47 protein-coding genes (2 of these 47 running past the window's edge) are annotated in these 57,671 nt (G+C 41.9%); 23 read left to right on the plus strand and 24 right to left on the minus strand.

Features of this window, described 5'->3' with window-relative positions; translation table 11 throughout:
- Together SJ312_RS08675 and cysS are read right to left on the minus strand one after the other, a co-directional pair.
- Positions 1-1,054, minus strand: partial view of a protein-tyrosine phosphatase family protein gene (locus SJ312_RS08675; protein ID WP_319867447.1) — the 5' portion only. It extends 8 nt beyond the left edge of the window; 1,054 of the gene's 1,062 nt are visible here — the first part of the coding sequence; its start codon is at positions 1,052-1,054; the stop codon falls past the left edge of the window.
- A gap of 306 nt (positions 1,055-1,360) precedes the next feature.
- Complete coding sequence (cysS, locus tag SJ312_RS08680) at positions 1,361-2,749, minus strand: cysteine--tRNA ligase (protein WP_004260257.1); 1,389 nt, start codon at positions 2,747-2,749, stop codon at positions 1,361-1,363.
- 266 nt (positions 2,750-3,015) lie between these two features.
- On the opposite strand from cysS, the gene ppiB reads away from it, so the two are divergent.
- From ppiB to SJ312_RS08705, 5 genes are all read left to right on the plus strand, one after another.
- Positions 3,016-3,510, plus strand: coding sequence for a peptidylprolyl isomerase B (ppiB, locus tag SJ312_RS08685; RefSeq protein ID WP_004260260.1), 495 nt, complete (start codon positions 3,016-3,018; stop codon positions 3,508-3,510).
- A gap of 10 nt (positions 3,511-3,520) precedes the next feature.
- Entirely contained in the window at positions 3,521-4,246 is a 726-nt protein-coding gene (lpxH, locus tag SJ312_RS08690; RefSeq protein WP_004260263.1) for a UDP-2,3-diacylglucosamine diphosphatase, read from the plus strand.
- Between the two features lie 155 nt (positions 4,247-4,401).
- Positions 4,402-4,917 (plus strand): 5-(carboxyamino)imidazole ribonucleotide mutase, encoded by a 516-nt coding sequence (purE, locus tag SJ312_RS08695; RefSeq protein WP_094960984.1) that lies wholly within the window; start codon positions 4,402-4,404, stop codon positions 4,915-4,917.
- Positions 4,917-5,999, plus strand: a complete 1,083-nt coding sequence (gene purK, locus SJ312_RS08700) for a 5-(carboxyamino)imidazole ribonucleotide synthase (RefSeq protein ID WP_112307357.1) — start codon at positions 4,917-4,919, stop codon at positions 5,997-5,999. Before purE ends, purK begins: the two co-directional genes overlap by 1 nt.
- 116 nt (positions 6,000-6,115) lie before the next feature.
- Positions 6,116-7,354: a CynX/NimT family MFS transporter gene (locus SJ312_RS08705; RefSeq protein ID WP_094960983.1), complete on the plus strand. Its 1,239-nt coding sequence runs from the start codon at positions 6,116-6,118 to the stop codon at positions 7,352-7,354.
- Positions 7,355-7,480: 126 nt separating this feature from the next.
- On the opposite strand, the gene SJ312_RS08710 is transcribed toward SJ312_RS08705, so the two are convergent.
- The 3 genes from SJ312_RS08710 to ybbA form a co-directional block, all read right to left on the minus strand.
- A complete protein-coding gene (locus SJ312_RS08710; protein ID WP_004260278.1) occupies positions 7,481-8,851 on the minus strand; it encodes an esterase-like activity of phytase family protein in 1,371 nt (456 codons plus the stop codon).
- 245 nt (positions 8,852-9,096) lie between these two features.
- Positions 9,097-11,544 (minus strand): putative ABC transporter permease subunit YbbP, encoded by a 2,448-nt coding sequence (gene ybbP / locus SJ312_RS08715; RefSeq protein ID WP_319867449.1) that lies wholly within the window; start codon positions 11,542-11,544, stop codon positions 9,097-9,099.
- Complete coding sequence (ybbA, locus tag SJ312_RS08720) at positions 11,541-12,227, minus strand: putative ABC transporter ATP-binding protein YbbA (RefSeq protein ID WP_004260298.1); 687 nt, start codon at positions 12,225-12,227, stop codon at positions 11,541-11,543. Before ybbA ends, ybbP begins: the two co-directional genes overlap by 4 nt.
- Here ybbA and tesA point away from each other — a divergent pair.
- The 5 genes from tesA to SJ312_RS08745 all read left to right on the plus strand — a co-directional run bounded on the left by tesA (position 12,195) and on the right by SJ312_RS08745 (position 16,085).
- The gene (gene tesA, locus SJ312_RS08725) at positions 12,195-12,836 is read left to right on the plus strand and encodes a multifunctional acyl-CoA thioesterase I/protease I/lysophospholipase L1 (RefSeq protein WP_319867451.1); all 642 of its coding nucleotides are present in this window, start codon (positions 12,195-12,197) and stop codon (positions 12,834-12,836) included. The genes ybbA and tesA overlap by 33 nt on opposite strands.
- A 78-nt stretch (positions 12,837-12,914) precedes the next feature.
- Complete coding sequence (locus SJ312_RS08730) at positions 12,915-13,718, plus strand: SDR family oxidoreductase (protein WP_004260306.1); 804 nt, start codon at positions 12,915-12,917, stop codon at positions 13,716-13,718.
- Positions 13,719-13,793: 75 nt separating this feature from the next.
- Complete coding sequence (locus SJ312_RS08735) at positions 13,794-14,651, plus strand: co-chaperone YbbN (protein ID WP_094960978.1); 858 nt, start codon at positions 13,794-13,796, stop codon at positions 14,649-14,651.
- A gap of 13 nt (positions 14,652-14,664) precedes the next feature.
- Complete coding sequence (locus SJ312_RS08740) at positions 14,665-15,609, plus strand: SPFH domain-containing protein (protein ID WP_094960977.1); 945 nt, start codon at positions 14,665-14,667, stop codon at positions 15,607-15,609.
- Positions 15,606-16,085, plus strand: a complete 480-nt coding sequence (locus SJ312_RS08745) for an NfeD family protein (protein ID WP_094960976.1) — start codon at positions 15,606-15,608, stop codon at positions 16,083-16,085. Before SJ312_RS08740 ends, SJ312_RS08745 begins: the two co-directional genes overlap by 4 nt.
- Here the strand turns inward: SJ312_RS08745 and cueR are convergent.
- A complete protein-coding gene (gene cueR, locus SJ312_RS08750) occupies positions 16,039-16,449 on the minus strand; it encodes a Cu(I)-responsive transcriptional regulator (RefSeq protein WP_094960975.1) in 411 nt (136 codons plus the stop codon). The genes SJ312_RS08745 and cueR overlap by 47 nt on opposite strands.
- A gap of 119 nt (positions 16,450-16,568) precedes the next feature.
- Here cueR and copA point away from each other — a divergent pair, with 119 nt between their 5' ends.
- From copA to ybaK, 4 genes are all read left to right on the plus strand, one after another.
- A complete protein-coding gene (gene copA / locus SJ312_RS08755; protein WP_153673150.1) occupies positions 16,569-19,502 on the plus strand; it encodes a copper-exporting P-type ATPase CopA in 2,934 nt (977 codons plus the stop codon).
- Between the two features lie 183 nt (positions 19,503-19,685).
- On the plus strand, positions 19,686-20,267 hold the full coding sequence (locus tag SJ312_RS08760; protein WP_004260329.1) for an HdeD family acid-resistance protein: 582 nt from the start codon (positions 19,686-19,688) through the stop codon (positions 20,265-20,267).
- Between the two features lie 147 nt (positions 20,268-20,414).
- Entirely contained in the window at positions 20,415-21,215 is an 801-nt protein-coding gene (locus SJ312_RS08765) for a TraB/GumN family protein (protein ID WP_110592243.1), read from the plus strand.
- 21 nt (positions 21,216-21,236) lie between these two features.
- The gene (ybaK, locus tag SJ312_RS08770; RefSeq protein ID WP_004260336.1) at positions 21,237-21,710 is read left to right on the plus strand and encodes a Cys-tRNA(Pro)/Cys-tRNA(Cys) deacylase YbaK; all 474 of its coding nucleotides are present in this window, start codon (positions 21,237-21,239) and stop codon (positions 21,708-21,710) included.
- Positions 21,711-21,807: 97 nt separating this feature from the next.
- Here ybaK and ushA read toward each other — a convergent pair whose 3' ends face one another.
- On the minus strand, positions 21,808-23,472 hold the full coding sequence (gene ushA / locus SJ312_RS08775; protein WP_319867456.1) for a bifunctional UDP-sugar hydrolase/5'-nucleotidase UshA: 1,665 nt from the start codon (positions 23,470-23,472) through the stop codon (positions 21,808-21,810).
- 258 nt (positions 23,473-23,730) lie between these two features.
- On the opposite strand from ushA, the gene SJ312_RS08780 reads away from it, so the two are divergent.
- From SJ312_RS08780 to SJ312_RS08790, 3 genes are all read left to right on the plus strand, one after another.
- Positions 23,731-24,954, plus strand: coding sequence for an MFS transporter (locus SJ312_RS08780; RefSeq protein WP_004260347.1), 1,224 nt, complete (start codon positions 23,731-23,733; stop codon positions 24,952-24,954).
- Between the two features lie 286 nt (positions 24,955-25,240).
- The gene (gene ybaL / locus SJ312_RS08785) at positions 25,241-26,989 is read left to right on the plus strand and encodes a YbaL family putative K(+) efflux transporter (RefSeq protein ID WP_094960970.1); all 1,749 of its coding nucleotides are present in this window, start codon (positions 25,241-25,243) and stop codon (positions 26,987-26,989) included.
- A gap of 113 nt (positions 26,990-27,102) precedes the next feature.
- Positions 27,103-27,894, plus strand: a complete 792-nt coding sequence (locus SJ312_RS08790; RefSeq protein WP_165879179.1) for an RHS repeat domain-containing protein — start codon at positions 27,103-27,105, stop codon at positions 27,892-27,894.
- 66 nt (positions 27,895-27,960) lie between these two features.
- On the opposite strand, the gene SJ312_RS08795 is transcribed toward SJ312_RS08790, so the two are convergent.
- The 4 genes from SJ312_RS08795 to SJ312_RS08810 form a co-directional block, all read right to left on the minus strand.
- Positions 27,961-28,311 (minus strand): DUF1937 family protein, encoded by a 351-nt coding sequence (locus tag SJ312_RS08795; RefSeq protein ID WP_036958284.1) that lies wholly within the window; start codon positions 28,309-28,311, stop codon positions 27,961-27,963.
- Between the two features lie 110 nt (positions 28,312-28,421).
- Positions 28,422-29,198, minus strand: a complete 777-nt coding sequence (locus SJ312_RS08800) for a DeoR/GlpR family DNA-binding transcription regulator (RefSeq protein ID WP_004260363.1) — start codon at positions 29,196-29,198, stop codon at positions 28,422-28,424.
- A gap of 35 nt (positions 29,199-29,233) precedes the next feature.
- Positions 29,234-30,463, minus strand: coding sequence for an NAD(P)/FAD-dependent oxidoreductase (locus tag SJ312_RS08805; RefSeq protein ID WP_153673148.1), 1,230 nt, complete (start codon positions 30,461-30,463; stop codon positions 29,234-29,236).
- Complete coding sequence (locus SJ312_RS08810; RefSeq protein WP_004260367.1) at positions 30,460-31,860, minus strand: NAD(P)/FAD-dependent oxidoreductase; 1,401 nt, start codon at positions 31,858-31,860, stop codon at positions 30,460-30,462. Before SJ312_RS08810 ends, SJ312_RS08805 begins: the two co-directional genes overlap by 4 nt.
- A 241-nt stretch (positions 31,861-32,101) precedes the next feature.
- Between SJ312_RS08810 and SJ312_RS08815 the strand changes: the two genes are divergently transcribed.
- Together SJ312_RS08815 and eutH are read left to right on the plus strand one after the other, a co-directional pair.
- Entirely contained in the window at positions 32,102-33,541 is a 1,440-nt protein-coding gene (locus SJ312_RS08815) for an FGGY family carbohydrate kinase (protein ID WP_004260369.1), read from the plus strand.
- Positions 33,542-33,563: 22 nt separating this feature from the next.
- Complete coding sequence (eutH, locus tag SJ312_RS08820) at positions 33,564-34,814, plus strand: ethanolamine utilization protein EutH (protein ID WP_187710491.1); 1,251 nt, start codon at positions 33,564-33,566, stop codon at positions 34,812-34,814.
- 340 nt (positions 34,815-35,154) lie between these two features.
- On the opposite strand, the gene SJ312_RS08825 is transcribed toward eutH, so the two are convergent.
- The 9 genes from SJ312_RS08825 to apt form a co-directional block, all read right to left on the minus strand.
- On the minus strand, positions 35,155-36,468 hold the full coding sequence (locus tag SJ312_RS08825; protein ID WP_036958371.1) for an inosine/guanosine kinase: 1,314 nt from the start codon (positions 36,466-36,468) through the stop codon (positions 35,155-35,157).
- A 106-nt stretch (positions 36,469-36,574) separates the two neighbouring features.
- Entirely contained in the window at positions 36,575-37,696 is a 1,122-nt protein-coding gene (wzz(fepE), locus tag SJ312_RS08830) for an LPS O-antigen length regulator Wzz(fepE) (RefSeq protein ID WP_036958286.1), read from the minus strand.
- Between the two features lie 123 nt (positions 37,697-37,819).
- A complete protein-coding gene (hemH, locus tag SJ312_RS08835) occupies positions 37,820-38,785 on the minus strand; it encodes a ferrochelatase (protein WP_094960967.1) in 966 nt (321 codons plus the stop codon).
- A 181-nt stretch (positions 38,786-38,966) separates the two neighbouring features.
- Positions 38,967-39,611 (minus strand): adenylate kinase, encoded by a 645-nt coding sequence (gene adk / locus SJ312_RS08840; RefSeq protein WP_004260386.1) that lies wholly within the window; start codon positions 39,609-39,611, stop codon positions 38,967-38,969.
- A 192-nt stretch (positions 39,612-39,803) separates the two neighbouring features.
- A complete protein-coding gene (gene htpG, locus SJ312_RS08845; RefSeq protein ID WP_164456286.1) occupies positions 39,804-41,672 on the minus strand; it encodes a molecular chaperone HtpG in 1,869 nt (622 codons plus the stop codon).
- Between the two features lie 362 nt (positions 41,673-42,034).
- Positions 42,035-42,634 (minus strand): recombination mediator RecR, encoded by a 600-nt coding sequence (recR, locus tag SJ312_RS08850; RefSeq protein WP_004260396.1) that lies wholly within the window; start codon positions 42,632-42,634, stop codon positions 42,035-42,037.
- A complete protein-coding gene (locus SJ312_RS08855; RefSeq protein ID WP_004260403.1) occupies positions 42,634-42,963 on the minus strand; it encodes a YbaB/EbfC family nucleoid-associated protein in 330 nt (109 codons plus the stop codon). The genes recR and SJ312_RS08855 overlap by 1 nt, the downstream gene beginning before the upstream one ends.
- 48 nt (positions 42,964-43,011) lie before the next feature.
- Entirely contained in the window at positions 43,012-44,955 is a 1,944-nt protein-coding gene (dnaX, locus tag SJ312_RS08860; protein ID WP_096863266.1) for a DNA polymerase III subunit gamma/tau, read from the minus strand.
- 112 nt (positions 44,956-45,067) lie between these two features.
- The gene (gene apt, locus SJ312_RS08865) at positions 45,068-45,619 is read right to left on the minus strand and encodes an adenine phosphoribosyltransferase (RefSeq protein ID WP_036958374.1); all 552 of its coding nucleotides are present in this window, start codon (positions 45,617-45,619) and stop codon (positions 45,068-45,070) included.
- Positions 45,620-45,761: 142 nt separating this feature from the next.
- Between apt and priC the strand changes: the two genes are divergently transcribed.
- Positions 45,762-46,310 carry a primosomal replication protein PriC gene (gene priC, locus SJ312_RS08870; RefSeq protein WP_110592248.1) on the plus strand — a complete coding sequence of 183 codons (549 nt, stop codon included), beginning with the start codon at positions 45,762-45,764 and terminating at the stop codon, positions 46,308-46,310.
- A gap of 18 nt (positions 46,311-46,328) precedes the next feature.
- The gene (locus SJ312_RS08875) at positions 46,329-46,505 is read left to right on the plus strand and encodes a DUF2496 domain-containing protein (protein ID WP_004260415.1); all 177 of its coding nucleotides are present in this window, start codon (positions 46,329-46,331) and stop codon (positions 46,503-46,505) included.
- A 5-nt stretch (positions 46,506-46,510) separates the two neighbouring features.
- Here SJ312_RS08875 and mscK read toward each other — a convergent pair whose 3' ends face one another.
- The 3 genes from mscK to acrR form a co-directional block, all read right to left on the minus strand.
- Positions 46,511-49,888, minus strand: a complete 3,378-nt coding sequence (mscK, locus tag SJ312_RS08880; RefSeq protein WP_110592249.1) for a mechanosensitive channel MscK — start codon at positions 49,886-49,888, stop codon at positions 46,511-46,513.
- A gap of 108 nt (positions 49,889-49,996) precedes the next feature.
- Positions 49,997-50,350, minus strand: coding sequence for a DsrE/DsrF/TusD sulfur relay family protein (locus SJ312_RS08885; RefSeq protein WP_110592250.1), 354 nt, complete (start codon positions 50,348-50,350; stop codon positions 49,997-49,999).
- 12 nt (positions 50,351-50,362) lie between these two features.
- Complete coding sequence (gene acrR, locus SJ312_RS08890) at positions 50,363-51,013, minus strand: multidrug efflux transporter transcriptional repressor AcrR (RefSeq protein WP_094960963.1); 651 nt, start codon at positions 51,011-51,013, stop codon at positions 50,363-50,365.
- A 134-nt stretch (positions 51,014-51,147) separates the two neighbouring features.
- Between acrR and SJ312_RS08895 the strand changes: the two genes are divergently transcribed.
- Complete coding sequence (locus SJ312_RS08895; RefSeq protein ID WP_110592251.1) at positions 51,148-52,335, plus strand: efflux RND transporter periplasmic adaptor subunit; 1,188 nt, start codon at positions 51,148-51,150, stop codon at positions 52,333-52,335.
- Between the two features lie 15 nt (positions 52,336-52,350).
- Positions 52,351-55,509, plus strand: coding sequence for an efflux RND transporter permease subunit (locus tag SJ312_RS08900; protein WP_004260435.1), 3,159 nt, complete (start codon positions 52,351-52,353; stop codon positions 55,507-55,509).
- A gap of 60 nt (positions 55,510-55,569) precedes the next feature.
- On the opposite strand, the gene SJ312_RS08905 is transcribed toward SJ312_RS08900, so the two are convergent.
- Positions 55,570-57,671, minus strand: partial view of a TcdA/TcdB pore-forming domain-containing protein gene (locus SJ312_RS08905; protein ID WP_319867459.1) — the 3' end only. 3,781 nt of this gene lie beyond the right edge of the window; 2,102 of the gene's 5,883 nt are visible here — the last part of the coding sequence; the start codon falls outside the window, past its right edge; its stop codon occupies positions 55,570-55,572.

Consider the following 57,671-nt stretch of genomic DNA (forward strand, 5'->3'; position numbering starts at 1 on the left):
CTAATTTTTCATCATTTAATAATTTTTCAAGTTCAAGCAATCCCTTAAATTGTTCCTCGTTTTGAACCATCCTGTCACAACCCGTTTTACGCATATCCATAATAATCTCCTGTACGCTCAGTTTATTATTAGGTTTAATTAACTGCATTGCTGCTGCAACTTGCCCTGTTCGACCAATACCAGCGGCACAGTGAATGATTGGTAACAATTTATCTTTATCATTGATCGCTCGGCTACCAGCAAATTTATAAAATTGCCTTTTTTCCTCAATGCCAGCTGCCATATACTTAGCTAATTCTTTTAATTCTTTCGTACTTGCGGTTGTTTTGTCAGTCCAATTTTCAACATGAATAACTGGAATATTAATGGGTTTCTTATCATAGGTCAGCTTCATACTGTAGTGTTTTACATTTAAACTACCAATTTTATTTGGCTTACCATCACCCGGCTGAATTTCTTTTGTGTTAACTTTCATCCTGCCATACGTACCATTCACCCGAAAATATGGCGGTAACGTTCGTCCCTGTATATCCATATTAGACGATAGAATACATAGCATAGGGGTTCTATTCTCATATAACATCTGTAACTGATTCTCTATATTTTTAGGATATTGTGACCGAATAAATAAATTATCATCACCAACTTTTACCCTATTTGCTGGTAAGCCAATCTGAATACCGGCACTATCCGTGATACAAACTTGCGTTTCTTTAGCCGTTTTAATATCAGAAAAACGAGCGCCTTTAACTTCTTGTTGGTCACAATATTGGAAATTTTGCAGTTTCGTGAATTCTTCTAGTTTATTAAAGTTATCAATATATTTTACTGATTGAGTAGCCAGTGTTGAAGTAGCAGCATCCCATTCAACCGCTGGGTTTGAATCAACCGTTCTAGAATTAAAAGCATAACGAGGGGCTATAGTTCCATCTTGTTGATGGCTGACTGTTTGCCTCGAAAAAAACCCAGTAATCAGATCCCTAATAAAAATACTCGATCTTGTCGATGTCGTATTCTGAGGCGTAGGTACGGTGGTATTTTTAATGTGACTCATACTATCCGATATTCTAGCCCTTGCAGATTTATATTCAGTATTAGCGCCTAGCCCAAGACTCATTGTTCGGATTGGGATGGGTGGTGGTGTATTATTGTCCTTGCGGCTTGATTCCATTTGTTTTTCCTTAGTTAGCAATTAACAGTCTAATCAATCGGTTTAAATTACATATTACGTGATCCGATTATTACCGCTCCATTACGTAAGTTCTTTCAAATTTAGCCAACACCAATAAAAAACCCGCTAACATTACCTAGTGCTGGTAGCGCTAAGTACTGTTAACGGGCTAATTTTTAAATGTAAAACTTACTTACGGCGCCAAATAGTTCCTTGTGCGCTATCTTCAAGCACAATCCCCATGGCAGTAAGTTCATCACGAGCCGCATCCGCTTGCGCCCAATCTTTATTCTTACGTGCATCTAGACGTTGTTGAATTAATGCCTCGATTTTTGCCACTTCCGCATCATCTTCAGTTTGTGCGCCGCCTTTTAAAAAGACTTCTGGGTCTTGTTCTAGTAAACCCAGCACGCTTGCTAACTCACGCAATTGTGCAGCCATACCATTTGCTGCTGACATATCTTCTGATTTCAGGCGGTTAACTTCACGAACCATATCAAATAATACCGAATAGGCTTCAGGTGTATTAAAGTCATCATTCATCGCTTCAATGAAACGTGCTTTAAATTCATCACCACCAGCAGGTACGGCTGACTTATCTGTACCACGTAATGCAGTGTACATACGCTCAAGTGCTGAACGTGCCTGCTTCAAATTTTCTTCTGTGTAGTTTAATTGGCTGCGGTAATGGCCTGATAACAGAAAATAACGCACTGTTTCTGCGTCGTAATACTCAAGTACGTCACGAATAGTAAAGAAGTTATTGAGAGATTTAGACATTTTCTCTCTGTCTACCATGACCATACCGGAGTGCATCCAGTAGTTCACGTAAGGGCCATCATGAGCACAGGTAGATTGAGCAATTTCATTTTCATGGTGTGGGAACATTAAATCAGAGCCGCCACCGTGAATATCAAAATGGTTGCCTAACGTTTTACTGTTCATTGCCGAACATTCAATGTGCCAGCCTGGGCGACCTAAACCCCATGGGGATTCCCAACTTGGTTCGCCTTCTTTAGACATTTTCCACAAGACGAAATCCATTGGGTTGCGTTTTACATCAGCGACCTCGACGCGAGCACCTGCTTGCAACTGCTCTAAATCTTGGCGAGATAATAGACCGTAATTTGGGTCGGTTTTGACTTCAAACATCACATCGCCATTCGCAGCGACATAAGCATGACCACGCTCTATCAAGCTTTGGGTTAATTCAATAATTTCACCAATATGACGCGTTGCTCGTGGTTCGCTATCAGGGCGTAAAATATTTAAGGCATCGAAATCTTTGTGCATTTCAGCCAACATACGCGTTGTTAGCGCTTCGACGCTTTCATTATTTTCTGCTGCACGTTTGATGATTTTATCGTCAATATCGGTGACGTTGCGTACATAATTTAAGTCATAACCCAAATAACGTAAATAGCGGCTAATTGCATCAAATGCCACAAATGTACGGCCGTGGCCGATATGACACAAGTCGTAGATAGTGATGCCACACACATACATCCCAATCTTCCCTGCGTGGATGGGCTTAAACTCTTCTTTTTGACGACTTAGTGTATTAAAAATTTGTAGCATCTGAACTTTTCCATTTATTTGAAAAATGATTATCGATTTCTACCGATAAAATATCATGTTATTGAACCCCGATCACCTTAAGAATGCAAGGGTTTACCCGCTTCCTTTTCAGTTTATTGATTAGGTTTAATACACATCTATTATGCTATAAACGGCCGACTAAGCTTCCTTCCGCTTCAAGTCAGGTTTTATCTGTGATATAAACGTGCTGATCTTAACGCTTTCGCAAGTTAGCGCACAAAAAACAATTATTCAGGATAGCTATTATGGTTACATTTCATACCAATCACGGTGACATTGTTATCAAAACGTTTGACGATAAAGCACCCGTTACAGTCGAAAACTTTTTAACTTACTGCCGTGAAGGTTTTTACAATAATACCATTTTCCATCGTGTTATTAATGGTTTCATGATCCAAGGCGGTGGTTTTGAGCCAGGAATGGAACAAAAAAACACTAAAGCGCCTATTAAAAACGAAGCAAACAACGGTTTAAAAAATACCCGTGGTACTTTGGCAATGGCTCGTACTAACGACCCTCATTCAGCAACAGCACAATTCTTTATCAACGTTGTTGACAACGACTTCTTGAACTTCCGTTCAGAGCGTCCAGATGGCTGGGGCTACTGTGTATTTGCTGAAGTCGTTGAAGGCATGGATGTTGTTGACAAAATCAAAGGTGTTTCAACTGGCCGCAGCGGGTTCCACCAAGACGTTCCACGCGAAGACGTCATCATTGAAAAAGTGACTGTCAGCGAGTAAACCTGAACGCATGTCCACTTACATCATTGCAGATTTGCATTTGAGTGAAGATGAACCGGCGATCACCGCCGGTTTTATTAATTTTATTCAACAGCAAGCCATCCATGCCGAAAGCCTATATATTCTCGGTGATTTTTTTAATTATTGGGTGGGCGATGATGATAACAATCCGCTACATCAACAAGTTGCCAACGAACTCAAACAACTCACTGACCGTGGAATTCCCTGCTATTTCATTCATGGAAATCGGGATTTTTTAATCGGTCAACGCTATGCGAAACAGTGTGGCATGACCATACTCCCGCAGGAAACATTGCTCGAACTTTACGGCAAGCGCATTTTAATTCTGCATGGTGATACATTATGTATTGACGATGCTGCCTATCAAAATTACCGTAAAAAAGTTCATACCCCTTGGGTTCAACGGCTGTTTTTGTTACTCCCTCTTTTTGTGCGTCGCCGTATCGCGCAAAAAATGCGCCAAAATAGCCAGTATGCAAGCAGCATGAAAGCCGAGTCGATTATGGACGTCAATTCACAAGCCGTTATTGATGCATTACAAAGGCACCAAGCGCAATGGATGATCCATGGTCATACTCACCGCCCTGCTATTCATGAAGTAAATATTGGAGGCAAGTTGCATTATCGGGGTGTATTAGGTGCTTGGCACTATGAAGGTTCCGCCTTTGTAATAAACGAGCAAGGTATTGAACTGATTTTCTTTCCTTTCGAGTAATTTTGCCTAACGAACCATTTTTAATATATCGCCACAACTGTTTGCTCACTTATTAATCACGCAAACGTTTTCCTTGCTGCTTTACCATGATATGATCGAGACAATTCAATTTCCCACCTCAGGGTGATGTTTTTTTCAATACAGGAAAGCACCAAATGACTGCCCAAGTTCCTGCTCAATCTGCGGCAAAAATCGCCATTGTTATGGGTTCGAAAAGTGATTGGACGACAATGCAGCACGCAGCTGATGTATTAACAGAACTCCAAATCCCTTTTCACGTCGAAATCGTCTCTGCACATCGCACCCCGGATAAATTATTTTCCTTTGCTGAAAATGCGAAAAAAAATGGGTTTGATGTGATTATTGCAGGTGCTGGTGGCGCTGCTCACTTACCAGGAATGATCGCCGCTAAAACATTAGTCCCTGTTTTTGGTGTTCCTGTACAAAGCGCTGCATTAAGTGGTGTTGACAGCCTATATTCTATCGTGCAAATGCCTAAAGGTATCCCTGTAGGCACACTAGCCATCGGCAAAGCAGGTGCCGCAAATGCAGCACTTTTAGCCGCTCAAGTATTAGCAATAAGTGATACTGCTATTTTCAACCGCCTCTCAGCGTGGCGAGAAGCCCAAACCAATGATGTGCTGAACAACCCAGACCCGAGGGAAGCATAATGAAACCCGTTTGTGTGCTTGGTAATGGCCAACTCGGCCGCATGCTTCGTCAAGCGGGTGAGCCTTTAGGCATTGCTGTTTTTCCTGTAGGGCTTGATGCAGAACCTGAAGCGGTTCCTTATCAGCAAAGCGTCATCACCGCTGAAATTGAACGTTGGCCAGAAACCCCGCTAACAAAAGAATTAGCTCGCCATAATGCCTTTATTAACCGTGATATTTTTCCACGTTTAGCCGATAGGTTTCCACAAAAAAGCTTATTTGATAGTTTACAACTTTCTACTGCACCTTGGGCATTATTAGAATCCCCTGAACAATGGCCTGAGCTGTTTGCCACACTCGGTGAGTTTCTCATTGTAAAACGTAGAACTGGTGGCTATGACGGGCGAGGTCAATGGCGTGTTCGCCCTGGTGATGAAAAAAACCTGCCTGCTGAAATTTATGGTGAATGCATCGTTGAACAAGGTATCCCTTTTGACGCGGAAGTGTCTGTCATTGGTGCACGAAATGCAGCGGGGGAATCCGTTTTTTACCCGATCACCCATAATTTACACCAAGAAGGCATTTTGCGTACCAGTGTGGCCTTCCCTAAGTCAACTAATCCGCAACAAGAACAAGCTCAAGCTATGCTCAGCGCAGTGATGGATGAACTTGGTTATATCGGTGTGATGGCAATGGAATGCTTTGTCGTGGGCAATAACTTGCTGATTAACGAAATTGCGCCTCGAGTACATAATAGCGGCCATTGGACACAAAATGGCGCATCCATTAGCCAGTTTGAGTTACATCTACGTGCTATTTTAAACCTGCCAATGCCATCTCCAGAGGTATATAGCCCTGCCGTGATGGTCAATTTAATCGGCACTGATGTAAATATAGACTGGCTGAGCTTACCCCTCGTTCACCTTCACTGGTATGAAAAAGAGGTACGCCCTGCCCGAAAAGTGGGTCATTTAAACCTTTCCCATCGTGACTGCCACCAATTATCTGCCACACTGGCGGCTTTGATCCCACTTCTGCCAAATGAGTACAAAAGTGGCATTGAGTGGGCAAATGCAAAATTAGACTGGTACTCTCATCAATAAATAGGGAAAATAGCCCGATTCGATGCCCGAAACTATTTTCGGGCATTATGCTATTTTCGCCGTCATCCAGAAAACAAATATCCTGATTTAAGGTGTGCGGCATTACTGGAGTCAATATGTCCTCGCAGACTTTTAGTCCGTTTTATCAGTGGTGCATTCTTATTCTGTTAGGGCTGGTTTATTTTTTAGCCACCGCGACAACCTTTACCTCTCTTGGCGTGGTTTTACCTGAGATGATTAGTGAGCTCAAATGGAGCTGGAGTGAGGCTGGTTTTGGTTTTACGCTACTGGGTTTAACTTGCGGGCTGGCGAGTTTTCTCCCGTCTCTGTTAATCCGCAAAGTGGGTGTACGAGCCACTTTATTGCTAGGCACCAGTGTCTTTGTTGCTGGCTTTTATAGCCTTTATTCCACACAAGCCATCAGCACCTATTTTTTAGGTACTGCATTGATTGGTATTGGTTTCACCTTACTCGCCACGGTTCCGGGGACTTATGTACTTTCGCGGCTATTTGAAAAACAATCCCTTGCCTTTGGGTTATATTTCACCATCGGGGGATTGGGGGGTGTTGCAGGCCCTTGGATTTACTTTTACGCCTCAAACCAATTAGGCTCATGGCGTATGCATTGGGTTCTATGTGCCGTTTATCTTAGCATTGTCACGTTAATCACGATTTTTATGCTGCGAGAAGGTAAAAAAGAGCAAGAGCACGCAAAAAAGGTAATGCAAAAACAAGTTAGTGACGCAAGTAAACCTATTTATCGCACTGCAGAAGTATGGACAGTCGGCAGAGCACTACGTACATGGCAGTTCTACTTGATTGCTGCGACTTATACCTCGTTTTTATGGTGTGGTATCACCGTTAACAGTTTTGCTGTCGCCCATATTGAAGAGCGCGGCTTTGGCATGACAGTGGCGGTTTCATTATTAAGCACAATGGCATTTGTGAATGCATTCTCAAGGTTTATTGGTGGAGCCGCAGGCGAATGGTTAGAACCGAAGAAACTATTAATCGGTAGCCTAATTATCATGGTATTAGGTGTCATTTTCCTCAGTATTGCCACCTCATGGCTTTGGCTTATTTTATTTGTGTTATGCGTTGGTATTGGCTACGGCATGACCTTTTTGGCATCCAGTGTTTTACTGTCAAATTATTTCGGCCGAGGCCCATACTTAGAACTATTCTCTGTCGTAAATTTAATTTCAACGGTTGCCTGCTTAGCGCCTTTTATTGCGGGTGCAATAAAAGATTTCACAGGAAGTTTCACCCCTGCTTTTTTGGTTATCGCGGCTCCCGTTGTGGTTATTTTATTCCTTACTTTGATGATGAAGCCCCCTGCTCTCAATCACAAATAAAAAATCCCGAGTGATTAGCTCGGGAAAATTAAAACCAAAGGGAAAACAAGCTTAAGACCAGATATTGGATCAAAACATACTGCTTATTTGCGCCACCGAAAAAATTAAATGGTGGCGCAAAATCAATTACGGTTTTAACAACTCAGGGACGTTTAATAAGATAAACTCATTATCATCCGCTTTATTTGGCTCACGGCTAGATGAAAACGGATAATTATTATCATTACCAACAATAATGTGTTCACTATCAACCACATCCACGTTTTCAATAGTGAAGAATGGGAAAGTAAACACTCCGTCATTAAGCGGTTTTCTTGCCATATTGTTCGGGTCTTTGATATTCATTAAATCAATATAAGCCTGCTTATCTACTGGTTTACCTATATTGTTATCTGAAAATTCAATACGATAAACACGCTTGAATTTAGCTAAATTACTAAAGCAATTTTCAGTATTACTGCTTCCCGCCGTGCAGGCTTTATCTGCTGTACCTTCACCATTATCACGCTCAATGATTAGGCCGTGGGTATCATCAATTAAGTTAAAGTCACCAATGGCATTCTGATTGTCTTCAAAGACATACAACCAGCTTCTGCCTGTCCAATTTTGTTTTTTCACATCAAACTCAAGAATACGTGCTGCGCGTTTGCCATCAACATGTTCATAATCTTGTTTGTCATCAAGCCAAATCGCCCCTTCTAGCATTGGGTAGAGCTTAGAACCGTCTGGCGATGACGCCATACCTTCAAAACCTTTTGAACGGTTGACTTGGAAATTCACTTTATCTGCGGGTTTACCCGGTGTTGTGATTTGGTAGTGATCAGGAGAAACGACTTTCTTTCCATCTACTTGTGTCTCAAATAAAGCTAATACTTTGCCATCCAAATCCATTTTGATTAGGTAAGGGCCAAACTCATCGCCAACCCATAGAGCACCACCCGCAAATTGAAAACTTTCAGGGTCAAAATCACTGCCTGTTAAATAGCGTTCTTTTGTGCTCTCATTCGTAATATGAAAAGGGATAATTTTATCGGGGTCATGGAAGAAAACCGTTTTTAATGGCGTTGTATTACCTGATTGAAAATCAATATCATATTGAGTGACATACAACATCGAATCAGGAGAATTGGCTTTGTTGCCGAATCCATTATCAGTTAAAACCCAGTAAGTGCCATCCGCCATACGTTTAATACCCGAGTGCCCTTGACGTGGCTGGCCTTTGATTGGAATGTACATTCCTGTTGGGCGATCTGCGGATTTACCTTCCACTTTCCCCAAACTATCAACACGAACGCCAGTGGTAAATTTACCGCTCACTTGCATGTCTGAAGGTGCACCTTCGGGGGAAGAAACCGTTGAATTAACAGGAAGAATGGAGTGACCCGCTAACGTTGCTGGCACTTCTTGTTGTGCAAACCCGGTGATGCTAAATGAAATTAAACCAGCCAATAAAGATAACGAGCCCAGTTTACGTTTAATCGAATGGTTATTCTGCATTGTTATGTTTCCATTTTAAGGCTATCAATAATTGATGGCGGAATCATAACGTCGATGAATGAAGCTTTTATGAAGGATTGGAGACAGTTATTTTACTGAAAAACAGGTTGTTTTTAGAATATTCAATAAATAGTGGTATTAAGGTATTTCCCTAATACCACCATATTCTAAATAACTCGAGTTGCATGTAGATCAACCTATCTAAGCGCAGTCAATGACCATGCAACTCGAAGTATGACGAGCATTTAACTATTAGGTAAACGACGGTGCTGACTCCCCGTCCCTAATAAACGCAGTCCTAACCAACTACCACAAATAGACAATAGAATTGCCGCGCACAAAGGCAATAATACCCACATACGCCATTCTGGCTGCCAAGGGAAGTCAAACACTTTACTTTGCAACAACCATAATGCAATTTCTGCCCCAAATGCCGCCGCAAGCCCTGCCATTAAGCCAAGTAATGCAAATTCGCTCCATAATGTTCTACGCATTAACTTTTTGCTGGCGCCTAACGTTCGGTATACCACAAGCTCCCGCTCTCGCTGGCTCATTCCCACTTGAATTTGTGCCAACAGCAGTAACAAGCCACAGAAAATAACCAATACCACCATCACTTCTAAGGCTTGGCTCACTTGCTGAAGAATTTGCTGAATTTGGGTGATAATTGCACCAGTATCGAGCACATTAATGGTTGGATAATGGCGGCTAAGTTGCGTTAATAGCTGCCCATCACCTTCATAGTGGAAGCTGCTCAGCCAAGTAGCCGGCATTTGAGACAGACTTTCTTCAGAGAAAATAAAATAGAAGTTCGGTCGCAGGCTTTCCCAATCAACCGTACGAATACTACTGACTGTTGCACTAAAGACCTGAGCCCCTGCGCTAAATGTAAGTTTATCGCCTAATTTCAACCCGAGTTCTTTAACGACCGTTTGTTCAATTGAGACTTCTCCCGCTTTCGGTGGCCATGTCCCTTCATCAACCACATTGGCTGGCGCTAAATCAGATTGCCAAGTTAAGCTCAATTCACGTCGTACCGTATTATTATTTGGATCACGTTGATCCGCCCACTCAATCGCTGACTGGTCATTAATATCGGTTAAACGCGCTAACACCACAGGGTTGAACTCTGTGGGTTTCACGTCAAACTCAGCTAATAGCTTGGTAACAGGCTCAAGCTGTGACTGGTTCATATTAATCAAGAAATAATTCGGGCTATCTGCGGGTAATTGCTGCTGCCAACGGTCAAGCAAATCACCACGCACTAAAATCAGCAGCGCCAATAACATAAATGACAACGAAAAAGCACTCATTTGTGTGATGGTTTGCAACGGCTGGCGCAATAGACGGCTAACAGATAAACGCAAGCTTAATTGACGGAACTTAATATGGCGTAGCCCCCATAAGCCTACCCAACCAATCAGCGCAAGTAGAACGGCAACCACGACAATACCCGCCAAAATTGACCACAGCAGAGGGTTAACGCCAGCAAACACAAATAAGCCGCCAACCACAATTAAAATAACAATCGGCAGATAGTAATATAGCGGCCAAACGGGTGATTTGGCATCTTCACGTAATACTCTAGAAGGCTGAGTTGCCATCAGCTGGTAATAGGGACGGCTGCCAACAATAATCGCAATAATAAATAATGTACCAATCGCCCAAACCCAAGGCATCAAACTCGCAGGCGGCAATTCCTTCGGCAACATAGCCCCTAAGATTTGCATTAAAATGCCTTCAAAAGCCAAACCTAATAATGAGCCGAGTAAAGCCGCAGCGGTTAAAATCACTAACCACTGCCCAATAATCCACTGACGTAATGCGCTACGCCCTGCGCCTAGAGTTTTTAATACTGCGATTAGTTGATGACGGCTGCGGCAATAATGCGTCATTGAAACCACGACCGCAGCAATGGCTAGCAGCAGGGTTAATAAAACTGACAACAATAAAAATTGTTGAGCACGTTGAAACGTTTTCCCTACTGCGCCGTTATCTTCGCTTAATGTATACCAACGTTGATCATTTCGCAGATCTTGCTCATATTTTTGTTGAAATGCATCAATAAGCTGGCGATCGCCGGCAAACATGTCGCGATAAGTTAACCGGCTACCTAATTGAATTGCTCCCGTTAATGGTGCATCTTCAATTGCTATCAATACTCTTGGAGCAATCTGGAACGGGTTAAAACCGCTGTCAGGCTCTTGAATTAGTTTACCCGAAACTTTTAGCGTCGCATCTCCGATATCAATGTTATCCCCTACATTGAGGTTCAATAATTCTAATAACCGTGGTGCGACTAGTATCTCCCCTTTTGTCGGGGTTAACCCAGCAGGTTCAGTGATAAGCTCACCATATAATGGATATGCCTTATCCGCTGCTTTCACTAACACCAGTTGTGGCCGAGCGTCTTCATCTTCCGTCGCATAAGCCATAGTAGAAAATGATATTTGTTGGCTTAACGTTAAACCCTCTTTTTGGGCCTCTTGTAACCATGCTGGGTCGCTTGGATGAGAAGATCGTAAAACTAAGTCACCCGCTAATAGCTCACGGCTTTGGTAACTCATGCTATTTTCAATGCGATCGCTAATTCGCCCTAAAGCCAGTACACAAGCAACAGCAAGGGTGAGTGCAAGCCAAACAATCAGTAACGAGGGGGTTTTCCATTCACGCCAAAACCAACGCCAAATCATGCTTCTTCCCTCAACTGCCCATCGACCAAGCGCAAACGGCGTTGGCAGCGCGCAGCCAGCTCGTTATCGTGAGTCACTAAAATAAGGGTCGTCCCGTGCTGTTTATTCATATCAAACAGTAAATCTGCAATTTTATCCCCTGTGTGGCGATCGAGATTTCCCGTTGGTTCATCAGCAAATAAAATCTGTGGGCGGCCATTAAAGGCACGAGCAAGTGCAACACGCTGTTGCTCCCCCCCTGACAACTGTGGTGGCATATGTTTTAGGCGATCTTTTAAGCCTAAATCCGTCAGTAAACTCGCCGCGTGTTGATAACTTTCAGACTCAGATTCGCCACGTAACAAAGAAGGAAGTTGTACATTTTCAATGGCATTTAAGGTTGGGATCAACATAAAGGATTGGAACACAAAACCGACACTTTGTGCCCGTAAGCGTGCCCGCTGCTCTTCGTCCATTTTAGTGAGGTCTTGACCTAATAAATTAACCGTTCCACTGGAACCGTCATCCAACCCCGCAATAATCCCTAGCAAGGTTGATTTCCCCGAACCTGACTCCCCAATTAAAGCAATTGTTTGCCCGGACTCGACAATTAGCTCAACACCTTGCAATATAGTCAGTTCATGTTCACCTTGACCAACACGTTTAATGAGATGATGAACTTCAAGAATATTATTCGCCGACATATATTGGTATTTCTCCTGTTACTGACTGCAAGTGGGCACGCACTTGCGTCAACTAAGCTATTAATCTTAGGTGATAGCCTAAGTGCAGGCTACCGTTTACCGGCTGAGCAGGCTTGGGCCTCCTTGCTTGCCGAACGTTGGCAGAAACTTTCCCCACCCGTTGCTATTGTTAACGGTAGTATTAGTGGGAATACCTCTGCACAGGGGTTAGAACGCCTTTCCGTTTTACTCGAACAAAACAAACCTAACTGGGTATTGATCGAATTAGGTGCAAATGATGGCTTACAAGGTCTCCCAGTTGAACAACTCGAAGCTAATTTACAGCAAATTATCGATCAAATCGTGCTATCCGGTGCGAAACCGCTCTTAATGCAAATTCGCATTCCACCTAACTATGGAAAACGTTATACGACAAGTTTCGAAAAAGTCTATCCGAAATTGGCGCAAAGTAATCAAATCCCATTACTGCCGTTTTATATGGAAACCGTGATAACTAAGCCTGAATGGATACAACAAGATGGTATTCACCCTACCGTTGAAGCCCAGCCATCCATTGCTGATTTTATGGAAAAACAGCTTTTCGAACATATTTTACCGTCTAGCAAATAAAACAGACGTTAAACAAGGGTACTAAAACGCTCTTTTATACCCGAAATAGATTCAGTTGCATGAAACCAAGGTAAAGTTATGCAAACATCGGCACGAAACAAAAAATCAGTCCTGGTCACAGGAGCATCAAGCGGTATTGGCTTTTGTGCTGCACAGACACTTCGGCAGCGTGGCTACCATGTTATTGTTGCCTGCCGTAAAGAAAGCGATATTTTACGCCTAAAAGAGCTAGGTTATGACACTGTCTCCCTTGACCTCGATAATAAGGATAGCATAGAAACCGCGGCTCAAACGGTGTTAACACTCTGTAATCACCGCCTTTTCGGATTATTCAACAACGCTGGTTTTGGGGTGTATGGCCCATTAAATAGCGTCAGCCGCGAACAACTTGAAGCCCAGTTTTCCACTAACTTTTTTGGTGTTCACCAGTTAACGTTTTTGCTATTACCTGCAATGCTAGCGCACCATGAAGGGCGAATTATCCAAACTAGTTCAGTGATGGGGGTTATTTCAACTCCCGGACGTGGCGCTTATGCTGCCAGCAAATACGCATTGGAAGCCTGGTCCGATGCACTACGCTTAGAATTGGCAGGAACAGGGGTGAAAGTGAGTTTGATTGAACCGGGCCCGATTCATACGGCTTTTACTCAAAATGTTGAACAAACACAAAAAGATAAACCCGTTAAAAACCCAGGTATTGCTTCACGTTTCACCTTAACACCAGAACATGTGGTAGAAAAACTGATCCATGCGTTAGAAAGCTCGCGCCCAAAAGTACGCTATTCTGTCACGTTATTAACCGTCGCAGTGCGTATCTTAAAACGTATTTTACCTGACAAAATAATGGATAAAATACTGGCAAATCAGGGGAAAAAAGCTTGAAAAAAGCAAAATCAGCCCCATTTTATTATTATTGCTCACAAATTCTATTGATAACAAATTCAAAAGAGACTTCTTATGTTTGCTAACGCTCAGATAATTGATATTAACGAAACCAACCTACACCAAGTCATTGAACAATCAATGAACTTACCTGTCATGTTTTACTTTTGGTCACCGCGTAGCCCTCATTGCCAAGATTTCGGGACCATGTTGGAAAAAATTGCCAACGACTACGCAGGGTCATTTATTTTAGCTAAAGTTAATTGTGATGAAGAACAAATGATCGCAAGCCAGTTTGGCTTAAAAGCGATCCCTACTGTGTATGTATTACAAAATGGCCGCCCTGTTGATGGCTTTGAAGGACCACAACCAGAAGAGGTGGTGTTGGAAATTTTATCTCGTGTGCTGCCAAGCCCAGAAGAAATGAAAGCAGCACAAGCTGCTGAATTAATTGCAGAAGGTAAAACACAAGAAGCGCTGCCATTGTTAAAAGAAGCCCATCAGTTGAACCCCAAAAATAGCGACATCACGTTATTATTGGCAGAAACACAAATCGGTTTAAATCTCGTTGATGACGCACAAGCTACTTTAGAAGCTGTCCCATTACAGGATAAAGACAGTCGTTACCAAGGTTTAATCGCACAAATTGAATTATTGAAGCAAGCTGCGGACACCCCTGAAATTCAGCAATTACAAGATGAATTCAATCAAGATCCACAAAATACAACGTTAGCGGTTCAATTAGCCCTAAAACTGCATGAGGTGAACCGCAACGAAGAAGCGTTGGAAATGTTATTCGGCTTTTTACGTACCGACTTGGGTGCGGGTGACGGTGCAGTAAGAAAAACCATGATGGATATTATGTCGGCAATGGGAACCGGTGATGCAATTGCCAGTAAATACCGTCGCCAAGTATATTCATTACTTTACTAATTAAGGGTTAAATATGGACTTGTTCGCCTTTGGTGCAATACCGATTATCATTTTTGTCGCTGTCGTTATTGTTTTTACCTGTGTTAAAACAGTACCGCAAGGCTTTCAATGGACCGTTGAGCGCTTCGGTCGCTATACCCGTACGTTGCAACCCGGCTTACATATTATTGTCCCATTTATGGACAAAATTGGCCGTCGCATCAATATGATGGAACAAGTCCTTGATATCCCATCTCAAGAAGTTATTTCTCGCGATAATGCCAACGTCACTATTGATGCTGTCTGCTTTATCCAAGTCGTTGACCCAGTACGTGCAGCCTATGAGGTTAGCAACCTTGAGCTTTCGGTATTGAATTTAACCATGACAAATATTCGTACCGTATTAGGTTCCATGGAACTAGACGAAATGTTGTCACAACGTGATTCCATTAATAGCCGCTTGTTGCACGTGGTGGATGAAGCAACCAACCCTTGGGGTGTCAAAATTACCCGTATCGAAATTCGTGACGTGAAGCCACCAAAAGAATTGATTAGTGCGATGAATGCGCAGATGAAGGCTGAACGTACTAAACGTGCCGATATTCTTGAGGCCGAGGGGATCCGCCAAGCGGCAATTTTAAAAGCTGAAGGTGAAAAACAGTCACAAATTCTCAAAGCCGAAGGGGAACGCCAGTCGGCATTTTTACAAGCCGAAGCGCGTGAAAGAGCCGCGGAAGCGGAAGCAAAAGCGACACGAATGGTATCTGAAGCTATCGCCGCTGGTGATATGCAGGCTATTAATTACTTTGTGGCGCAAAAATACACCGATGCACTGACCAGTATTGGTTCTGCCGAAAACAGCAAAGTCATCATGATGCCATTAGAAGCCAGTAATTTAATGGGCGCAATTGGTGGGATTACTGAGCTAATCGGCGAAAGCAAGAAAACCAGTGCCATGAAAAAGCAGGTAAAAGAATGATAGAGCTTATCAGTGCTCAACCCGCATGGTTTTGGCTGTGCCTTGGTGGGCTATTGCTGATTGGTGAACTTCTTGGTACCGCAGGCTATCTTTTATGGTCGGGTATTGCTGCGGTGCTTGTTGGGGTTATCGCTTGGGCACTGCCATTTATCGGTTGGGAGTGGCAAGGGATTTTATTTGCCATTTTTACCGTTGTCTCTGCTGTGTTATGGCGCAACTGGTTGAGGAATAAGCAAAAAAATAAGGCAGATAACGTCAACCAAATTAGCCATCAACTCATCGGTGTTAAAAGCCGTTTGTTGTCAGATACTGAAGAAGGTTTTAGCCGTGTACGCCTTGCGGATGGCAGTTGGCGTGTCTATAGCGACACGCCATTAAGTGCCAATACAGAAGTGGTGGTCATCGCAGTAGACGGCATCACCTTGCAGGTTAAGCCTTCGCATGATGACAGCACCCACGTGCCAAGTGGTCAATAATTGGGCAATCCGCACCATCATCCCCAGGGCATACGTCCACGAGCTCTTGTAATGTATCTCGAATAGCAGACAATTTAACGATTGTCTGCTCTATTTCATTTATCTTCGCTATCGTTGTCGTTTTTACATCCGCACTATGTCTGGTTGGATTACGAAATAAACCTAACAGTTCGCCACATTCATCCAAGGTAAAACCCACATCTTTTGCCTGTTTGAGCAATACGAGTTCGTTTAAATGACGCTCCTGATAATAACGGTAGCTATTTTCCCCTCTTTCAGGCGGTGTAATTAGCCCTTTGTCTTCATAAAAACGAATAGCTTTTGCAGTTAGGCCCGTTTTTTTGGCAATTTCACTAATATTCATAATTCCTCTTGACCTTAACCTTGCTGGAAGGTGTAACCTTTGTTCATTGTCGAATTATAGACCTAATTGTAGATAAAGTTATAGACCCAATACATCAAACGGGTTTTGGAGGCTGCAAAATGAGTAACATGATTATTTTAAAATTACAGGGGCTAAGCTGCATGCACTGTGTCGGCTCAGTCACTAAAGCGCTCGAAGGGCGCGGTGATGTCACTAACTTAAAAGTCACTATCGATTATGCCGTGATGGAAAGTGATGCCAATGTGGCTGATTTAATTAAAACCATCGTTGACGCAGGTTATGAAGCTGAAGTGGCTACAGCCCCAGATATCGAATTACAACTTTCTGGCCTCAATTGTATGAAATGTGCGGGTAAAACACAAAAAGCACTCGAAGAGGTTGACGGTGTCGCCACTGCTGTTGTCGATACGACTAGCGCCAAGGTATATGGCACTGCGGATGCGCAAACGTTAATCGCTGCCGTTCAACAAGCTGGCTACAATGCAGAACTGGCTCAAACAAAAGCGATCACTTTAGCCCTTTCGGGTCTAACTTGCATGAAATGTGCCGCTAAAACACAACAAGCGCTAGAAGCGGTTGATGGTGTTGAAAGCGCAACTGTCGATACCCAAACCGCTGTTGTTCGTGGTACGGCCTCCGTAGATGCCTTAATTGCTGCGGTTCAAGCCGCTGGCTACCAAGCCACTGAGAATGAATCTCACCCAAAAACTGAGCCGCTGAGTACCACAACTGAACAGCCGGAAGCTGATTCAGCGGCAATCTGTGAGATCCCGGCACAAGAGTCTGATTTAGGTGAACAGCCTGAAATTAGCCCAATGGATGACAGCATACAGTTACTGCTCGATGGCATGACCTGTGCCAGTTGTGTCAACAAAGTCCAGAAAGCCTTAAATAGCGTACCGGGCGTTGAAAATGCACGTGTCAACTTAGCAGAGCGCAGTGCTTTAGTCACCGGAACTGCTGAACCAAATGATTTAATCGACGCGGTTGTCAAAGCAGGCTATGGCGCGGAGATCATTCAAGATGAAACCAAACGCCGTGAGCGCCAACAAGAAGTCGCGCAAGCCAATATGCGCCGCTTCCGCTGGCAATCGGCATTAGCTCTTGCCCTTGGTATCCCAGTGATGGTATGGGGGATGATGGGCGATAACATGGTGCTGACTGAGCAAAACCATACCATTTGGCTCACCATTGGTGCATTAACCCTTGCGGTAATGGTATTTGCAGGGGGGCACTTTTATCGTAATGCATGGCAAAGCCTGAAAAATGGCAGCGCCACTATGGATACCTTAGTTGCGTTAGGAACAGGAGCGGCTTGGCTTTATTCGATTGTGGTGAATATTTGGCCTGAGTTATTCCCAGACCAAGCTCGCCACCTTTATTATGAAGCCAGTGCTATGATCATCGGTCTTATTAACCTTGGTCATGCCCTAGAACAGCGAGCTCGCCAACGTTCATCAAAAGCCCTTGAACGCTTGCTAGACCTAACACCGCCAACTGCCCGTGTTGTCACAGAGCAAGGCGAAGTGGATATGCCACTGGAGCAAGTCAAAAAAGGGATGGTTTTACGCTTAGCAACTGGTGACCGTGTCCCTGTTGATGGTGAAATTATCGAAGGCGAGGTTTGGTTAGACGAAGCCATGCTAACGGGTGAGCCAATCCCACAGCAAAAAAGCAAAGGGGATCAAGTCCATGCAGGTACTGTGGTACAGGATGGTACCGTGCTATTTCGTGCCGCGGCTGTCGGTAGCCAAACGACTTTAGCTCGAATTATTCACCTTGTTCGCCAAGCACAAAGTAGTAAACCACAAATTGGCCAGCTTGCTGACCGTATTTCTGCCGTCTTTGTGCCGATTGTAGTAGCTATCGCCTTAATTTCAGGTGCAATTTGGTACTTTGTTGGGCCTGCACCACAGATTACTTACGCACTCGTTATCACCACAACCGTGTTAATTATTGCGTGCCCTTGTGCGCTTGGCCTTGCAACACCAATGTCGATTATTTCTGGCGTGGGCCGAGCGGCTGAGTTTGGCGTGTTAGTACGGGATGCGGATGCATTACAGCAAGCCAGTGAGTTAGATACCATTGTCTTTGATAAAACAGGCACATTGACTGAAGGCATGCCTCAAGTTACGGATATCCACGTGTTTAATGGGTTCGAACAAGACACCGCCTTACAATTTGCCGCTTCATTGGAAAATGGCTCTAATCACCCACTTGCCCGCGCTGTTTTAAATCGCGCAAAAGGCTTAACACTACCCGCTAATGAGCAGTTTAGAACCTTAGCTGGGTTAGGTATTAGTGCAATAATTAACGGCCAAACTATTTTGTTAGGTAACCAAAAACTGTTAGCGCAAAATAATGTTGATACCCGTGACGTTGAAGAAACATTACACCAGCAAGCCACTCAAGGCGTAACGCCTGTTTTACTGGCTGTTGATGGTAAAGTTGCCGCGCTGTTATCTATCCGTGACCCATTGCGTGAAGATAGCATAAGCGCACTGGCGCGGTTACATAAACAAGGTTTCCGATTAGTCATGTTAACCGGGGATAACCCAGTAACTGCCAATGCGATAGCCAAAGAAGCGGGTATTGATGAGGTAATAGCAGGCGTCATGCCAGACGGTAAATCCGCCGCGATTGAAGCCTTACAAGCTAAAGGCCACAAAGTTGCGATGGTGGGTGATGGTATCAATGATGCCCCTGCTCTAGCCCGAGCTGATGTAGGTATTGCGATGGGCGGCGGCAGTGATATCGCTATTGAAACGGCATCGATTACCCTGATGCGCCAAAGCTTACATGGTGTAGCCGATGCAGTGTCTATTTCGAAAGGAACACTGCGTAATATGAAGCAAAACTTATTTGGGGCCTTTGTTTACAATACCTTAGGTATCCCAATTGCCGCGGGTATTTTATACCCAATTACCGGGACTTTACTTAACCCTGTCGTTGCAGGCGCAGCAATGGCTTTATCATCCATTACCGTGGTCAGTAACGCAAACCGCTTATTACGCTTTAAACCTGAGAAATAATACCCAAAAAGGGAGGAACATGAGTTCCTCCCTTTTTAATGATGAATGCTGTTCATATCGAAACCTTGTCACCACAATACTTCATTTTCTTACTAAGTAAAAATCGCATTATTTTTTATGTCATTAATATCAAGCTAAGCCTATACTTATAAATAGTTAGTTACTTAATATTTGGAGTACAAAATGCTTAATATTGATCGTGAAAAACTCGCCAAACTTGCAGGCGAAGAGTTTAAAAAGCAACGTACCTTTTTGGTGATCTTATCCATTTTACTGTTGGCTGGTGGAATTTTTTGCATTATCAACCCAATGATTTCAGGCATTGCCGTTAGTACCGTACTTGGGGTGCTCCTGATTATTGGGGGCGTTGGCGCGATTGTAAGCATTCTAAGTACCGTGATCTATACCGGTTGGTCTCGGTTATTTGGTTTTGTTATTGGCCTTATCTATATCATTGTCGGCTACTCGTTTATTAAAGACCCGTTACAAAGTTTGGTAGCTTTGGCTATTTTAGTGGCGGCTTTATTTATCGTGGGTGGGGTCATTCGGCTGTATGTCGGCTTCCAACAAATTAGCTCAGCGGGTGGCTGGTTACAAATCATCATTGGGCTGTTAGATTTCTTTATTGCCTATTTACTTATTGGTAATGGCCCAATTACATCAATTACCTTACTGACAACCCTAATTGGTATCGAAATGGTGTTTAGTTCCTTTAGTTTGTTCACGTTACTCAGTGTATTTAAAGGTATCAGTAAAAATAATTAACCCTACCATGCCCCTTTAACAGGGGCATTTTTTCACCTCCACGATGTCATCAACCTGCTAAAAAATGCGCAATTCGCGATGAGTATTCGCAAATTGCGGCTAGATTGTTTAACCTAATAAAATGAGAGATAACACAGGGACGAAATCGTGGGTAAACTGTTCGAAAATTTAAAAAATTGGCTTCATACGCAAACCGCTCCGGCTTACCCTTACCCTGCCATTGATATTCGGCTATCAAAAAATCTTAAATTGCACGTTGTGGGTAGCATCCATATGGGAACAGAAAATATGTTTCCTTTGTCTGCCACATTATTAGATAAACTTAATCTCGCAGATGCCTTGATCGTTGAGGCGGATATCACTGAAACTCACTCCCCATTTCCTAGCGATACCACCGAACTTCTCCCTGTCGAACAACGACTCACTCTTGATGAATATCACCTTTTTCAACAATATTGCTTAGAGCTCCGCCAATCCCCCGAACGCTTTGATGCCTTACCCTCATGGCAAATCGCCCTGATTTTGCAAGCAACCCAAGCCCAAGAACTCGGGCTTAGAGGCCACTACGGTATTGACTACCAACTTATCCGTAATGCGCAATCACAACTCAAACCAATTATTGAACTAGAAGGAACCGCCTCTCAAGTTGAATTGCTGCTTTCTTTGCCTAATAATGGGTTAGCGTTATTACAAGACTCATTGAAACACTGGCGTGAAAACGCACGCTCGCTACAAACGATGATAGGCTGGTGGCTAGACTACCAACCCAATAATCGTACCGCTTTACCCAATACCTTTAGCGAAGATATTTACCAAGTATTGATGAAGCAACGAAACGCGAATTGGAGCGAACAACTTAGGTCACTTCCTGATGGTAACTATGTGGTTGCCGTTGGTGCGTTACACCTGTTTGGTGAAAATAGTCTGGTAGAATATTTGCGAAACTAAGTCATAAATAGAAGGCTCAAAATGACCCCAGCCGTTAAATTACTCGAAAAACAAAAAATTTCCTTCACTTTACATCCTTATGACCACGACCCAAATGAAAGTAACTTTGGTGATGAGGCAGTACAAAAACTTGGGTTAGATGCCAAGCAAGTGTTTAAAACCTTGTTAGTCGCACTCAATGGCGATCAAAAAACGTTAGCCGTGGCCGTAACACCTGTTTCAGGGCAATTAGATTTAAAACAGGTTGCCAAAGTGTTTAAGGTCAAAAAAGTTGAAATGGCGGACCCACAAATCGCTCAAAAAACAACGGGATATTTGCTTGGGGGAATTAGCCCATTAGGTCAAAAAAAACGCTTACCAACAGTAATTGACGACCAAGCTCAGCAATATGCCACTATGTTTGTTTCAGGTGGGAAACGTGGGCTAGATATTGAACTTGCTCCTACCGATCTCGCCAAAGTGCTGAATGCAACCTTCGCTGAAATACGAAAATAGCATTACACTTTGATGGCATTGAGGATTATTGGATAGTATTAAACTAAAAAGCCCCACTGTGAAATAAAGTGAGGCTTTCAAGGTAATAATGATTTAATTATTTATTATTATAAATAATTTCACCTTTTGGCTCATAGTCTGCCGCTTTCAGCGGGGAGTGTTTTTCAATATACCCTTTGAGCACTTCCGCATCGACAAAGCCGGTATTAACGTAATTAGGGTGGTTGTCAATTTTCGGGTAACCGTCCCCACCAATTGCATTAAAATTCAACGTTGCCATACGATACGTTTTGGCCGGGTCAACAGGCTTCCCATCAATTTTGACATCACTAATCGTGCCATCTTTATTCAGGGTTAAATTCACATTGTAGAACTGACCATACGCGCCTGCATCTGGTTTCATATTCGCAACCGCAGTCAGGTATGGGATAACCTCATCACCTTTGAAGTCCACATAAACTAACTCATTGGCAAACGGTTGAACCTTAAGCACATCTTTATAAGTGATATCGCCACTTTCAATGGAATCACGAACACCGCCACCGCTCATAATCGCGAAATCAGCCCCTGCGCGTTCTTTTTGTGCAGCTAACAGAAGATGCCCCATATTGGTTTGCACAAAACGCACTTTACTGCGATCACCTTCAAGTTTACCTTCAACAGAGCCCACTTTAACACTCAATTGCTTGTCACCTTTTTCTTGATAAGGTGTCAGTAATTTCATCATGTCAGGGTTATGAGCAATTTCTTGCGTATAGTAAACTCGCTCGCTAGTCCCATCTTCTTTTGTGACTTTTTTCTTCAAGTTAATTGGGATTAACTGGTAGTGCTTCAGGGTAAACTTACCGTTTTTAAATTCAAAATCCGCACGGCCAACATATTTACCCCATTCATGGGCTTGCACAATCCAAGTTCCATTTTGGTTATCTGGCGCACACGGTGTACCGGGTACATAGTCTTCCTGTTTGTAGTTTTTCTTTTCTTGAGACATACAAACAGGGTCTTGTGAGTGACCACCCACTATCATATCTAAATAACCAGCAGGTAAACTGCGTGCCATTTCTACATCGCCTGAGGCATTCGAACCATGGTTGCCATCATCATAATGCCCCATATGGGTTGCGGCGATGATAATGTCTGGTTTTTCTGTCGCACGGAGCTCTTCAACCACTTTTTTGGCTTCGTCCGCAGGCACACGGAATTCGACATCAGGGAAGTTGGCAGGGTTACCAATACGCACGGTGTCATCAGTGGTTAAACCCATAACCGCAATTTTTACACCTTGTTTATCAAAGATTTGGTAAGGTTTGAAAAGGCGTTTACCTGTACTGGTTTGATAAATATTGGCGGATAAAAACGGAAAAGTTGCCCATTTTTCTTGCTGACGCAGCGTTTCAAGTGGGTTATCAAACTCGTGGTTTCCTAATGCCATTGCATCGTAACCGACTAAGTTCATTCCTTTAAAATCAGGTTCTGCATCTTGTAAATCAGACTCTGGTACACCGGTATTAATATCGCCACCAGAGAGCAGTAAAACACTGCCACCTTGCTTAGCAACTTCGTCACGAATTTCATCAACTACCGTTTTTTGCGCTGCTAAACCATATTCACCGTGGTCGTTGTGCCAAAAGTGGCCATGATGGTCATTGGTATGCAAAATGGTAATATTGTATGTTTTGTCTTTTTCCCACGCATTTGCCATAGTTGCGGGTATTAACGCTAACGATACCGTTAATGCGCATGCCTTAAATGCAAACTTCATACATTTCTCCCTGCTGGTATAGGAATTTTTATACAGTCATATTAGATTATAGTTTGTCACTACCTGCTGTCTTATAGCATAAAAATATGAGCAGGATTTGATACCTATTGCAGAATAAGAAATTCGTTTCATAAAAATGAGATCGCCATCAAATAATTAACGAGCACTAGTTATTCACGTGATTTATTTATTCATTTAAATAAATTGTATTTCAGTTATATTAATAACAATTATGTAACACAAAAAGTTGATAATGACATGAGTGAGCAAACCACAACCCCCAACAACCCAAGCCCGTCAAAGCCATTAAATAAAACAGGGAAAACGGTCTTTAGTATCCTAACTGCGATCAGTGTTTCTCATTTACTCAATGACATGATCCAGTCACTGATCTTAGCCATTTATCCTTTATTACAATCTGATTTCTCATTGAGTTTTGCCCAAATCGGGATGATTACCCTTACTTATCAGATTACCGCATCACTGTTGCAACCGATTATTGGCTACTATACGGACAAACATCCACAACCTTATTCCTTGCCAATAGGAATGAGCTTCACGCTAACGGGGTTAATCTTGTTAGCGATGGCAGAAACCTTCCCGACCATATTACTTGCAGCAGCATTGGTTGGAACGGGTTCTTCTGTCTTCCATCCTGAATCTTCTCGTGTTGCTCGTATGGCTTCAGGGGGTCGTCATGGTCTGGCACAATCATTTTTCCAAGTCGGAGGCAACTTGGGCGCCTCCCTTGGGCCACTACTTGCAGCACTAATTATTGAACCCTACGGAAAAGGCAATATTGGCTGGTTCTCGCTCGCTGCTCTGCTTGCAATTGTTATCTTGTTGCAAGTCAGTAGCTGGTACAAACAACAACACCGCGCAGCAAGTAAAAAGCCGATCAGTGCAGGGAATGTTAAAGTCCTACCACGAAAAACAATTATTGGCTCTTTGGCAGTACTGTTAATTCTGATTTTTTCAAAATATTTCTATTTGGCAAGTATCAGTAGCTATTACACCTTTTATTTGATCGATAAGTTCGGTGTTTCTGTACAAAATGCTCAGATTCATTTGTTTGTTTTCTTATTTGCCGTTGCCGCAGGTACTATGATTGGTGGGCCAATAGGTGACAAAATAGGACGTAAATACGTTATTTGGTTCTCAATCCTTGGAGTTGCGCCATTTACCTTAATTTTACCCTATGCATCTCTTTATTGGACTGGGGTGCTTACCGTAATTATTGGTATGATTTTAGCCTCTGCATTTTCGGCTATTTTAGTCTACGCACAAGAGCTGATCCCTGGTAAAACCGGCATGGTATCAGGGTTGTTCTTTGGGTTAGCATTCGGCATGGGGGGCGTTGGCGCTGCCGTTTTAGGCCATATCGCAGACCAGACCAGTATTGAACAAGTTTATCATTATTGTGCTTTCTTACCCTTACTTGGGATTTTTACAGTATTGCTGCCAAATATTGGCAAAAAATAGATTTATTTTCTTATTTTACCCATGCTTACCTAAAAATAAGTATGGGTCTTTCCTTCCATAATTCAGATTAATTTCAGATAAAAATCTCACAAACACACAGCTTGTAACGATTTAGCTCCTTTAACCTGTCTTTTTTTTAAAAACATTTCATTTTTTTAAGGAAATTTATCTCAAAAAAAGTTAGAATATAAAAACATGCAATTTGCATTTTAAAATGAAGGCCTCATTTTAAAAGTCAACGGCATGTACCCACCTTTCTATTTTTATATTCACCAGAGGAGACTAAATGGAGCATTCAACGCCCTTAATCACAACCATTGTTGGTGGTCTCGCCCTTGCATATTTGTTAGGTATGATCGCGCAGCGATTAAAAATTTCCCCTTTAGTTGGCTATCTTGCGGCCGGTGTTCTCGCAGGCCCATTTACCCCCGGCTTTGTTGCTGATGCAGCATTGGCGCCTGAACTTGCTGAAATCGGTGTTATCTTACTGATGTTTGGGGTAGGCCTACATTTTTCATTAAAAGATTTACTTGCTGTTAAAGCTATCGCCATTCCTGGAGCCATTGCACAAATCGCAGTGGCAACCTTACTGGGTCTTGGCCTGTCCATGTTATTTGGCTGGGGAATATTTACAGGTGTTGTATTCGGCCTGTGTTTATCAACCGCCAGTACCGTCGTATTACTACGTGCTTTAGAAGAACGCCAACTGATTGAAAGTCAGCGTGGGCAAATTGCTATAGGCTGGCTGATTGTTGAAGACCTCGCCATGGTCTTAACACTTGTTCTTCTGCCTGCTGCTGCGGCTATCATGAACACCGATGACGCTAGCTTCAGTGAACTCACGTTAGGCCTTGCATGGACAATAGGTAAAGTTGTTCTATTCATATTTATTATGATTGTCGTGGGGCGTAAAGTTATCCCATGGATTTTATCACGTACCGCATCAACAGGTTCTCGTGAACTGTTTACTCTTGCCGTACTAGCACTTGCATTGGGTATTGCCTATGCCGCTGTGGCTATTTTCGATGCCTCATTTGCCCTCGGTGCGTTCTTCGCAGGGATGGTATTAAATGAGTCTGAGCTCAGCCACCGTGCTGCACAAGACACGCTGCCATTACGCGATGCCTTTGCCGTCCTGTTCTTTGTCTCAGTTGGGATGCTGTTCGACCCAGTGGTATTAATTGAGCAACCGCTAGGGATTTTAGCCGTTCTCGCCATTATCATTATTGGTAAATCCGCAGCCGCCTTAGTACTTGTTAGGATGTTTGGTCATTCACGACGAACTGCATTAACCATTTCTGTTAGTCTTGCACAAATTGGTGAGTTTGCCTTTATCTTAGCCGGTATGGGTTTAACCCTAGGCGTCATGGATAAAGATGCACAAAACTTAGTATTAGCAGGCGCAATTGTCTCGATTATGCTAAATCCTGTGTTATTTAGCTTATTAGATAAGTACCTTGAGAAAACCGAGACAATCGAAGAACAACTGCTGGAAGAGACTCTGGAAGAAGAAACCCAAGTTCCTGTCGATATCTGCGGCCACGCAATCATCGTCGGTTATGGTCGAGTAGGTGGTATGCTTGCAGACAAACTGCGTAGAAGGGAAATTCCGGTTGTTGTTGTTGAAGATACCCGCGCTCGGTTTGAAGAACTTGCTGAAAATGGCTTTAGTGCAATTTTAGGCAATGGTGCAAATAAAGATATCATTAGCCTTGCGCGTATTGAATGTGCCAAAACATTGCTTTTAACAATCCCTAATGGTTATGAAGCCGGTGAAATTGTCGCAACCGCAAAAGAAATGAACCCAGATGTCACTGTGATTGTTCGTGCCCATTATGATGATGAAGTCAGCTTTATCAAAGAGCGTGGAGCAGACCATATCATTATTGGTGAACATGAGATTGCTAAATCCATGGCGACTCTCATGTGCAATGATGTGGAAGAGTTCGGTTGTTCAATCGATGATTTTATTGATAATGACAATAAAAAAGTTGAAGGCAAAAACTTAGATGAATATCTAAAACCTAGCCACTAAACACCGCCCTATCTTTAAAGCCGTAGCCTTTGGGTTACGGCTTTTTTACGCAAACTTTTTGCTCATCTATTAGGTAGTATTCCGTAAATATAAATCACCTAGGAACTTACCGAATGAAAAAAACGTTCTTATTTCCCCTATTAACCTTGCTCGCTTCATCTGCTTATGCAGCTGAAAACTGTAGTGATGAACAACGGAATATGCATCGTGACAACTTGCATTTGATGATACAAAAAATCGTTTATGGCCCTGTCAAAACAATTAAATCTATAAACTATAGCTCGGTTCCTAAAGGCTCATCGTTAGACACTAAAACAATTGAAATGATATTTTTACCTTGTGGTGAACTGGAAAGCTATCAAAGTGAATCAAAATGGTTTTTAAATGGAGAGCTCTTCTCATCACTGAAAAGAACAATCCAGAAAAAACCAGTTTATACAATGGTGAACCTGATTTCATTCGACCAACCCGTGCAGAATATGGAAAGCAAGTTCACTTTTGAACAAGACCCATCAGGCAAAATATCAGAAATCAGAACTCAAGACCAAGCAGGCAAAGCCTATACTGTCACAGCTAAGTATAAAAATGACAAAATAGATTCGACAAAAGGTTTTTTTGAAGGGACAGAGGTGTTTTACCAATATTCCTATGATGACCAAGGTAGGTTAGCCGCTATTCATGGCAATTCAGGGCGTGATACTCGCCAATTTACTTATGACTCTGATGGCTTTTTTCAGAAAGAAACACGGGCAATTAAAATTGATACTGATGAAATAACTACCACCATTGAATGTCTCGAAACTGATAAATATGGTAATTGCTTAACTGAAACAGTAACCAATTCACATAGTAGCCAGCCAACCCCTTTAATTGAGACGTTTAAATACCAGTACCAGTACTATTAATTTGTATTCCATGAAAAATCCATGACGATAAAACGTCATGGATCATCAAGAAACTATAAATAAGCGTTATTCTGCCATTTGTACTTTGAACTCATCCCCTGTCCAAACCGGCAACCCTTGGTCTTTAAAAAACTGAATTTCCGCTGCAACACCACCGCTCTTTTCCCAGCCTGGCAATGTCAGCACAATTAAACCATCACAGCGCTTTAGAAATTCCATATCAATAGAAGACCATGCGACTTTTTGCCCCTGTGAGGCCAAGTATTGGTTAATTGGATGGGTCATCGTGATTTGGCTATAAGTAGCGATACCTTTAAGCGCAAGTTCTGCTGCAAATTTAGTACATTCAGCAAAGCGCATTTCTACGACACTGCTATCGGGGTCTGAATAAGGGCAAGCAATAAAATAGAGGCTCATAATCATTCCTAGTATTGGCGTTAATCAAATTTTGGGTAAAGTAACCCTATGAGAAATAATTAAATATATTTCATAGGGAGTGTTTATAATTAAATGATAAAAATTAAAGCTTATTCAACATCCGCAACAATAATTTTCGTTTTAGGATGTTTTTTATTTTCAGGTAATTTAAATTCTTTGCTGGTTGTCACCAAATAATCAATATTGTCCCAACTCGTCACAAAATTAATCGCATGCTTATTAGCCTTTGTGCCATCCGCTAACACCATTAATTTATCGCTGTTTTCCATCATCTTTTGCGCAATTGCGGCTTCATCGACGTGCTGATCCATCACACCATGCAATGCATGTATCGCCCCTGCCCCAATCACTGCGTAATCTGCAAAAAACTCAGCAATATTTTTTAGCGCAATAGCACCTAAGCATGCGTTTTGTGCGGCGTTAAATTGCCCACCAATCAAAATTGTTTCGATAGTTACGTTTTCTTGTAACGTATTTGCCAATAAAGGCGAATTCGTAATAACCGTTAAATTATCAATCAACTTGATTCTTTGGCTAAATTCAAAGGTCGTCGTGCCAAAATCGATAAACAATGTGTCTCCGGGTTTAATCAGCTCCGCGGCTTTCGCTGCAATCGCTTTTTTCTCATCAACCGCGGCTTGGGCTCTTTCCGTAAAATTACGTTCAAATTTTGACTGAATGTTTACGGCTCCACCATGGACTTTTTTTAGTAACTTTTGTGTTTCAAGTTTACTAAGGTCACGACGGATAGTTTCTTGCGCAACATTAAAATGTTTAGCAAGCTCCTGTACGTAAACCTGCCCTTGAGTAGAAAGTAACTCAATGATGGTTTGATGACGTACTTTTGAGGAACGTCCCTCACACATAGTTTAATCCTTCTTAACCATTTAACTTTCCAGCACTATACAACAGTGATGCTAATTTCAGTAGCTCCCCGTTGTATTTTTGTTAAATCAATGTTTTTCAGTAAAATACGTCGGGTTGGTAAGCAGCGATGCCGTTTTTCATATAACAGAGTATTCCCTGCCATAACACGGATGGTTCCGCTTACTGGTTGTGTAACTTTGATATTAAAATCAATCTGTCGCACCGATAAATCATCAATATCTATACATGCTGGAACACTAAAACAAATTTTCGGGTCATACTGCACAGGAATACATTGGGCCACTTTTAATTGCTGCTGATGATGATTCGCTAATAAATCGTCAGCAATCCGCTCTCCTGTCACCAATCCTTCTTGATAGCATTGGTCGCCCATATCGGCTGGATGCAACATATTACCAGCAGCATAGTAACTGGCATCTGAACAACGCCCATATTGGTCTGTTACCGGTTTTCCTGTCGCCGCATCAAACTCCAAATGGCTTTTACGGATTAACGTGTTTTCACCGACAAATTGCCCCGTAAAAATGACCGAATCACACATAATTTTGTGGCTTTTACCGTTAGTTTCAACAACCACATATTCCACACGATCTAAGCCACCAATTTCAGTAATTTTACTGTTTAGATGAATGGGGGTTCCCATCACTTTGGCAAATAACGTCGCGGGTTTAAACGCTAAAATCCGCTCGCCACTTTCAATCATCGCTTGGGCTTTAACACCGGCGTTTTTTAGTGTCCATAGCGCAGAAAAACTCACTAATTCACTGCCTACAATCACTGGATTACGGCAAGGCTTCTTACCGTTTAAATAAACAAATTGCTGTAATGCCCCGGCTGTTAATACCCCTTGAGGGCGCAAACCTGAAACTAAGCGCGGGTGTCGAGGTGTCTCTCTTACCCCCGTCGCTATCAATACTCGTTTAGCTTGCATTTCAACAAGGCCTTCTGGCGTTGAAACGGTTAATTTTCCATTAGGTTGTAACGCAGTCACGGTACTACGGGTGAAAATTGGCGTGTTTCCCAGTTGATTGACAATTTTTTCTGCAAATTGATTGCCTTTCATCGGCCGTTTAAAGGCTAATATGCCAAATGTAGGGTGCTGGCAGTGACGCGGAACACCTCCCGCCTGTGCTTCACGTTCAATAATAGCGATATTTTGAACACCACGACGGCGTAACGCCTGCGCTGCCGCAACACCAGTAGGGCCAGAGCCAATGATAATCACATCATAATTTAAACTCATTTTACGGCCTCCACTGCCAGTGTGTGGTCAAAGCGACCATTAATGATTTCAGCCACCTGACTACTACAATAAAACCCATTACAGCGCCCCATCATCACTCGTGTTCTGCGGCGTAAAGCGCCTAAACACTCAGGAGGAATATCCGAATCAAATGCGGCTTCAATCTCCCGCTGAGTTACTAATTCACAATGGCAAACAATACCGCCATTGCTTTTGCATTGGTAATCCCGTTGGTGATATTCAGAAATCATTGGCATGGTTGGCCAAATTAGCGCTTCTGGCGGTGACAATTCAAAAAGTGGTGTGAAGTTTTCTTGATACAATTTACCAAGATAGCTAGCCACCCCTAAAGCTGAAGTTAAGCCTGTTGAACGAATTCCCCCCGCACATATCCACTGCTTTTCAGGGTAATCATTAATGCGGTAATATTTTTCTTCTGTAGCAGGACGTAACCCCGCATAGGTTGCGGTCACACTGTAATTATGCAATGAAGGTAGCATACGTGAACCTTGGGCAATTAAGTCCTCAAGGACTTCCTGTTTTACCTCAGCTTTCCAGCGGTCATCTTGTTCTTCCGCTGTTGGACCAAGCAAAAGGTTGCCGAAGATAGTTTTTGATAACAATACGCCTTTTGTGATAGCGGTCGGTACAGGTAGGATAATTGCATTGATATCCGCCGCTGCGGCTTTATCATAGACGAGAAACTGCCCTTTACGTGGCTTTATTTGGAACGGTGATGGGTGGCAAATTGATTCAACAATGTCGCCATTAATTCCCGCACAATTAATGACTAAACGGGCAGAAAACTCACCTTTTGATGTGGTTAATCGCCATATTCCATCATTGAGTGCTCCACCGCTTACCTCACAATGAAAACGGTATTCAGCCCCATGTTTCACCGCTTGGGTTAAATACGAAAGTGGTGTACTCCATGGGTCAATAACCGCTTCACCTGGCACAGAAACAGCCGCGAGTGCTCCCGGTGCTAGATGAGGTTCTCTGCGATAGAGTTCTTCTTTATCAATAATTGCCACATCTAATACATTGTTAGTGTGTGCTTGCTCTACTATCGCGGGCAATTTACTGAGCTGCTCATCATTCCATGCAACCACTAATGCCCCTGTTTCAAGAAGAGGTAAATTCATTTTTTCTCTGATTTCAATGAATTCACGATACCCCTCTTGCATGCACTCAAGTTCTAGACTCCCTGGTGTGGCGTCAAAACCTGTGTGTAATAGCGCACTATTTGCCTTACTTGCTCCCGAAAGGATGTCACCTCCACGTTCAAGTAACAACGTGTTGGCACCCATCAGTGTGAATTTACGTGTCACAGCACAGCCAATGACACCACCGCCGATGACAATGACATCCCAAATTTTTTTATTATTAATATCCATGGCTGAGATCCTTAACTTAAAACTTGCACACATAAAACCACATAATTCCCACAATCACAATAATTAAAACAACACAAAGCACAACAGCAACCAAAAAATTACTCACATTGTTACTTTATTGTGATTTTTGTCACATTAGTGAAACTTACTGTGAGTTTTTTGTGGATTTTATTTCCGATTAAACGATAGTAAGCAAAAAAACAGACCTATTTACAACATTTATAACACTGGGAATACTGTGATGCTCAATCAACGTTATGCGGCTATCGATCAGGGAACAACGGGAACCCGGGTCGTTGTCTTTGAAGAAGGCGGCCATTATCACTCCCCTATGAGCATTCCTCATAAACAAATCACATTGAATAGTGGTTGGGTTGAACATGACCCAGAGGAAATACTGGCCAATATCATTAAATGCTTACATAGCTGTGAAGTGGTTGATGCTATTGGGCTTTGTCACCAAGGCGAAAGTATTGTGGCGTGGGATGCGGACAGCAAGCGCCCTTTATACAATGCTATTGTTTGGCAAGACTTACGGACAGAAAAAACCATCTCAATGCTCAAGGAAGCAGGGTTAGAGCCGCTGGTACAGTCTAAGTCAGGCTTACCGCTAGACCCTTATTTTTCCGCCAGCAAAATGGGTTGGATTATTGAAAATGTCGTCGGTGCGAAAACATTAGCGGATAAAAATAAATTACGTATTGGTACGATGGATGCATTCTTCCTCGACCGCTTATGTGGCGTATTTGTCACCGACTATAACTCAGCGTCCCGAACTTCATTACTCAATATTCATACCTTGGAGTGGGACCAAGAGCTATGTGACATTTTTGGTGTTCCCATCCATTGCTTGCCGCCTATTAAAGACAATATTGGTGACTTTGGCGCAATAAATCTTGATGGGCACCTCACCCCAGTCACCGCCATTATTGTTGACCAATTTGCTGGCACATTCGGCCATGGTTGTCGTGAAAAAGGCGATGCCAAAATCACCTTCGGTACAGGCGCGTTCTTGCAAGCACTTACTGGCACCGATATTCCACAAACTCATAACAGTGGTTTATTACCGACACTCTGTTGGAAGTTTCCCAACCAACCCCCTGTCTTTGGCTTAGATGGTGGCGTATACAACGCAGCATCTGCCATTAATTGGGCTCGCAAAATCGGTTTGTTTGACTCATTCGATGAACTGGGTGATTTCAGGGCTGAATCCGCCATTAAACGTGGTCTTGCCTTTGTCCCAGCGTTATCTGGTTTAGGGTGCCCATACTGGGATCGCAGTGCCGCAGGTCTCTGGGCTGGGCTTTCATTAGATACTGACAAAAAAGACATGATGCAGTCTGTCTTGGAAGGTATAGCAGCACGCTCCGCTGAAGTTATTTTTGCAATGGAAAAAATTTCACCGCTAGGCCAATCAATCTCAGTCGATGGAGGGCTTTCTTCAAATCAATATTTTAAGCAATTTTTAGCTAATTTATTACAAAAAGACATTGAAGCACCAGCAAACCGTGAAGTAACCGCACTAGGCGCTGCCTTATTGGCTCGCAAAGGCATAGGGATCACTCACGAAATGGCGGTAAGACGCAACGCTACTGTGACACATCCTGATGGAACGAATATGCAAGGTGTGATGGAACAATATCGCGACATCATTGCCCGTTCTCGCCAATTAAGACACTAAAATAATAAAAGGAAACCCTACCATGGCTGAATTCGGAAATTATATTATTTATTTGATCATGTGCGGAGCCATCATTGGCGCAGTCGCATCCATAGTGAAACCAACCAGTGAACTTGGGAAAGAGTTTGTTAACGGGATCTTTTCTATCGGCCCTGTATTTCTTGCTCAAGCGGGGATCATGGCCGCAGTGCCGCTGCTCTCACAGTTAATCTCTTACATTCTTGGCCCCGTCTTTTCCTCAGTCGGATCAGACGTCTCCATTGCGGCTTTATCGATTATTGCGGTTGATATGGGCGGTTACCAGCTAGCTGATGCTTTGACAACTAATCGAGATATGTGGATCACGGCAATGCTGATCGGTTATACCTCGGGTGCCACCATTGTTTACCTGATCCCTGTAGGGTTAACAATGTTAAATCGCAAAGATCATAAGTATCTTGCGCTTGGTGCAATGGCTGGGTTGATCTCAATACCATTTGGCGTACTCGCTTCGCTTCTGTTGATTACATTCAATAATATTCCTGTCAGGGATATTATTTCCACGAACTCACCGGCAGCACATCAATTAACCTTAGATTTCTTTACCATGTTGCAATACTTGATGCCGCTGTTTGTATTCTGTTTCTTATTGGCTGCTGGGCTAAAATATCGCCCGATGTTAATGGTAACCGGCTTCCTGATTTTCGGTAAAATCATGGATGCATTCGTCAAATTAGTCTTAGCGTTTTCCATTGTTGAACACTTTACTGGTGTATTCACTAAAGTTTTCGGCGCATGGGGCTTCGACCCACTATTTGCTGACCAAAATGAGCTATTCCGCGCCATCGAAATTGCAGGCTATATCGGTATTATGTTAGCGGGGACATTCCCAATTTGCTATCTGTTCCAACGCTACTGTAAGCCTTTAGTACGTGCATTAAGTAACCGTTTAAAGCTGAGCGATACGGGTTCTTTAGGATTTATTATGGTTATGGCAAACATTATTGCTACTTATCACTTATTCAAAGAAATGCGTGCGAGGGATAAAGTATTATGTGTCGCATTCGGTGTTTGTGCACAGGCAACCATCGGTGACCATCTTGCTTTCACCGCTAACTTCCAACCCACTCTCGTTTTACCTATTTTACTTGGTAAGTTGGTAGGTGGCTTCTTAGCGGTATTTATTGCGATTAAAATCTCAGTACCGCAGGCAATGCGTTATGAAGCTGAAGATGCAAAAGCAGCCAAAATAGTTAAAGAAGAAAGTGAACTCGCTGTTGCTAAACAACATTAATTAGCATTAATCATACTTATATATTTAAAGATAATTAGCTGTATGCCAAATATGAATACTCATAAAGTAGCATGCGGCTTTTATTTATTAGTCTGAAATTAACTCAAACTCTCATCAATTATTAATATTGTACTCACTATATGGTTATCTATATTAGTCATCATTAACCATTACATTATTTATAGATACATAATTTGAAGGTAAATAATTACCTTAATTAATAAAATTTAGTGACAACAACTCATCAAAATAATTGTTCAAAAAGAAAGGCACCTCAATAACAATTATATTGAAGTGCCTTAAAATCGATATCATTAATTAAAATGAGAATTATTTCGCTTTAACGTTCCCAATAAGACTCTTCTAAGCTATCTTCTTTTTCAGGTAAGCCACGAGTCAAACGAGGCGAATGCTGAGTTAATACTTGATAACTTACACGATTAGCATATTTACATACTTGAGCTAAAGAAGAATACGTTAAGTATTGGCGCTCATGTTTACTGGAATTAGGCACATTAGAACGGTGGTAAGAATTGGCGGTAATATCGTGAAGTAATGCCGATAAAGCCCCGTCTCCCGCCCCATTTGTGTTCATTATTTTCTCAGGTCCCCCCATATAAGGCTCGATATGAGAGAAAATTCGTAATGGAACTTGGCAATCTTGCTGGCGCATTGCTCGGCTAAACTCGTACAAGTTAAATTCTGCAATTGCCCCCGGTAATAGTGGATGTTGCGTCGTACGTTTATAGGCGTCTTCGGTGTAGCCTGCCATATACAGGCCTGATGGGCCCGCCGTACATAAAACTAAATCTACCCAGTCTAATGCCATATTAGAGGCAAGTAATGGGTCACTCAGCCCTGTCAGTTCCTGCGCTTCGTCTTCATTCATTGCAACTACTGAAATATGCTCCGCTAAAAAATCACGCCAAAACTGAGGGTCTTGAGCAATAACAAATTTAGTTCCAAGCGTTAACACGACGGGGACATTGTGCTTTTTCGCATATGCAATAGCCTGCATAGTCGCATCAGGCATGGTTTCTCCGGGTTTACAGCGGACTAAATAAGCCGTTAATACCAACGCAGAAGCCCCAGCAATAATGTCCTCGGGAATGCTATTTGGGTGCAAGCGATTCATATGGCCAGGGCTGATAGCAAACGTTCGCTCGCCATTTTCAGTGATCAAAGTAAAACAGCGCCCGATAGGGCCATCCACACCTTGTAGAAAATTCAAATCCATGCGACTTGAGGTGTGACACAAATAGCGATACGCATAGCTACCAATTTGGATGCTATTGCACATTGTGCCCAATAAAACTGACCTGTCATCGGCTAAAACCGAATAGTTGTGCAGCGTATTACCAATCGTTCCACCTGCAAACTCATGAGTAATCAAGGCATTATCTGTAAGTTCTTTATACAAAGCTTCGGCGACATCGTCTTCAATAACCAGCGAATGCCCCTTACTCAATTGATAGCGCTGAATGAAGTCGTCATCCACTTTCGCTTCAATATCGACTAATGTTTGGTCGATACCAACAATATAGGACTTACAATTCTCATCATCCGCCAATGTTTCTTTTAAAGGCTGTAATAAAGGATCTCTGAGACTAACAGGAAAATAGTGTTTTGACTTGCGTTGACCGGGGAATTTCATAATTAGAAGATTAACAATGGAACATCGCCCTATTCTAGCACGATAAAATAAAGCCAGCACCTGCAAAGAAGGCACTGGCCCCATTGTTTGTCATTTGGAAGTTATTTTATTGATTTTGATATTTATAATCGCGATAAAGCTCCCGACTTAACACAAATGCACAGCTCAAAATTAAACCGAGTATTGCGCTTAATGCAACAATTAACGATGATTTTGGTGAATCTTTATGCAACGGTAAGTCTGGCGTTAAAATAAACTTAACGGGTGTAAAATCTAATTCTTTAGCGGTTACTTCTTGTAAATTATCAAGGTAAATTTTACGGTTCTGTAAATTTTCGCTCATCAATGCCAAATCACGATTTTGGGTTTCAATCAGTAATTTTTTCTCTAAAGCTTCAGTTCCTAACGCAATAGGGTAATCAGGGTCATCATTGATAGCAACAGAATCGCTGGCTATCGGCTTTTCAATTCCAGCCGCTTTTGCAATATCAACGGCTCGTTTAAGCCTTTCAACCTTAACATCGTATTCAGTTTGAATTTTGCTAACTTCGCGTTTTAGTGACTCACTGGCATAAATAAGTTTCTCTGAAATCATATTGTCGATTTCAACTTTTAACTGTTGCCTTACTTTCGATGCGCTATAGCGAATATAACCTTCAAGTAAATCTTGGGCTTCCGTTGGCAAAGGTGCAGTAAAGCTCAAAACAATATCATTTGAAGTACTGTTTTTCTCTTTTGAGAGATCTTGAATTTTAATATCATTAGAAATGATTGAATTTACTAGCCTTTGTTGAGCAATAACATCATCTTTCGGGTCAATTTTCTCTGCCAGATTATGGTAATAATCAGTACTTCTTATATAACTTTCTTGATTAACTTTCGAACGATACTGGTCAACAAATGAATTAAAAATACGTTGAGCACTTAAATCAATAGGAATATCTAATACATCCAGTTGAGCTTTAAATGCGTTAACTTCTTTGAGCTCTTCAGATGCAGGAGGAATGACAATAGCAGTACTGCTCCATTTTTGAGGTAATAGTTTTACAACACCAACACTCACCACAATACAAACAACCGTAAATATAAGAATCAAAAATTTATGTTTTAACAAAATGGAAAACAAGGCCATTAAATCAATTTCATCGTTTTGCTGTATTTGAAATTGATGAGCAGAAGGTGACTTCTGCTCTATATTACCTTGTGGTGGCTGCTGCTTATTGCTCATATTAATTCCAAAAGACATAACATTTATTCAATCATTTATAATTTCAGATAAGTGATTATAGTCTATAATCAGCTTATTGATATATCGATAAGCAAACTTTTCTGCATTAATTTACTGAATTGATTACTTTAGAACATCTTGAATTATTGAATTAATCATATGAATGCTATTCGGATTATCATTTAATGCCGGTATATAATTATATTTGTTACCACCACTACTCATAAAAAACTCTTTATTTTGCTCGCTAATTTCTTCTAATGTTTCTAAGCAATCAACTGAAAAACCAGGACAAATGACCTGAACCGACTTTACGCCTTGGGAGGGTAATTCATGCATCGTTTTATCCATATATGGCATCAACCAAGGCTCACGTCCAAAGCGTGACTGATAGGTCAGCATGACTTTATCACTTGGGTAATTTAACGCTTCACGGAGCGCCTCTGCCGTTTTTTCACATTCCTGCTGGTAGATATCACCTGTATCACAATAACGCTGTGGAATACCGTGGAACGACAATATAAGCCTATCGGGTTCACCATGCAGAGCAAAGCTTTCTTCTATCGAAGCCACTAAAGCTTGAATATAAGCAGGGTGTGTCGCATAACTACGAATGAATTGCACGCTTGGAATGGTACGCCTACTTTCAAACGCTCTGGTTAATGCATCATAAACCGCAGCCGTTGTCGTGCAAGAATACTGTGGATACAGTGGAAGAACCACTAAATCGGTCACACCTTGGTCTAGCAAGCTATCCACCGCACTTTTGATTGAAGGCGAACCATAGCTCATGCCTATCTCTACGGCAATATTAGGTAATAGCTCAGCTAATTTTTGTTTTTGACGTAAAGAGTAAACCAATAATGGCGATCCCCCGTCTAACCAAATAGATTGGTATAACTTCGCCACTTTAGAAGAACGAAGAGGTAAAATCGCCCCATGTAAAATCGGCTTCCAAATCAAGCGGGGGACATCTATAACGCGTTTATCGCTAAGAAATTCGGCTAAATAGCGTTTCACTGCTGAGGTCGTTGGGGCATCAGGGGTTCCTAGGTTAGCTAACAAAATGCCGTATTTTTTTTCTGACATGAAACAACTCCTAATTGATAATTATTCCCAACTTTAGCACAGTTAATTAACGATTTTTGTCACCAAGTGGTATAAAAAACAAAGGCAGCGATCATCGCTGCCTCCATATAATACCTTATACTTAAAATAATTCGAATTGCAGTTACGATTACTGCAACACAAAGCATGGCAAGTACAAATATTAACCTAAAATTTTTGCTAGTTCTTCACTAACTTCTGCCACTTTACGAGTACCGTCTAATTTGAAGTACTTGGTATTACCTTGTTTAGCTTCATTTTGGTAATACGCAATTAAAGGTGCAGTTAATGCATGATATTCAACCAGACGCTTACGCACGGTGTCTTCTTGGTCATCTTTACGGATGGTTAATTCTTCACCTGTTACATCGTCTTTGCCTTCAACCTTTGGTGGGTTGAAGTTGATGTGGTAAACACGGCCTGATGGCGCATGTACACGACGACCAATGATACGTTCAACAATGATATCGTCTGGTACATCAAATTCCAGTACGTTATCAACCGTGATACCCGCTTCTTTCATCGCGTCCGCTTGTGGGATTGTACGAGGGAACCCATCCAACAAGAAGCCATTGCGGCAGTCATCTTGTTTGATGCGCTCTTTAACTAATGCGATAACTAATTCATCAGTAACTAATTTACCGTTATCCATCAGCTCTTTAGCTTGTAAGCCGAGTTCGCTCCCTGATTTAACAGCTGCACGTAACATGTCACCTGTTGAAATTTGAGGGATCCCAAACTTTTCCATAATAAATTGAGCTTGAGTGCCCTTACCAGCGCCTGGAGCGCCAAGCAGAATGATACGCATTGCGTAAACCCCTTGCTATTTAGATTTTTATAATTTGAAAAGAAAACAAGCTACCATACCATTAGCATACGGCTTTACTCAAGAACACACGTAAACGATTTCGCATTTATCTTTTTTCGCAAAAGAAAAAAACCACGCTAAAGCACAAGCAAAAGCGCGGTTTATGCTCAATATCGAAAATATCAAATTAAATTACTTTAAAAGTAATTCATTGATTTTACGAATAAATAGGTTTGGATCTTCCAATGTACCACGTTCTGCTAATAATGCTTGATCCAACAATACATCTACCCAATCAGCAAACACAGATTCATCTGACACTTCTGCGGCTTTTTTCACCAATGGATGTGTTGGGTTCAATTCGAAGTTATATTTTACTTCTGGCGCGGCTTGCCCTGCTGCTGCAAACAGTTTTGCCATTTGTGTACTCATTTCATCCGCATCTGTCGTAACAATGGCAGGCGTATCCGTTAAGCGATGTGTGAGTTTAACTTCTTTAACACGCTCACCAAGGAATGATTTAACGCGTTCAACAAATGGCTCTAATTGCTTATCCGCTTCCTCTTGTTCCGCTTTGTTTTCATCCGCTAGCTTATCTAATGACTCGTCTGCTTTACTCACGGATTGGAACTGTTTACCGTCGAATTCAGACAGATAGTTCATCATCCATTCGTCAATACGGTCAGATAACAGTAGGACTTCAATACCTTTTTTACGGAATAGCTCAAGGTGTGGGCTGCCTTTCGCCGCCGCATAGCTATCTGCAGTGATATAATAGATTTTATCTTGGCCTTCAACCATGCGGCTTACATAATCTTCTAAAGAAACATTCTGTACGCTGCTATCGGTATGAGTTGTTGCAAAACGCAGAAGTTTAGCAATAGTTTCACTATTTGCCATATCTTCCGCAGGGCCTTCTTTCATCACCAAGCCAAATTGTTGCCAGAAGGTTTGGTATTTTTCTGTGTCAGATTTAGCCAGTTTCTCAAGCATTTGCAGAACACGTTTCGTTAATGCGCTGCGTAAACTACGAGTTAATGCGCTGTCTTGCAGTATTTCACGAGACACGTTCAGTGGTAAATCATTGGAATCCAACACACCACGAATAAAACGCAGGTAATTAGGCATAAACTGTTCTGCGTCATCCATAATAAATACGCGTTGAACATAGAGTTTCAAGCCGTGCTGTTGGTCACGATTCCATAGGTCAAATGGCGCTTTAGACGGCACATACAGCAAGCTCGTATACTCTTGCTTACCTTCTACACGGTTATGTGACCATGTTAGTGGGTCTGCGTAGTCATGGGAAATATGTTTATAGAATTCAGCGTATTCTTCGTCTGAAATTTCAGATTTGCTACGAGTCCACAATGCTTTCGCTTGGTTAATTTTTTCCCAAGTTACCGTACCGTCTTCTTCATTTTTTTCTTCGATTTCAACTGGTAAAGCAATATGGTCAGAATATTTGCTAATCACTGAACGTAAGCGCCAGTTATCCAGATATTCCTTTTCATCATCGCGCAAATGCAAAGTGATTTCAGTGCCGCGTTCCGCTTTTTCAATATCAGCGATGGTGTATTCACCTTCACCAGCAGATTCCCAGAACACACCTTCATCGGCAGGGGCACCAGCTGCGCGGCTACGTACAGTCACTTTATCAGCCACAATAAATGCAGAATAGAAGCCCACACCAAATTGACCAATCATTTGGCTATCTTTGACTTGGTCACTACCTAATGACTCTAAGAATGCTTTTGTGCCTGACTTCGCGATAGTGCCGAGGTTTTCAATCACCTCTTCACGGCTCATACCGATACCGTTATCACTGATGGTCAATGTACCTTTTTCTTTATCGGCACTAATACGCACGCGCAGGTCACCATCGTTTTCATACAGTTCTGGTTTAGATAATGCACGAAAACGCAGTTTATCCGCCGCATCTGATGCGTTGGAGATCAATTCACGTAAGAAAATCTCTTTATTTGAATAAAGAGAGTGGATCATTAATTGGAGGAGTTGTTTAACTTCTGATTGGAAACCACGAGTTTCCTGTCCTTTCATACTCATTAATCGCCTCTATTTCATCAATTCAATTGGATAGGTTTGACTTATCGATGCAGATTAATTGGGGGCGAAAAAATAGAATTCAACCACTAACCACAAATTAGAAGCTAAATTAATATGAATGAAAGGAAATGACCGAAGACTACGATGCTTTTGCTTGAAGGATATTTTTGAATTAAGGGTTTTGCTTTGAGGGGTTTGCCTTTAAATTTTAAAAACAGCACCTCACCATCATCCTCTAAATAATTTGTGCCGTAGCTAGGCGTCGAATGCATTAATCCCTGGGAGCATACACAAGTATGTGACTAGGGTTGATGCATGAAGACAACAACGCTACGGCGCAAAGAATGACGAGGACTTTAGAGCCGTTGGCGCCCCGCCAACGAGTGAGAAAGTGTGGTTCCATCAACCATTTCCAACTCCCCCCCCACAGGCACCCCGTGTGCAATTCGGCTCGCAGCCACCCCATATTGCGCGCACATTTGCCCAATATAGTTTGCTGTCGCTTCACCTTCAACCGTTGGGTTGGTTGCTAAAATCACTTCATTGATAGTCTCTGATGCCAAACGCTCTTCTAGTCTATCAAGACCGATATCCATTGGGCCAATACCATCAAGTGGTGACAAATGCCCCATCAGCACAAAATAACGCCCGGAAAATTGCCCGGTTTGTTCTATTGCATAGATATCTGCTGGGCTTTCAACAATACAAATCAAACCATTTTGTTGGCGGCGAGGGTTATCGCAGATATTACAGACCTCTTGTTCTGTAAATGTTCTGCAATCACGGCAGTGACCTATTTCAGACATGGCACGAGTGAGCGATTGCGCTAAACGCATTCCCCCACTGCGGTCACGCTGTAAAAGATGAAAAGCCATTCGCTGCGCTGACTTGGGGCCAACCCCTGGGAGACAGCGCAGAGCTTCCATCAAAGATTCAAGAAGCGGACTTGTTTGCATTAGAATGGCATCTTAAAGCCTGGTGGTAATTGCATACCACTGGAAACACTCGCCATTTTTTCTTTCTGCGTTTCTTCGATACGACGAGCAGCATCATTAAATGCCGCAGCAATCAAGTCTTCTAACATTTCTTTGTCGTCTTCGAGTAAGCTAGGGTCAATTTCAACACGGCGGCAGTTGTGTGAGCCGTTAATCGTCACTTTAACTAAGCCAGCACCAGATTCGCCTGTAGCTTCTAGTTGAGCGATTTCTTCCTGAACTTTTTGCATTTTATCTTGCATTTGCTGGGCCTGTTTCATCAGGTTACCCAATCCACCTTTACCAAACATAGTTATCTCTCACAACTGAGGCTACAGCTTAACAATGAGACTGTAGCGTTAAACGGGGCGAATACTCTCTTCATCTAATTGCGCATCAAACATTGAGCGCAGTTTTTGAATCGTTTTATCCGCAATAATAGACTGGCGCGCTTGTGCCAGTTTTTCTTCATAAATCGCCTGTCGCCATTCTAGCGGGGTTTTCACCTCGCTATTATCATCATGAACGATTTTCAGTTCAACAGTACGACCATATAGTTCGCTCAGAGCTTCTTCCAATGCTTTATGTGCCGATGGTTTATCGAGGTGCTTCTGAGCCGAGCGCAAATGTAAAACAATTTGCGACTCACTTAATTCTTCTATATATGAATTCAAAGCTAATTGTTCAACCAGCTTGGGAATATTTAATTTTGCAATTTTCCCAGACCAGCTATCACGAATTCGCCCTTCCTCAATAATTTTAGCGGCTAATTCAGGCGTTTTTTCATATTCCAACGCCTCTTTGATTTCACTTGGCGTTGTTATTGCCTCTTTTGGTGCCATCGCCTCTTCATTTTGAGGCTTCCATTGGTACTGCTTTGGTTTTTGTGGTTTTGCTGCCTGAGCCGCTTTATTTACCACATTTTGTTGATGTTTGCTGGTCACGGCGGCCAGCCTTTCCAGTGCTGATGCCGCCGGCTTAGCCCTTTCAGGCATCACCGGTTTAGCCTTTTTTGGGCTAGGATCCTCACTTTGTGGAGATTGTAGCGCCTGCCTAGCCTTCAATAACTGTAACGTTGGGCTATTGTCTGGCAGATTTTCTGCTCGCGCTTGAACAGGAGGCACCCTTTGCACCATATTTGGTGCAGCAGGCGATGCCGATTGAACAGCCGCCTGCGTAATAACTTTTGGTGGAGCTTCAATTTCAGCAATCACATTTTTCGGATGAAAAGCTAATGCACGTAACAATGCCATTTCAACCCCCATACGCCGCTCAGGGGCATAGGGGAGTTCTTTTCTTCCAACTAATAATGTTTGGTAAAACAGTTGGAGATCTGCAGGAGAAATTACCCTTGCGACCTGCCGTAACCGCCCTTCTGTCGATGATGGGTCTGTTTCTTGTTCAGCAGGAAGCAGTTGGATCATCGCGATACGGTGTAATTGCGACAAAACTTCCACCAGCAAGTTTTCCCAATCCGCACCGCGACTAGCAGCTTGCTCCACCTGCTCCATTACCGCCATGCTATCGGCACGTACTAACGCTTCAATAATCGCTAATGGCTGTTCATCATCAAGGGTTCCTAGCATTTGGCTAACTATATCAGCCGTTACTTTCCCTTGCCCCATCGCAATGGCTTGGTCAGTTAAGCTTAATGCATCACGTAAACTGCCATCCGCCGCTCTTGCAATAAGCTGGCGAGCTCGTTGGTCATGTTCAATATTTTCTGCATTCAGAATAAGTTCAAGCTGTTCACTGATTTGCGTGACATCTAATGCTTTTAGGTGGAATTGCAAACAGCGAGACAAAATGGTCACGGGGAGTTTTTGCGGGTCCGTCGTCGCCAACAAAAACTTCACATGTTCAGGCGGTTCTTCAAGGGTTTTTAATAACGCATTGAAACTATGACGAGACAACATGTGTACTTCGTCAATTAAATAAACTTTGAAGCGCCCACGTGCCGGCGCGTATTGGACGTTGTCTAATAATTCACGAGTATCTTCGACTTTGGTTCGGGAAGCCGCGTCAATTTCAATTAAGTCAACAAATCGCCCTTGTTCTATTTCAAGGCAGTTGGCACATTTACCACAAGGTGATGCAGTGATCCCTGTTTCGCAATTAAGGCCTTTGGCAAATAGGCGAGCAATCGTCGTTTTTCCTACACCACGTGTACCGGAGAAAAGATAGGCGTGATGAAGCCGCTGATGCGTTAGCCCATTAGCGAGTGCAGTCAAAACGTGCTGTTGGCCAACAACGTCTGAAAATTTTTGGGGGCGCCACTTACGGGCAAGTACCTGATAGCTCATGGATTCCACTGTCATTTAACATGGTACGTGAATATATATAATCATAGTACCATGCTACCACAGCCTCAACCTATACAGCGAGACTGTGATAAAAATAGAGGGAAAATAAAGATTAGTGGCCTGGGAATTCAACAAGGCTATAAGAAGAAACACCTTCTTTTTGCAGGCGCTCAACGCCGCCAAGGTCAGGTAAACAGATGATAAATGCGGCATCAACAACATTAGCACCTAGTTGTTTGATCATTTTAACTGTCGCTTCCACTGTACCACCTGTGGCAAGTAAGTCATCAACCACTAAGACATTATCTTCAGGGCTGATACTATCTTTATGGATTTCAAGTGTATCCGTGCCATATTCAAGGTCGTAAGTCATACTCAATACTTCACGTGGTAATTTCCCTTTTTTACGTACAGGGACAAAACCTACGCCTAAACGTAATGCAACTGGAGCGCCGAATAGAAAACCACGCGCTTCAGTTCCTACAATTTTAGTGACGCCTTTATTTTGATAATGTTCCACTAGCATATCAATCGTTGCTTGGTATGCAGCAGGGTTATTTAATAAAGTCGTAATGTCACGAAAGATCACACCTTCGATTGGATAATCTTGGATAGATGCGATACTTTCTTTAATCAATTGCAGTTGTTGCTCTTTAGCGGTCATAATAAAAGCCATGTAGTAAACACGAAAGTGTAGAATCTATGTAAAGTACCATAAAAATGCAATAAGAAGCCGTCAATTTGGCATCAGTTTTGTTGCTGAATATCAATTTTCCGCTATTTTTCACATTTAATGAGAACAAAAAATGAAAATTCCCGCTCTTTTGGATGCGTTAAAAAAGCAAATTGATGAATTGAAAACACGAGTGGAGCCCATAAAAGACCTTGAGTTTTCACATTCACGTTTCGATATGCAATTGTTTAGCCGCAAATCAACCCGTTTAGGGGATTGCCAAAATGAATTACAGACCTTGTACCAGCAATTGTGCCATAGCGTAACGTTAAACCACACTGAGCAAGTTAATTTTCTTACTGAAAAAATCGTCCATCAAATGCAGGCAATTTCGCGAGAGATCTCTACACAAGCTTTACGTGAAAAAGAATCAAATTTTACTAAGAAAAAGGAACAAGTTGATTTATATGAACGTTTATCACAACACCAAGACTATGAACGACGCTTGCAGGCCATGGTGAGTGAAAAAGAACTTCATTTAAGTGAGCTAACCGACCACCGTTTGCAGCACCAGTGCCAAAAAGAACTCGCTGTACTCGCAGGCCGTTTGTACCGTTGCCGCCAAGCACTTTTGCGTATTGAAAAAGCCATTGAACATCAAGAAAATCAATATTTTGATTAAATCTTAGAAGGAATCAGTATGAGTTCACTCAAGGATGCTCCACAAGAAATCCAACTTGCTGTTGATTTAATCTACTTATTAGAGACGTCTGAGATAGAAGCTGATGTGGTTCTCAAAGCACTTGAAATCGTGAAAAATGATTATATTGCAAAACAAGTGCAAGCAGCAAAAACTGCCTGCACCAAAGAAACTTAATGAGTTTAGTGCGTTTTATCATCACTATCTTTAGGTGTTCGCTTCACTTCTTGCACTTCATCACCTTTACTATTGTGTAAATGCACTTCTAACTGATTGAATGCAATATCAATATCATTTTCTCGACATAGTTTGTCTATCGCACGGTTCACTTCATCGCTGGTTACGCCACGGTCACCAATCTGCCGTACATAAAAACGTAATTCGTGATCTAACGTGCTTGCACCAAAACTGGTGAAATAGACATTAGGAGCAGGTTCAGTCATTACCTTGCTATTATTGGTTGCCGCAGACAATAAAACGCGTTTCACTTTATCAAGATCAGAGCCATATGCCACACCGATCGCTATGGTGATACGTGTGACGGTGTCCGATAGCGACCAGTTGATCAACCGTTCAGTCACAAAAGCCTTATTAGGAATGATCACTTCTTTGCGATCAAAATCAACGATGGTTGTCGCACGAATGCGAATTTTACTGACTGTTCCTGAATAGGTCCCAATAGTGACGGTGTCGCCAATACGGATCGGCCGTTCAAACAGTAAAATGATCCCTGAAACAAAGTTAGCAAAAATTTCTTGTAAACCAAACCCTAACCCGACAGTTAAAGCTGCTGCCAACCATTGCAATTTGTTCCATGTCACGCCAATCATACCTAATGAGGCGATCGCCCCAATCCCGACAATAATATAAGTTAATATTGTCGTGATCGCATAAGTAGAGCCCTGACGGAGTTTTAACCGTGATAATACCAACACTTCCAGTAGTCCAGGGAGGTTTCGCGTCATTACCCAAGACACAATGATAATCACAAGAGCTAAAATTAAATTCGCTAACGTCACGAATTGTAAGATATTTCCCCCTTCTGCCGATGTGGCAGTATAGCTCCATAAGTTCACGCTATCTAAGAAAGAGAAAATGGTTATAAAATCAGACCAAATCGTATAAAACGCCAAAGCGAAAATAATAAACAACACCATTGTTGTGAGACGTAATGATTGCTGGCTAATCAGCTCAATAGTCATTGGTGGCTCTTTAATTGGCTCGTTTTCTGCATCTTCTTGCTTCGACATCGCACGGCGTTCTATAGCACGTTGATATGCTAATTTACGAGCAACCAGTGTTAAACCTCTCAAACACGCGCTATAAGTGATATACCATAGGAGTAATAGGTATAAACTGTCTATCCAACGGTTTGCCAAGCGCAATGTGGTGTAATAATACCCCGCCATCATTAAGCCCACTAAAATTAATGGCGAAAATGTCAACAATGTCACAACGATACTACGCGTTAAGTGACTCCCTTTCTCTTGCCAAACTTGTTTGCAAAATGGGATAGTAAAGATGCACAGTAGAATAAGAGAAACCAGCACGATCAACTGGCCAATCACGTCCTCAGACACTTTCAGTGGGTTGCTAACACCATAAGTAGAAAAGAAAATGAGTGGCAATAGAGGAATAGATAGCCTGATCATCCTGCGTCGAGTCTGGGATATTTTTTCTTTTTCGATACCAAAGTGTTTTTGTGCAATACCTTGTGGTTTTAATACTCGGAAAGTCAGCTCAAATAATGCCCAAAATATCGCCAATTGTTGGCAAAATTGCCAAAAGAATGGCCCTTGTACATTCCCTGTTTTCAAAAACCAATAGCCAAATGCCAGTAAAAACAGTGAAATAGGTAATGTTTGCATTAATGTTAACAACAGTGCCAACGGGGTACTTAATACACTGTCATTACGTAAGCTGGAAAGCCGTTGGTCAATATCCTGCAGTCGGTTACTAATTTTGCGATTAAACCAAATAAACAGCAATGCGACTAAAACCAGTGGAACAACGACCAATAATGAAGCCGTCACTCCACGCTTAATACTACGATTCGATAAACTAAAATCAAAATTATGAATCTGTGCTGCCGCAGCTTCTGGAAAACCTTTAACCCATTCCAAATCCATCGGTTTATTACTATTCACCCAAAATATTTGCTGCGCCAAGGTATTTTCAAGAGACCCCACTACACTCAATAATTGGTTTTGATCAAGTTGCAAGTTGATTGCTTGGGAAATTTGCCCGCCAAGCTGCTGGTTGAGTTCATCTAATAACCCACGACGTACTTCCAATAGTTTCAATAACGTAGATTTATCCTCAGCGGATAATAATGCGCTATTTGCCAGCTCATCCCCTGTTTTTACCTCAAATTGCTGTTCCAACTTAGTAATATAATCATTAGGTTGATAAAGCTCATCACGCTGTTGGTTAATATCAAATTGCTCAAGCCGCAAATCAGCAATCGTTGTGGGTAAATTTTTAGTTAAAATGTCTGGCGGCAAGTCAATTTGTTGTTGAAATAAAATTCGTGAGAGCAATAAACTACCGCGTAATACATTAATTTGCTCTTTTAAATTTCGTTCGGACTGCGTCGCTCTTTCAAGCCATGTTTTAACTCGAATACCATTTTGCACCAGTTTATTGCTATTTTCGGTCACTGCGATTAAACGGTCACTGAGCGCATTATTAATCGCAATTTCTTTTTGAATAATGGGATTCTGTTGCGCTTCAATATCGGTTTCAGAAGTACTCAGCGCCTCGCGTACCGTTGATTGGGAGTCATTTAGTCGGCGATGGCTAATCGCATTTTGTACTTGCTGAATATGGTGTTCCAATTGCTCAATATATGCTGCGGTATAATCACGTTGTTTTTGCAGCACATCTTGTAATTGAGTGTTAGCCTGTAGAATACGTTTTTGATATTCATTTTGTTGCTGCAATAAATACTGTTCAACTTGCAGCATGGTAATTTGAGTAGGTCTTAAATTCACAGATTCATTCAATGAACTATTTAGCTCATTGCGAATTTCTTGTAAGCGCCTCGCATTTTCCAACATCATCGCTTGTGCCCTTTCAGGCTGTGTCTGTAAGCCAATTAATTGGCTACTATAGGTTGCAAGGTCATTTTGTTCTGTTTGCAGATTTTCTAAATAAGAGGCTTGTAATGCTTCTAATTGTGAAAGAGAACTATCTTGTATTTTTCGTAGAAAATTTTCAGTGCGTTGCTCATTTTCATTTTTTATTTGCAACAAACCTTGTGCTGCTTGTTTCGATTCTTCACTCGCGCTATTCAGTTTTTTTTGCAGTTCAGCCGTTCGCTGTTCGAGTTTATCCAGCTCGTTATAAAAATCTGAGGTTTTTTCCAGATCAGCGAGAGTAAGTTTATCTTCCTCATTGAGTGAACTTTTTTTATTCAATGCGTTGAGCGCACTTTTTATTTCATTCTTATCAGGTAAGTTATTTGATGTTAATGCCGTAATTGAACTAGAAAAAGATATGATGAAAAAAAACAGTGTTATTGATACTAACTGCCGCCACTTCCATTGTTGTTTCATCATAATGGCATTCCTTTATACAAATAATAATATTGTTTAATTAAACCAAAGTGCCGATAGTCACCTATCAACACTTACTTTCACCTAATTAAACACATTTTACGTAAAATGTTAGAAAGTTAATACTTTATCTGCCGTTAATGTCCAGCTTGCAAGCTCGACTAACGTGCCTACCTCAACACCATCAGCAAGGGTTAACTCACTTACACCTCGGGCATCTGTACAAGTTTTACATAATTTAACGGGGACATTTTGTGCCGTTAAAATCTCTAACATTTGTTGAAGATTATAGCCTTCTTTCGGCTTTTGAGCTGCCAAACCTGCGGTCACAGCATCTGACATCAGAAATATTTTTAAATCTAACTGCGGCTCTTGCTCTTTTAACGTTATCGCTAATCGCAATGAGTTGAACAATATTTCACTGCCGTAAGGTGCGCCATTAGCAATAATCAAAATAGAGGTCATATTGTACTCCACTTATTCAGTTTGAATGGGTTTTAACCGGATTGCGGTATTACATTTTAGTGTTTCTAATAGTGTATCAACCAATGTAATTGTATGTTGATTAGTATTAAAATTTTCTGATTGGAGTAGCCAGTTTTCTAACAAACCAGACATTAATGAACGGATCATAATCGCAGCACATTCCACATCAAGATCAGCAGGAAGTTGACCTGCATCAATACAGGCAGTCAAGTTATCAACTATTCGACATTGACTTGCGACATAATTAGCGCGTTTAAAATCAACTAACTCTGCCATTTCGCCAACTAATTCACACTTCAAAAAGAAAATTTCCATCAAAGCGCGGTTTTTAGGGCTTTCAATAAAATCAGTCAAAATATAAACTAATAATTCTCTTAGTATTGAAAGTGGATCATTGGTATATTTAGAACGATAATATTCTTCAGCTTGTACTATTTGGTTATCACCAAATTCACAAGCTTGATAAAAAAGATCAACTTTGTTTTTGAAATGCCAATATATTGCACCTCGGGTAACCCCCGCTGCTTTTGCAATATCGGCTAATGATGTGGCAGAAACTCCTCGTTCAGAGAATGTTTTGATGGCAGCATCTAATATTTCCTGACGGGTTTCTTCAGCCTGTTGTTTAGTTTTTCGTGCCATTGTGACCCGTTTCTATCGAAAGCTGATTTACATACATTCGTGTATGTTTGTACTATAGCATAGTGATAAATCATATTGTTTACCATTTTTCTTATTTTTGTTTTGAACTCATATTGATTAATTGAGGTTAACTTATGCGAAAAAACAGAGGGGTGTTACCTCTGGCTCTGTTAGTTCTTTCAGGTGGCTTGGCTTTATCTGGTTGTAACGATGAACAACAAGGTGGCGGAGAACGCCCGGCGCCTGAAGTAGGAATTGTTACGCTTAAAGCCGAACCTCTGACTCTCAAAACCGAGTTACCAGGCCGTACATCCGCATTTCGTGTTGCCGAGGTTCGCCCTCAGGTTAGTGGCATCATATTGAAACGCAACTATAAAGAAGGTAGCGACGTAGAAGCAGGGACATCTTTATACCAAATTGACCCAGCACCATTCCAAGCAACCTATGACAGCGCAAAAGCGGAACTTGCAAAAGCACAAGCCAATGCGAATCTGGCTGCATTAACGGTGAAGCGTTATAAACCATTGTTAGGTACTAATTACATTAGTCGTCAGGAATACGACGAAGCAACCTCAACCTATGCACAAGCACTTGCTGCCGTCAAAGCTGCTGAAGCTGCGGTTGAAACGGCACGTATCAACCTGAATTATACCAAAGTAACTGCACCGATCAGCGGCCGTACCGGTAAATCGAATGTGACTGAAGGGGCTTTAGTATCTACAGGACAAGCCACTGAATTAATGCGTGTTCAGCAACTTGATCCTATCTATGTTGACGTAACACAATCGAGTGACGATTTTTTACGTCTCAAAAATGAGATAGCGAAAGGCGCTATACAGCGAGAATCAGGGAAAGCACCTGTCAGTTTGATCAACAACAACGGTCAAGAATACGCACAAAAGGGTGTTCTGGAATTCTCTGATGTCACTGTTGATGAAACAACAGGGTCTATCACCATGAGAGCCATGTTCCCTAACCCGAACAAAGAGTTACTTCCAGGTATGTTTGTTCGTGCTGTATTAGAAGACGGTGTTATTGAAAAGGCGATTCTAGTTCCACAACAAGGCTTGACTCGTACGGCTCAAGGAACTTCTCAAGTCATGGTTGTTGGCGCAGAGAATAAAGTTGAAGTCAGAAAAGTTAAAGCAGGACAAGCAGTTGGCAACAAATGGCTGGTAACTGAAGGTCTACAAGCAGGTGATCGTGTCATTGTCATCGGCTTACAAAAAATCAAACCAGGAATTGTTGTGAATCCTAAGGAAGCAAACTTAGAAACGCAATCCATAGACAATCAGGCAAAACCTGAAGAAAAGTCTAAATAAGGGAGCGGCTGATTAATGCCTAAGTTTTTTATAGAAAGACCAATTTTTGCGTGGGTAATTGCAATTATCACCATGCTTGCTGGTCTGTTGGCAATTATCCAGTTACCTGTTTCGCAGTACCCGACCATCGCGCCACCGGCTGTTTCTATTTCAGCTAACTATCCGGGAGCGGATGCTGAGACGGTACAAAATACAGTAACGCAGGTTATCGAACAGAACATGAACGGTATCGATAACTTGGTATATATGTCATCGAGCAGTGATTCATCAGGTTCTGCTAGCATTACGCTGACATTTGAAGCAGGAACTGATGGTGATATCGCGCAAGTACAGGTGCAAAACAAATTGCAACTGGCGATGCCATTGTTGCCACAAGAAGTTCAGCAGCAAGGTATTAGTGTCGATAAATCAACTAGTTCATTCTTAATGGTTGCGGGTTTCGTTTCTAGCGATGGCTCAATGGGGCAATACGATATTGCCGACTACGTAGGGTCAAATATTAAAGACCCACTTAGCCGAGTTAACGGTGTAGGTGAAACTCAACTGTTCGGTACCCAATATGCAATGCGTATTTGGTTAAAACCAGAGCAACTCGTTAAGTACAACATGACCACAACAGATGTCATTAATGCGATCAAGGTACAAAATAACCAAGTCGCAGCAGGGCAACTCGGTGGTTCACCGTCTGTAGCAAACCAGCGTTTAAACGTTTCTATCATTGCGCAGACACGTTTAAATAGCCCTGAAGAATTTAGCAATATTCTATTACGTGTAAACCAGGATGGTTCACAAGTGCGTATTAAAGATGTTGCTGATGTCCAATTAGGTGCTGAAAACTATAGTACGATTGCCCGCTTTAATGGTAAGCCAGCAGCAGGTATCGGTATTAAACTGGCAACCGGAGCGAACGCATTAGATACGTCTAATAACGTCCGCGCTGCGCTTGAGGAAATGAAGCCTTTCTTCCCTCAAGGATTAGAGATTGTTTATCCATACGATACGACCCCATTCGTTAAAATTTCAATTAACGAAGTGGTTAAAACGTTAGTAGAAGCAATCATGCTGGTTGTTGTCGTTATGTATTTGTTCCTACAAAACATCCGTGCAACACTGATACCAACGATTGCAGTACCTGTCGTATTGTTAGGTACCTTTGCTATCTTGTCGGCATTTGGTTATTCCATAAACACCTTGACCATGTTCGCGATGGTACTCGCCATCGGGCTTCTCGTCGATGACGCCATCGTCGTTGTTGAGAACGTTGAGCGTGTTATGCAAGAAGAAGGCTTGTCACCAAAAGAAGCGACCAAAAAATCAATGGGTCAAATCCAAGGTGCGTTAGTCGGTATTGCAATGGTGCTGTCTGCGGTATTTATTCCTATGGCCTTCTTTGGAGGTTCTACAGGGGCAATTTACCGTCAGTTCTCAATTACCATTGTATCCTCCATGATCTTATCAGTACTGGTTGCGATGATCTTAACACCAGCACTGTGTGCCACCATGTTGAAGCCAATTGAAAAAGGCAGCCATGGTAGCCAAAAAGGATTCTTTGGGTGGTTTAACCGCACATTTGAAAAACAAGCACACCACTACACCGACAGTGTAAGCCGTATGCTTAACGGCACGGGCCGTTATTTAGTGATTTACCTGCTGTTAGTGGTTGGTATGGCGTTCATGTTCGTCCGCTTACCGTCTTCTTTCTTACCAGCGGAAGACCAAGGGGTATTCTTGTCAATGATCCAATTACCACCAGGATCAACGCAAGAACAAACCCAAGCGGTATTGGATGAAGTGAATAACTACTACCATACCGAAGAAGCCAAAAACGTTGAGTCGGTCTTTACCGTTGGGGGCTTTAGCTTCGCAGGTCAAGGTCAAAACATGGGTCTCGCTTTCGTCGTTCTGAAAAATTGGAGCGAACGTAAAGGCGATGAAAACCACGTTGATGCGATTGTACAACGTGCAAATATCGCACTGTCACAAAAACAAGAGGCACTGATTTACGCCTTTAACCTACCAGCGATTGTTGAGTTAGGTACCGCAGACGGGTTTGACTTTGAGTTAGTCGATAAAGGTAACTTGGGGCATGATAAACTGATGCAAGCCCGTAACCAGTTACTTGGATTAGCTGCTCAGCACCCAGAAATGCTTCAAGGTGTTCGTCCAAATGGTCAGGATGATACCTCGCAATACCGTATTTATATTGACCAACAAAAAGCACAGGCTCAAGGTGTCGCTATCAGTGATATCAACGCAACATTGAGTTCTATGTTTGGTGGAAGCTACGTGAATGACTTTATCGACCGTGGTCGTGTGAAGAAAGTTTACGTACAAGGTGACGCAGAAAGCCGTATGTTACCTTCTGACATCAGTAACCTGTATGTTCGCAATAACCAAGGTAAAATGGTTCCGTTCTCTGCCTTTATGGACGAATCCAAAGATCCTTGGAAGTATGGTTCACCGCGTTTAGAGCGTTATAACGGTGTCCCTGCGATGAACATTCAAGGTCAGGCAGCTCCAGGGAAAAGTACTGGTGATGCGATGCTGTTAATGGAAAAACTCACCACTGAAAACCTGCCTGAAGGAATTGGTTACGAGTGGACAGGTATGTCATATCAAGAACGCTTAGCAGGTAACCAAGCCCCTGCTCTGTACGCAATCTCCTTGATAGTGGTCTTCCTGTGTTTGGCGGCTCTCTATGAAAGCTGGTCAGTTCCATTCTCAGTTATGTTAGTCGTTCCATTAGGTATTATTGGTGCGTTACTGTTTACCAGTGTTCGTGGTCTAGACAACGACGTTTACTTTAAAGTGGGCCTCTTAACAACCATTGGGCTATCGGCGAAAAACGCAATCTTGATTGTTGAATTCGCCAAAGACTTGATGGAAAAAGAAGGTAAAGGGTTAGTCGAAGCAACACTGAATGCAGTTAAAATGCGTTTACGACCAATTCTGATGACATCTTTAGCATTTATGTTAGGTGTTATCCCACTGGTGTTTAGTAACGGTGCAGGTTCTGCATCCCAGAACTCAGTAGGTACTGGTGTTCTTGGGGGAATGTTTGCCGCAACCTCATTGGCTATCTTCTTCGTTCCTGTATTCTTCGTGGTGATCCGTCGCCGTTTCTCGAAGAAATCAGAAGATATTGAACACAGCCATCCACCAACAGCACAATAATTGCTGATCGATAAATCGAAAAGAGCCACTCATGTTGTGGCTCTTTTTTTATATATTAATTTAATACTGACTTGTTGTAGATAACATGACGAAATGAGGTTTATCCTGCTCTTTGGGTGCAGTTTGAATTTCAAAGTCTTCCTGAGTAAAATCTATTCGATTCAACAACTCCCCTAATAAAGCTATCTTATCATTGATATTAAAATGGCTTCTGAAATGCATTGATAAAGACATTAAACCGTGACTGGCCAAAGCTTGCTCAGCTAATAAACTCACATCAATGTGTTGATCTGTTCCATCAATTTTTAGTTGTAGATGACGATACGAGTGAGCCTGTGGACCATAAATTCCACGGATATAAAGAGATGTATTATTTATTGAATCTGTAATAACCAAGTCATCTCCTTGGCGATTAATAAAAATCTCCTTCAATTGGTTTTTTATGGGTAGGATAAGCAAATCAACAATTCGGTCTACCGAATAATTATCAATAATAATCGTTTGATAGCGCTGCCAATCTACTTTTTTAAACTGATAAGTATCGGAGCCCTCACCACCATTAAGAATTAAAACAGAAACATCGCCTAATGCTGCAGGAATAACGACATCATCCTCCGGTGTTCCTTTAATAATTAATGATAAGCCTAATTGTTCATGAGATGATATTGGATGATAAATAATTGCATTTTCTTCTGTTAACAGCATTAAGCCATCCGCTATTTTTTGCACTGACTTAAAAGTAAGCTCAGGGTATAAATCAACATGCTTAGGTAATTTATTGGGAAATCGAAGAACACCCTGACTATCGAAAATATTGTTAAACCTCATCTCTCCAATCGCGTTTATTCGATATAGCTTCTTTGATTTTGAATCAAAAATAACGCCATATTGTTTATCGTGATCAAAATCGATAATTTGTAACTCACTTTCTAACGAAAATGAAGGCGCAACAACAACCATCTCGTTAAAATACCATGCTGGTAATATGCGTTCCCCATTAGTATCTTTTAATCCAAACAATGCAATGGGGTCCTTTTCATTGGAAAATTGAGCAAAACGCTCCCATTTCAAAGGCTCTCTCGCAAACCAGTCTTTATTGAGGGCAACTAATTGTACACTGCCATTCGCACCCAGTTGCCTAACAAAGCCTTCTTTTTGGATAACAAGGAGCTCCCCTTGCCAGTGCGTGACATTTTCTATTCCACTCAAATTTAAACGAAAGGCACTAGGCTTATTTGGCTTAATAATATCTTGCCCTAACCCTTTTTGATAAAAAATGGAGTCTTCTTTTCGGCTATAAAAGAAAAAGACTTCCTTTCCATTTTCATTTAATAAACTTCCTAATAATTCCAAGTCCTTAGGAGGAAACCAATACCATAAATCGTACCTCGGATTATAACGTCCGAAGCTTGTTGCAAATATTTTTGCAAGTGTAGGTTTAATGCCATAACGCTTTAATTGAAATATCGCCTCCTTACCATCGTTAATAGACAGAGGAAACCTCACTATCCAAATTTTTTCTAACGGAGCATTTTTTGCGAGCTCACAATCAATATATTTTAAATCTTCTTCACTTATCGAAATAAACTCATTCAAGAATAGCTGTTCATTCACATTTTTTCTTTCTGAATTGGCTCTAACCAGTGTTCCACTCTCATTGAGTAGCCAGTAATGATGCCAAAAACCATTTTCATCAGTGCCCGATATCATCACCGTGTTCGCTATGCTGGGTTTGATGGTAATTGTCTTTTGATATTCAGGACTCATATCTCGACAGGCTAAGTAGTCATGGCTACTAAATTGCTTACGTTGTTCAAATGATAATAATGTTTGTGTGTCATGTAAGTTATCGAGTAATAACCTGTTATTCACAACGCTCACGAGCTCTAATTTATCACTCTGTATTAGCCTATAGGTATTTTCAACCATACTGCCAGTACTTCTTTCTGTTAATGTTATATACAGTTGGTCATCAACCAATGTGACTTTAATAATTTCGGCATCTAAACCTAAAACCATATTCGCTTTAAGTTGAGTCAGTAAAGAACCTGTATTGATATCAACCTGCCAAATTACTGATTCCATTGATGAATAAAAATAGGCTGTATCTCCATTAATTTTTATTAGTTGTGCCGAATGATTTTCTTTATTTTTTGAGTGAG

This window comes from Providencia sp. CIM-Carb-044 (assembly GCF_033901115.1).
Taxonomy (GTDB): Bacteria; Pseudomonadota; Gammaproteobacteria; order Enterobacterales; family Enterobacteriaceae; genus Providencia; species Providencia hangzhouensis.

Bases quoted from the DNA above. Each gene is read 5' to 3' on its own strand.
- SJ312_RS08710 (WP_004260278.1), bottom strand. From the start codon at position 8,851: ATGCAGAATAACCATTCGATTAAACGTAAACTGGGCTCGTTATCTTTA.
- SJ312_RS08825 (WP_036958371.1), bottom strand. From the start codon at position 36,468: ATGAAATTCCCCGGTCAACGCAAGTCAAAACACTATTTTCCTGTTAGT.
- SJ312_RS08895 (WP_110592251.1), top strand. From the start codon at position 51,148: ATGCGAAAAAACAGAGGGGTGTTACCTCTGGCTCTGTTAGTTCTTTCA.
- SJ312_RS08735 (WP_094960978.1), top strand. From the start codon at position 13,794: ATGTTTGCTAACGCTCAGATAATTGATATTAACGAAACCAACCTACAC.
- SJ312_RS08745 (WP_094960976.1), top strand. From the start codon at position 15,606: ATGATAGAGCTTATCAGTGCTCAACCCGCATGGTTTTGGCTGTGCCTT.
- dnaX (WP_096863266.1), bottom strand. From the start codon at position 44,955: ATGAGCTATCAGGTACTTGCCCGTAAGTGGCGCCCCCAAAAATTTTCA.
- SJ312_RS08760 (WP_004260329.1), top strand. From the start codon at position 19,686: ATGCTTAATATTGATCGTGAAAAACTCGCCAAACTTGCAGGCGAAGAG.
- cysS (WP_004260257.1), bottom strand. From the start codon at position 2,749: ATGCTACAAATTTTTAATACACTAAGTCGTCAAAAAGAAGAGTTTAAG.
- ppiB (WP_004260260.1), top strand. From the start codon at position 3,016: ATGGTTACATTTCATACCAATCACGGTGACATTGTTATCAAAACGTTT.
- SJ312_RS08705 (WP_094960983.1), top strand. From the start codon at position 6,116: ATGTCCTCGCAGACTTTTAGTCCGTTTTATCAGTGGTGCATTCTTATT.
- SJ312_RS08875 (WP_004260415.1), top strand. From the start codon at position 46,329: ATGAGTTCACTCAAGGATGCTCCACAAGAAATCCAACTTGCTGTTGAT.
- hemH (WP_094960967.1), bottom strand. From the start codon at position 38,785: ATGTCAGAAAAAAAATACGGCATTTTGTTAGCTAACCTAGGAACCCCT.
- apt (WP_036958374.1), bottom strand. From the start codon at position 45,619: ATGACCGCTAAAGAGCAACAACTGCAATTGATTAAAGAAAGTATCGCA.
- SJ312_RS08805 (WP_153673148.1), bottom strand. From the start codon at position 30,463: ATGAGTTTAAATTATGATGTGATTATCATTGGCTCTGGCCCTACTGGT.
- SJ312_RS08855 (WP_004260403.1), bottom strand. From the start codon at position 42,963: ATGTTTGGTAAAGGTGGATTGGGTAACCTGATGAAACAGGCCCAGCAA.
- eutH (WP_187710491.1), top strand. From the start codon at position 33,564: ATGGCTGAATTCGGAAATTATATTATTTATTTGATCATGTGCGGAGCC.
- SJ312_RS08780 (WP_004260347.1), top strand. From the start codon at position 23,731: ATGAGTGAGCAAACCACAACCCCCAACAACCCAAGCCCGTCAAAGCCA.
- SJ312_RS08740 (WP_094960977.1), top strand. From the start codon at position 14,665: ATGGACTTGTTCGCCTTTGGTGCAATACCGATTATCATTTTTGTCGCT.
- SJ312_RS08795 (WP_036958284.1), bottom strand. From the start codon at position 28,311: ATGAGCCTCTATTTTATTGCTTGCCCTTATTCAGACCCCGATAGCAGT.
- mscK (WP_110592249.1), bottom strand. From the start codon at position 49,888: ATGATGAAACAACAATGGAAGTGGCGGCAGTTAGTATCAATAACACTG.
- ybaL (WP_094960970.1), top strand. From the start codon at position 25,241: ATGGAGCATTCAACGCCCTTAATCACAACCATTGTTGGTGGTCTCGCC.
- purE (WP_094960984.1), top strand. From the start codon at position 4,402: ATGACTGCCCAAGTTCCTGCTCAATCTGCGGCAAAAATCGCCATTGTT.
- SJ312_RS08730 (WP_004260306.1), top strand. From the start codon at position 12,915: ATGCAAACATCGGCACGAAACAAAAAATCAGTCCTGGTCACAGGAGCA.
- cueR (WP_094960975.1), bottom strand. From the start codon at position 16,449: ATGAATATTAGTGAAATTGCCAAAAAAACGGGCCTAACTGCAAAAGCT.
- SJ312_RS08885 (WP_110592250.1), bottom strand. From the start codon at position 50,350: ATGACCTCTATTTTGATTATTGCTAATGGCGCACCTTACGGCAGTGAA.
- priC (WP_110592248.1), top strand. From the start codon at position 45,762: ATGAAAATTCCCGCTCTTTTGGATGCGTTAAAAAAGCAAATTGATGAA.
- ybbP (WP_319867449.1), bottom strand. From the start codon at position 11,544: ATGATTTGGCGTTGGTTTTGGCGTGAATGGAAAACCCCCTCGTTACTG.
- ybaK (WP_004260336.1), top strand. From the start codon at position 21,237: ATGACCCCAGCCGTTAAATTACTCGAAAAACAAAAAATTTCCTTCACT.
- SJ312_RS08790 (WP_165879179.1), top strand. From the start codon at position 27,103: ATGAAAAAAACGTTCTTATTTCCCCTATTAACCTTGCTCGCTTCATCT.
- SJ312_RS08810 (WP_004260367.1), bottom strand. From the start codon at position 31,860: ATGGATATTAATAATAAAAAAATTTGGGATGTCATTGTCATCGGCGGT.
- purK (WP_112307357.1), top strand. From the start codon at position 4,917: ATGAAACCCGTTTGTGTGCTTGGTAATGGCCAACTCGGCCGCATGCTT.
- SJ312_RS08800 (WP_004260363.1), bottom strand. From the start codon at position 29,198: ATGTGTGAGGGACGTTCCTCAAAAGTACGTCATCAAACCATCATTGAG.
- SJ312_RS08815 (WP_004260369.1), top strand. From the start codon at position 32,102: ATGCTCAATCAACGTTATGCGGCTATCGATCAGGGAACAACGGGAACC.
- htpG (WP_164456286.1), bottom strand. From the start codon at position 41,672: ATGAAAGGACAGGAAACTCGTGGTTTCCAATCAGAAGTTAAACAACTC.
- ushA (WP_319867456.1), bottom strand. From the start codon at position 23,472: ATGAAGTTTGCATTTAAGGCATGCGCATTAACGGTATCGTTAGCGTTA.
- tesA (WP_319867451.1), top strand. From the start codon at position 12,195: ATGATGAACTTCAAGAATATTATTCGCCGACATATATTGGTATTTCTC.
- adk (WP_004260386.1), bottom strand. From the start codon at position 39,611: ATGCGTATCATTCTGCTTGGCGCTCCAGGCGCTGGTAAGGGCACTCAA.
- copA (WP_153673150.1), top strand. From the start codon at position 16,569: ATGAGTAACATGATTATTTTAAAATTACAGGGGCTAAGCTGCATGCAC.
- ybbA (WP_004260298.1), bottom strand. From the start codon at position 12,227: ATGTCGGCGAATAATATTCTTGAAGTTCATCATCTCATTAAACGTGTT.
- SJ312_RS08900 (WP_004260435.1), top strand. From the start codon at position 52,351: ATGCCTAAGTTTTTTATAGAAAGACCAATTTTTGCGTGGGTAATTGCA.
- lpxH (WP_004260263.1), top strand. From the start codon at position 3,521: ATGTCCACTTACATCATTGCAGATTTGCATTTGAGTGAAGATGAACCG.
- acrR (WP_094960963.1), bottom strand. From the start codon at position 51,013: ATGGCACGAAAAACTAAACAACAGGCTGAAGAAACCCGTCAGGAAATA.
- recR (WP_004260396.1), bottom strand. From the start codon at position 42,634: ATGCAAACAAGTCCGCTTCTTGAATCTTTGATGGAAGCTCTGCGCTGT.